At 55.9% G+C, this 57,671-nt stretch carries 42 protein-coding genes and 1 pseudogene; 15 read left to right on the forward strand and 28 right to left on the reverse strand.

Annotation, left to right across the window (positions count from 1 at the left end; genetic code table 11):
- The 3 genes from VFE46_02950 to ald all read right to left on the reverse strand — a co-directional run.
- On the reverse strand, window positions 1-251 hold a 251-nt coding region (locus VFE46_02950), incomplete at its 3' end, for a 5-formyltetrahydrofolate cyclo-ligase (protein HZZ26942.1).
- Between the two features lie 57 nt (window positions 252-308).
- Window positions 309-1,457 (reverse strand): S-methyl-5-thioribose-1-phosphate isomerase, encoded by a 1,149-nt coding sequence (gene mtnA / locus VFE46_02955; GenBank protein ID HZZ26943.1) that lies wholly within the window; start codon window positions 1,455-1,457, stop codon window positions 309-311.
- A 6-nt stretch (window positions 1,458-1,463) separates the two neighbouring features.
- Complete coding sequence (gene ald / locus VFE46_02960; protein HZZ26944.1) at window positions 1,464-2,567, reverse strand: alanine dehydrogenase; 1,104 nt, start codon at window positions 2,565-2,567, stop codon at window positions 1,464-1,466.
- 339 nt (window positions 2,568-2,906) lie between these two features.
- Between ald and VFE46_02965 the strand changes: the two genes are divergently transcribed.
- The gene (locus VFE46_02965; protein ID HZZ26945.1) at window positions 2,907-3,845 is read left to right on the forward strand and encodes a CHAD domain-containing protein; all 939 of its coding nucleotides are present in this window, start codon (window positions 2,907-2,909) and stop codon (window positions 3,843-3,845) included.
- A gap of 20 nt (window positions 3,846-3,865) precedes the next feature.
- Here the strand turns inward: VFE46_02965 and VFE46_02970 are convergent, their stop codons facing one another.
- The 4 genes from VFE46_02970 to der form a co-directional block, all read right to left on the reverse strand.
- Window positions 3,866-4,339, reverse strand: coding sequence for a hypothetical protein (locus VFE46_02970; protein ID HZZ26946.1), 474 nt, complete (start codon window positions 4,337-4,339; stop codon window positions 3,866-3,868).
- A gap of 351 nt (window positions 4,340-4,690) precedes the next feature.
- Window positions 4,691-4,891, reverse strand: a complete 201-nt coding sequence (locus VFE46_02975; GenBank protein HZZ26947.1) for a hypothetical protein — start codon at window positions 4,889-4,891, stop codon at window positions 4,691-4,693.
- A gap of 168 nt (window positions 4,892-5,059) precedes the next feature.
- Window positions 5,060-5,410, reverse strand: a complete 351-nt coding sequence (locus tag VFE46_02980; GenBank protein HZZ26948.1) for a hypothetical protein — start codon at window positions 5,408-5,410, stop codon at window positions 5,060-5,062.
- A 196-nt stretch (window positions 5,411-5,606) separates the two neighbouring features.
- On the reverse strand, window positions 5,607-6,980 hold the full coding sequence (der, locus tag VFE46_02985) for a ribosome biogenesis GTPase Der (GenBank protein ID HZZ26949.1): 1,374 nt from the start codon (window positions 6,978-6,980) through the stop codon (window positions 5,607-5,609).
- Between the two features lie 134 nt (window positions 6,981-7,114).
- Between der and VFE46_02990 the strand changes: the two genes are divergently transcribed.
- The 3 genes from VFE46_02990 to floA all read left to right on the forward strand — a co-directional run bounded on the left by VFE46_02990 (window position 7,115) and on the right by floA (window position 10,130).
- Window positions 7,115-7,753 (forward strand): sigma-70 family RNA polymerase sigma factor, encoded by a 639-nt coding sequence (locus VFE46_02990; protein HZZ26950.1) that lies wholly within the window; start codon window positions 7,115-7,117, stop codon window positions 7,751-7,753.
- 88 nt (window positions 7,754-7,841) lie between these two features.
- Window positions 7,842-9,026: a tRNA 2-thiouridine(34) synthase MnmA gene (gene mnmA / locus VFE46_02995; protein HZZ26951.1), complete on the forward strand. Its 1,185-nt coding sequence runs from the start codon at window positions 7,842-7,844 to the stop codon at window positions 9,024-9,026.
- 96 nt (window positions 9,027-9,122) lie between these two features.
- Window positions 9,123-10,130, forward strand: a complete 1,008-nt coding sequence (gene floA, locus VFE46_03000) for a flotillin-like protein FloA (protein ID HZZ26952.1) — start codon at window positions 9,123-9,125, stop codon at window positions 10,128-10,130.
- Between the two features lie 130 nt (window positions 10,131-10,260).
- Here floA and VFE46_03005 read toward each other — a convergent pair whose 3' ends face one another.
- The 6 genes from VFE46_03005 to VFE46_03030 form a co-directional block, all read right to left on the reverse strand.
- Window positions 10,261-11,346 (reverse strand): dockerin type I domain-containing protein, encoded by a 1,086-nt coding sequence (locus tag VFE46_03005; protein ID HZZ26953.1) that lies wholly within the window; start codon window positions 11,344-11,346, stop codon window positions 10,261-10,263.
- 91 nt (window positions 11,347-11,437) lie between these two features.
- On the reverse strand, window positions 11,438-12,418 hold the full coding sequence (locus VFE46_03010) for a hypothetical protein (GenBank protein ID HZZ26954.1): 981 nt from the start codon (window positions 12,416-12,418) through the stop codon (window positions 11,438-11,440).
- Window positions 12,419-12,493: 75 nt separating this feature from the next.
- Complete coding sequence (locus VFE46_03015; GenBank protein HZZ26955.1) at window positions 12,494-13,228, reverse strand: type II secretion system protein; 735 nt, start codon at window positions 13,226-13,228, stop codon at window positions 12,494-12,496.
- A gap of 533 nt (window positions 13,229-13,761) precedes the next feature.
- Window positions 13,762-13,914 carry a hypothetical protein gene (locus VFE46_03020; protein ID HZZ26956.1) on the reverse strand — a complete coding sequence of 51 codons (153 nt, stop codon included), beginning with the start codon at window positions 13,912-13,914 and terminating at the stop codon, window positions 13,762-13,764.
- Between the two features lie 408 nt (window positions 13,915-14,322).
- The gene (locus VFE46_03025) at window positions 14,323-14,556 is read right to left on the reverse strand and encodes a hypothetical protein (protein ID HZZ26957.1); all 234 of its coding nucleotides are present in this window, start codon (window positions 14,554-14,556) and stop codon (window positions 14,323-14,325) included.
- 201 nt (window positions 14,557-14,757) lie between these two features.
- Window positions 14,758-15,063, reverse strand: coding sequence for a hypothetical protein (locus tag VFE46_03030; GenBank protein ID HZZ26958.1), 306 nt, complete (start codon window positions 15,061-15,063; stop codon window positions 14,758-14,760).
- 569 nt (window positions 15,064-15,632) lie between these two features.
- On the opposite strand from VFE46_03030, the gene VFE46_03035 reads away from it, so the two are divergent.
- Window positions 15,633-17,309, forward strand: a complete 1,677-nt coding sequence (locus tag VFE46_03035; GenBank protein HZZ26959.1) for a thiamine pyrophosphate-dependent enzyme — start codon at window positions 15,633-15,635, stop codon at window positions 17,307-17,309.
- Window positions 17,310-17,369: 60 nt separating this feature from the next.
- Here the strand turns inward: VFE46_03035 and VFE46_03040 are convergent, their stop codons facing one another.
- On the reverse strand, window positions 17,370-18,863 hold the full coding sequence (locus VFE46_03040) for a rhamnulokinase family protein (protein HZZ26960.1): 1,494 nt from the start codon (window positions 18,861-18,863) through the stop codon (window positions 17,370-17,372).
- Between the two features lie 344 nt (window positions 18,864-19,207).
- Here VFE46_03040 and VFE46_03045 point away from each other — a divergent pair, with 344 nt between their 5' ends.
- Both VFE46_03045 and VFE46_03050 read left to right on the forward strand, forming a co-directional pair.
- On the forward strand, window positions 19,208-20,011 hold the full coding sequence (locus VFE46_03045; GenBank protein HZZ26961.1) for a phosphoadenylyl-sulfate reductase: 804 nt from the start codon (window positions 19,208-19,210) through the stop codon (window positions 20,009-20,011).
- 81 nt (window positions 20,012-20,092) lie between these two features.
- Entirely contained in the window at window positions 20,093-20,518 is a 426-nt protein-coding gene (locus VFE46_03050; GenBank protein ID HZZ26962.1) for an Rrf2 family transcriptional regulator, read from the forward strand.
- 658 nt (window positions 20,519-21,176) lie between these two features.
- Here VFE46_03050 and VFE46_03055 read toward each other — a convergent pair.
- The 3 genes from VFE46_03055 to VFE46_03065 all read right to left on the reverse strand — a co-directional run bounded on the left by VFE46_03055 (window position 21,177) and on the right by VFE46_03065 (window position 24,237).
- Window positions 21,177-22,442, reverse strand: a complete 1,266-nt coding sequence (locus VFE46_03055; GenBank protein HZZ26963.1) for a permease prefix domain 1-containing protein — start codon at window positions 22,440-22,442, stop codon at window positions 21,177-21,179.
- Window positions 22,443-22,581: 139 nt separating this feature from the next.
- Window positions 22,582-23,751, reverse strand: a complete 1,170-nt coding sequence (locus VFE46_03060; GenBank protein ID HZZ26964.1) for a permease prefix domain 1-containing protein — start codon at window positions 23,749-23,751, stop codon at window positions 22,582-22,584.
- A 114-nt stretch (window positions 23,752-23,865) separates the two neighbouring features.
- The gene (locus tag VFE46_03065; GenBank protein HZZ26965.1) at window positions 23,866-24,237 is read right to left on the reverse strand and encodes a helix-turn-helix transcriptional regulator; all 372 of its coding nucleotides are present in this window, start codon (window positions 24,235-24,237) and stop codon (window positions 23,866-23,868) included.
- A 455-nt stretch (window positions 24,238-24,692) separates the two neighbouring features.
- On the opposite strand from VFE46_03065, the gene VFE46_03070 reads away from it, so the two are divergent.
- Together VFE46_03070 and VFE46_03075 are read left to right on the forward strand one after the other, a co-directional pair.
- Window positions 24,693-25,061, forward strand: coding sequence for a VOC family protein (locus VFE46_03070; GenBank protein ID HZZ26966.1), 369 nt, complete (start codon window positions 24,693-24,695; stop codon window positions 25,059-25,061).
- A 127-nt stretch (window positions 25,062-25,188) separates the two neighbouring features.
- Window positions 25,189-25,716: a transposase gene (locus VFE46_03075; protein HZZ26967.1), complete on the forward strand. Its 528-nt coding sequence runs from the start codon at window positions 25,189-25,191 to the stop codon at window positions 25,714-25,716.
- A gap of 134 nt (window positions 25,717-25,850) precedes the next feature.
- On the opposite strand, the gene VFE46_03080 is transcribed toward VFE46_03075, so the two are convergent.
- A complete protein-coding gene (locus VFE46_03080) occupies window positions 25,851-27,113 on the reverse strand; it encodes a hypothetical protein (protein ID HZZ26968.1) in 1,263 nt (420 codons plus the stop codon).
- A 368-nt stretch (window positions 27,114-27,481) separates the two neighbouring features.
- Here VFE46_03080 and VFE46_03085 point away from each other — a divergent pair, with 368 nt between their 5' ends.
- Entirely contained in the window at window positions 27,482-29,977 is a 2,496-nt protein-coding gene (locus VFE46_03085; GenBank protein HZZ26969.1) for a hypothetical protein, read from the forward strand.
- 21 nt (window positions 29,978-29,998) lie between these two features.
- Here the strand turns inward: VFE46_03085 and VFE46_03090 are convergent, their stop codons facing one another.
- The 8 genes from VFE46_03090 to VFE46_03125 form a co-directional block, all read right to left on the reverse strand.
- Window positions 29,999-31,405: a polysaccharide biosynthesis/export family protein gene (locus VFE46_03090; GenBank protein HZZ26970.1), complete on the reverse strand. Its 1,407-nt coding sequence runs from the start codon at window positions 31,403-31,405 to the stop codon at window positions 29,999-30,001.
- Between the two features lie 73 nt (window positions 31,406-31,478).
- On the reverse strand, window positions 31,479-33,086 hold the full coding sequence (locus tag VFE46_03095) for a hypothetical protein (GenBank protein ID HZZ26971.1): 1,608 nt from the start codon (window positions 33,084-33,086) through the stop codon (window positions 31,479-31,481).
- A 261-nt stretch (window positions 33,087-33,347) separates the two neighbouring features.
- Window positions 33,348-34,235 carry a TIM barrel protein gene (locus VFE46_03100; protein HZZ26972.1) on the reverse strand — a complete coding sequence of 296 codons (888 nt, stop codon included), beginning with the start codon at window positions 34,233-34,235 and terminating at the stop codon, window positions 33,348-33,350.
- 365 nt (window positions 34,236-34,600) lie between these two features.
- Window positions 34,601-36,211 (reverse strand): glycosyl hydrolase family 79 C-terminal domain-containing protein, encoded by a 1,611-nt coding sequence (locus VFE46_03105; GenBank protein HZZ26973.1) that lies wholly within the window; start codon window positions 36,209-36,211, stop codon window positions 34,601-34,603.
- A gap of 98 nt (window positions 36,212-36,309) precedes the next feature.
- Window positions 36,310-38,154, reverse strand: coding sequence for a BNR-4 repeat-containing protein (locus VFE46_03110; protein HZZ26974.1), 1,845 nt, complete (start codon window positions 38,152-38,154; stop codon window positions 36,310-36,312).
- 39 nt (window positions 38,155-38,193) lie between these two features.
- Entirely contained in the window at window positions 38,194-46,944 is an 8,751-nt protein-coding gene (locus VFE46_03115; protein ID HZZ26975.1) for an autotransporter-associated beta strand repeat-containing protein, read from the reverse strand.
- A gap of 645 nt (window positions 46,945-47,589) precedes the next feature.
- Window positions 47,590-49,329 (reverse strand): LamG domain-containing protein, encoded by a 1,740-nt coding sequence (locus tag VFE46_03120; protein HZZ26976.1) that lies wholly within the window; start codon window positions 49,327-49,329, stop codon window positions 47,590-47,592.
- A 28-nt stretch (window positions 49,330-49,357) separates the two neighbouring features.
- Window positions 49,358-49,906 (reverse strand): sigma-70 family RNA polymerase sigma factor, encoded by a 549-nt coding sequence (locus VFE46_03125; GenBank protein HZZ26977.1) that lies wholly within the window; start codon window positions 49,904-49,906, stop codon window positions 49,358-49,360.
- 286 nt (window positions 49,907-50,192) lie between these two features.
- Between VFE46_03125 and VFE46_03130 the strand changes: the two genes are divergently transcribed.
- Window positions 50,193-51,293 (forward strand): alginate lyase family protein, encoded by a 1,101-nt coding sequence (locus tag VFE46_03130; protein HZZ26978.1) that lies wholly within the window; start codon window positions 50,193-50,195, stop codon window positions 51,291-51,293.
- Window positions 51,294-51,343: 50 nt separating this feature from the next.
- Here VFE46_03130 and VFE46_03135 read toward each other — a convergent pair whose 3' ends face one another.
- A complete protein-coding gene (locus VFE46_03135) occupies window positions 51,344-52,381 on the reverse strand; it encodes an ROK family protein (protein ID HZZ26979.1) in 1,038 nt (345 codons plus the stop codon).
- A 249-nt stretch (window positions 52,382-52,630) separates the two neighbouring features.
- Here VFE46_03135 and VFE46_03140 point away from each other — a divergent pair, with 249 nt between their 5' ends.
- A complete protein-coding gene (locus tag VFE46_03140) occupies window positions 52,631-53,269 on the forward strand; it encodes a sigma-70 family RNA polymerase sigma factor (protein HZZ26980.1) in 639 nt (212 codons plus the stop codon).
- Window positions 53,270-53,344: 75 nt separating this feature from the next.
- Here the strand turns inward: VFE46_03140 and VFE46_03145 are convergent, their stop codons facing one another.
- Window positions 53,345-53,773, reverse strand: a complete 429-nt coding sequence (locus tag VFE46_03145) for a hypothetical protein (GenBank protein ID HZZ26981.1) — start codon at window positions 53,771-53,773, stop codon at window positions 53,345-53,347.
- A gap of 650 nt (window positions 53,774-54,423) precedes the next feature.
- Between VFE46_03145 and VFE46_03150 the strand changes: the two genes are divergently transcribed.
- The 3 genes and pseudogenes from VFE46_03150 (at window position 54,424) to VFE46_03160 (ending at window position 57,620) form a co-directional block, all read left to right on the forward strand.
- Window positions 54,424-55,257, forward strand: coding sequence for a glycerophosphodiester phosphodiesterase (locus VFE46_03150; protein HZZ26982.1), 834 nt, complete (start codon window positions 54,424-54,426; stop codon window positions 55,255-55,257).
- Between the two features lie 217 nt (window positions 55,258-55,474).
- A pseudogene (locus VFE46_03155) lies at window positions 55,475-55,804 on the forward strand (protein kinase).
- 265 nt (window positions 55,805-56,069) lie between these two features.
- The gene (locus tag VFE46_03160) at window positions 56,070-57,620 is read left to right on the forward strand and encodes a hypothetical protein (protein ID HZZ26983.1); all 1,551 of its coding nucleotides are present in this window, start codon (window positions 56,070-56,072) and stop codon (window positions 57,618-57,620) included.
- Window positions 57,621-57,671 lie beyond the last annotated feature (51 nt).

Below are 57,671 nucleotides of genomic sequence, written 5' to 3' on the forward strand. Positions count from 1 at the left end.
ACCATTTCGCCTAATCCCACAACTCGCGGCACAACGATCGTATGTCCCCAGGCCAGCAGAGCATGGATTAACTCGTGCGTGCCTACTTCGCCGCCGCTAGACACATAAATAAACCACACTTTCGCGCCCCGGATCGCCTCCAGGCCGAGTAGCCGTTGTTGAATTTGCATGGCCGCTGCCCGCCTTGTTGGGGGCGCAATGGCATTGCGCAGTGCGCGAACCTGCTGGCGGATTTCCAATTTTGAACGCATCGCTTTTTCAATTAATTGAATCTCTGCCAAGGAGCGACATTCTTCATTATGCATTCCTTATGTCCGCTGTGCATTATCGGCAGTCTGTTTACTTGTCGATAGTATGGCTGCAATCCGTTCAGCATTCACCGGCTGAATGACGCCGTGTTCGCAAATGATCGCCCGAATTAGTTTGGCTGGCGTTACATCAAACGCTGGATTGTAAACGGAAATTCCGCTGGGCGCTGTCTGGCAACCAAAACCGTGAGTAATTTCCTCAGCGGGCCGCTGCTCGATGGGAATATTTTTGCCGCTTGCCAGCGACAAATCGAACGTGCTACTCGGCGCGGCTACATAGAACGGAATATCGTGGGCGGCTGCCAACAGAGCAAGGCCGTACGTGCCGATTTTGTTCGCTGTATCACCATTTGCGACAATTCGATCTGCGCCCACGATCACCGCCTGAATGCGCCCTTCGCGCATCACCTGGGCGGCCATCGAATCGCAAATCAGCGTGGTAGCGATTCCGCGTTGCTGTAGTTCCCAAGCGGTTAGCCGCGAACCTTGCAATAACGGCCGCGTTTCATCCACAAACACATGCAGTCGCCGGCCGGCTTCGCTGGCCGCAAAAATCGGCGCCAACGCAGTGCCGTAGTCGACCGTGACCAGCGCTCCCGCGTTGCAGTGCGTAAGCACACCTTGAACCATTTGTAACAGTGGTGCGCCATACCGGCCGATTGCCCGGCACATGGCACGATCGGCTTCCCAAATGGCGTTGGCTTCGGCCAGCAAGACTTCGGCAATTTGCCGAGATGCGCCCTGGCCACGAACCGCTTGGGCGGCTCGTTTCATGCTTTCGATTGCCCAAAACAAATTTACGGCTGTCGGCCGGCTGGTCGCCAAATGCACGGCTGTATCTTCGAGTTGAGCGAAGAGTGTCGCCTCATTGGCGTCGAGCGCCGGCTGCACTCCCAAGCACATTCCATAGGCCGCGGCGATGCCAATTGCCGGTGCCCCGCGAATTTGCAACCGTCGAATGGCTTGCCATAGCGTTTCCACATCGCGGCATTCGATTTCAACCAATTCCAGCGGCAGCCGTGTCTGATCGATCAACCTTAAATGCCCGTCGATGCCTCCCACCCAGTGCAGTGTTAACACCGGAGATTGCGGTCCACTGTGGTCAGCATCGGATGCGCGGTTGCCTGACCCGGATACAGGAATGTTCATGCAACGTCAAAACCTAGCGTGATAGTGCATACCGAAGGTTTCGGCCACGGGTCGGTTGGTTACTTCGCTGTCGATAATGTTCACCGCAGCCGCAATCGGCGGTAATTCCTGAGCTGCCCGCACAATGCTGCGGTTGGCCAACTCCAGCACCCAAGGCAGCGTGACATTGCACAGGGCGTAGGTACTGGTGCGGCCGACAGCGCCTGGCATGTTGGTCACACAGTAATGCAGCACTTCGTCGACGATGTACGTAGGCTCGCTATGAGTTGTCGGCTTGCTGGTGGCGATACAGCCCCCCTGGTCAATGGCCACGTCGATAATCACACTGCCGTGTTTCATCAATTTCAAATCTTCGCGTTCCACCAGCATCGGTGCTTTAGCGCCGGGAATGAGGACTGCCCCGATGACCAAATCGGCCAGCTTGAGATATTCGCGCACCGTATGACGATCGCTGAACAGCACGTCAACATTGGCGGGCGTCACGTCATCCAGATATCGCAAACGATCCATGTTCACGTCTAATAGTGCAATGTTTGCGCCAAAACCGGCTGCTACTTTGGCCGCATTCGCACCAACCACACCGCCGCCCAAAATCAAAATATTTGCCGGTGCCACTCCTGGCACGCCGCCCAGTAAAATGCCACGCCCTTGCTGCGGTCGCTCTAAATACTTGGCCCCTTCCTGAACGCTCATGCGGCCTGCTACTTCGCTCATCGGTGTTAACAACGGCAGACGCCCCCGATCGTCACGCAATGTTTCGTAGGCGATGGCAGTTGCACCTGTCGCCAGGAACGATTCGGTCAGTTTTCTATCGGCTGCGAAATGAAAATACGTGAACAGCGCCTGCCCTCGCCGCAACAAAGGTATTTCTTGCGGTTGAGGTTCTTTCACCTTCACAATCATTTCAGCTTCGGCAAATATCGCCTCGGCCCGGTCGACCATTCGCGCGCCGGCTTGTTCGTACAACGAATCGGGCAGGCCGGAACCCACGCCCGCACCATGCTGCACCAACACCTTATGCCGGGCCCGTATTAATTCCTCGACCCCTACCGGCAGCATTGCTACACGATACTCGTCGCGCTTGGTTTCTTTCGGAACGCCAACAATCACTGGGGGCACCTCAGTTGTGGCCGGGCTTGTTAAAGCTTGATGAGAAAATGGGTTAACGGCATTTCAACAGACATTCCTGCTTGCGCCAAGGGTTTCGCGAAGCACCATCCTTTGCCGAGGCTGAGTTGGCCACCTCCCTAGTGGACACCCGCCCAAAAGCGTGTCAGAATGTCGTTCTTTCCCGCTCCAATCGGTGGGTAGATTCCTCTTTCAATTGGTGGCACACTGCGGACCAGAACTTTTCGAGGGAACGGTGGGGATACCCAGATCATTCCCATCGTGATGAGACACCGACTTCCTGAACGCATGACGCGAGTTTTTTCACTGCAACGCACACTAATGACACGGAAGAGCAAATGGATCGATGTCGAATCGGTCGATGAGCCGGCCGTGGCGGTCGCGCGCCGAGCCATTCGAGCCCGGATGCGAACGGTATGGGAATGGGCGCCACTGGCTGCAGATCAGGCGACCGAAGATGTCGAATACATTCATCAACTACGCGTATCCACTCGCCGAGCCCGAGCGGCGTTGCAACTATTCGAAAACATGCTGCCCCGAAAACGGAGCCGCTGGTTTCGCAAGCAGTTGAAGCGGTTGCGCGAGGCGGCTGGCGAGGCCCGCGATTTGGATGTGCTGGCCCAGCATGTGGGAGCGGTTTGCGAAGCCGATCATTCACCGGGATGCGGATCCTTGCTGGAGCGCATTTCGGAAGCGCGGCGGGCGGCCCAGCCGGCGATCACCGAAATTTATCACAAACTCAAACAGCGCGCATTTCGACGCCGTGTGAAAAAGCTGGTAGGTAAAATCCGCTGGCGTTCGGATAACGGCGAGGCGCCTTCTTATTCGACGGCTGCCCAGATCGGTTTGCGGCCCTTGGCTACAGCATTTTTCCTGGCGGCGGAGGCTGACTTTGAAAGCATTCTCGCCGTACATGAATTTCGCATTGCTGGAAAACATTTGCGGTACGCCATGGAAGTGTTCGCCGCCGCGTTCAATCCAATCTTTCGCAAGGAGCTGTACCCAGTCGTCGAGGAACTACAGAACAAACTCGGCGCCGTGAACGATCGCTCGAATAACCGGGACCGTTGCCTGGCGTGGCTGGATGAAACCCGCGATGAGTCGCAACGCTTGATCTTGAGCAAAATTATCTCGCTGGAAACCACCGCTTTTCAGGCTGCCATGCGCGAATTTCGCCAGTGGTGGACGCCCGAACGGACCGCCGAATTAAAAGCCCGCTTTTGGCAAGAAATAGCCCCCAGCGAAGCCCGCTGTGCATAGCGGTTGTTTCAGGGAACCGCTTAAACGTGATCGCTGCCAAGCGGCGGTTCTTCAACCGGTTGCGGACCGTCAGGAACAATTGCCGGCACCGCTTTCAGGAACCGGCCTCCGCTTTCGTACCAGCCTTCCGCCTTAAAGCGACACCAGGGCAGGTCAATCAAAAATCCCACCCACCGGCTGTCCCCCGCATGAAAAGATGCCACCATGCGCCTCTGCGACAAGGGCTGCGGGTGATAAAACCCAAACCCCCCTTCAGAAAGAGATTTGCCCGCCACGACAATCGCCGGCCCGCACGGCATTTGGCCATCGAGGCCGATAGGCGTAAGCCGCACCAACTGCGGATACGGATATCGCCGATCACCACGGCGTTCTGGCTTGTAGCCGGGGCGGTGCATTAGCATCAACAGTTCGTGCACCCGGTCGCGAATGGCTTCGTCGATTGCGGGGCCGCCAAAAAATCGGTTGGTTGCGGGCTCCTCGAAAGCAGCACACATAGAATCACCCTCCAAAACATTGGTCGGCATCATAAAGGCTTCTCAAACCAAGATCACGGTTGCTCAATGCCGACGCGGATAACTCGCTTGCCCAAATGCCAGGTTGAAACACCAATTTGGATATAAACAGAAATTGCCACTTCAACCAAGGAAAAGAAATCGGCGATGGGCGAAGTTTGATTTGCGAGACGAAGCTCTGCAATGCGAGGAGGTCGCAATAAAAACCTAGTTCACGTTTGCTCGGCCGTCAAATCAATCTAAGCTGTGCGCTTTGGCAGATGATTGCGGCAGATTAAGTTCAGAAACCTACGGTGAGAATTGGCAACATGACACGCCATTCCGTGTCAAAATTCAACCATGCAGCCAATTCAAAAATCCGAGCAGCGTTTCCGAAACATTGTCGTAGCCTGGGCAAGCCTTGCCGATCGCCAGCAGGACAATCAACGCGAACAGCGCCAACGACGTATACCAGATGATTTTTTCAATCGCGTGGTAAGTTCGGCCGCGCCGGTCGGATCGACGCAGAAAATGATCCGTGGTCACGCCGGCCAAGGCGCACAAAATGCAAACTAGGAGAAGTGGACTTACCATATTGTAATGCACCCGGCCTCAGCGGATGGAAACCGACCAGGTTCCACAAGCATACCTCAGAAATGCGGGCTCGGCGTGGCTTTAATCCGCTTATGCAAACCAGCGGTTTTTCGTCTGGCCGCTGGATCACTATCCTAGCGAATTGACGTTAGTTGCAATCGCATATGTAATAAACAAGCACACGCCGGTCATCAACATCATTGCTGCCAGAAATAGCAGGTCGGCGAGCCGTTCGGTTTGCAACCGCCGGCGAATTTTTCGATTGCGCAAGGCCCAGTACGACAACAGACAGGAGGCCATAAAAATCAGCGCGTCAAACGCCAGCAAATCGTCGGCCAGCGTGTTGACCTTTTGCAAAGTAATCACGATCCGAATTAGCCCGATCACTGTCAGGCACACGCCGACCATGGCGGCAGAAACCGCAAAGGTGTGAACGCACAAATCGTCTTCCAGCGGCATCCTGTCTTTGATCTCGGCCATGGTGAATTACGACATCCTTTCCGGGCTGCCCCGCAAAGCCGAATGCTTTGTGGTGTATTGATTTCCGGCACCTCGCATGCGGCACGCATTATGGCGAGAGAGATTTATCCACGCAACATCAGCTAGAGGGCCGCTAAAAGAAAGAAATGCGACGCCTGGAAATCATCAATCAACAAAACAGTCACGATGTGCCGAGTCATATCACAGCGGAATTTCCACCGGCGGTTTCACCCTCGGTAGGCTTTTCGCGATCTTCGCGGCGACGGAGGTAAAGCTTGATCGGCACTTCTGCAAACGGCAACCGTTCGCGAAACACGCCCAACAAGTAACGGCGGTACGTTTGCGAAATGCCCGTCGGATTGGAACAAAACAACACCATCGTGGGCGGTTCGATCCCCACTTGCGTGGCGAACAAGATTTTGGGTTGGCGATTTTGATAGATCGGCGGCGGGTTGGCGTCGATGGCCGCACGCAACAGCTTGTTCAGATCGGCAGTGGCGACTCGCTGCCGGGCCTGCTTGAACAACACTTGAGCATGGTTCAACAGCGCTTTCACGTTTTTGCCGCTTTGGCCCGTGACAAAGGCAATCGGAACATAGTGCACGGCACGAAAGGTATCGTAAATGTAATGCACCCACTTTTCCGTGGGCATGCTTTCATGGCGGAGATCCCACTTGTTGACGACGAAGATGCACGGCTTATATTGCTGCGAAATGTAATCGCTCAGTTGCTTGTCGACTTTGCTGATGCGCTGCGTGGGATCGAAAAACAATAGCACGACATCGGCCCGACGGATACTGCGCTGCGCCCGGTGCAGGCTGTAAAACTCCACGTCGCTGGCAATGCTGCGCTTCCGCTTGAGTCCCGGAGTGTCAATGGCCATGAAGGATTTGCCGTCGAGTTGGAAATGCACGTCCACACTGTCGCGGGTTGTGCCGGGCACTTCGCTGACGATCATCCGTTCGGCCTGGGCCAACGTATTCACGAACGTGCTTTTTCCCACGTTGCGGCGGCCGACAATGGCCACTTTCATTTCCGGCTCTTGCGGCGGAGCGACGTTTTCCTCCAACTGGGGCGGCAGTCGCTCGAGAATCAAATCGATGAGCTCTTCCCGGTGCCGGTTTTGCGTGGTGCTAATGCACAGCAACTTGCCGCGGCCCAGCTTGTAAAATTCGTCGGTGTTGGGATCAATCGACAGGTCATCTGCTTTATTGGCCACGCAGATGGTTGGCGCTTGAACGTATCGCAAGCGCTTGGCGACTTCCTGATCCTGCGGCATCAGCCCTTCCCGGGCATCGACTACCAGCAAAATGACTGCCGCTTGCTCCAGGGCTGCGTTAATTTGCTCCTCGATTTGCGGCGTGAGGTTATCAGGATCTTGAAAACCCAGGCCGCCCGTATCGACCAGCTCGAAATACCGTCCTTTTTCACAAATCAAATACGTGAGCCGGTCGCGGGTGACGCCGGCCGAGGAATCGACAATGGCAAGTTTGCGGCGCGCAAGCCAGTTAAACAGGCTCGATTTGCCCACATTTGGCCGGCCGACGATTACAACTTGCGGAAGACCCATATTACTAGCGTAACATGACGTACCGAAACGATATAGGAGCCGCCTGTTTGCCCCACCATAAAAGCCGGGTAGGATGGATGTCCGCCCGACGGACCGGGAATTATATCCAGGTGGTCAGGGGGAGTTTTGCTTCCATGGCGATTGAAGAAACATCAGCAAACGACGACGCTTTGGTAAACCGGGTCCGCGCCGGCGACTGCTTAGCTCTGTCGGAATTTTTGGTTGGCCGGCAGCCGCAACTGATGGCTTTTATCGAGCGCCGCTTAGGACCTGGGTTGCGGCGGAAAATTGAGCCGGACGATTTGTATCAGGAGGTGAGTGCCGAGGCAGTGCGGTCGCTGGGCGAAGTGAAATTGATGGAGCGCGATCCGTTCAATTGGCTGTGCCAAGTGGCGGAAAGGCGGATTATCGATGCCCACCGCAGATTCTTCGGCAGCCAGAAACGAAATGCGGGACGCGAAGTCTCGCTGGATGCTGGAGGCGGCAGCGCGAGCACGAGCCGGCCGGGACTAATCAATATGCTTGTGGCTAGCATGACATCGGCCAGCCAGGTGTTTTCGCGTGATCAAAAGCAAATCCGCATGTTGACAGCCCTGGAACAGCTGCCGGAAGAAAATCGCGAGGCTTTGCGACTGAGATACTTGGAAGGGATGCCGTCTAAACAAATTGCCGAAAAACTAGGAAAAACGGACGGCGCCATTCGGGTGATGCTTACTCGTTCGCTGGCCAAACTGCAACAGATTTTGGGTACGGATACCATGAGTAATGTGTGAACAGTATTTACAAGAGACCCTTGATTTTCTCGATCGCCGGAGGGACAGGCCTTCCGGAAAATCACGAATGACGCCAAGGAATTGAATTGTGGCACGTATTGTCATGGCCATGTCGGGCGGGGTGGATAGCAGCGTCGCGGCGGCGCTGTTGTGCCGCGCCGGCCACGAGGTGGTCGGCGTGTTTATGCGTCACGGGGAAGCGCCCGTAGCGGCAGAAACCACCGCTTGTGCCTCCGCGATTTCAGCCGAGGGTCAACTATTGCCAATGATTCAAGGCCGCCTCGACCATAAACAGGGCTGCTGCAGCGCTTCGGACGCCGAAGATGCTCGTCGTGTTGCTGAATGGCTGGGCATTCCGTTTTATGCTCTGAACTTGAGCGATGATTTTGCGCGGATCATTGACTATTTTGTCGCTGAATACTCTGCCGCACGCACACCCAATCCGTGTGTGATGTGCAACAATTGGTTGAAGTTTGGGAAGTTGTTTGATTATGCAGACCAGGTGGGAGCCGAGTTTGTCGCTACCGGCCATTATGCACGGATTCGAATGTTGGAAGTCCCCGGTCAGACGCCAGGTAGCACTCAATTGTTCCGCGGGATGGACCCAACCAAAGATCAATCTTACGTGCTGTTTGGAGTTGATCGCAGTTGTCTGCCGCGCATGATGCTGCCGATTGGCGATTATCAGAAATCCGAAATCCGGCAATTGGCCCGCGAGCTTCGCTTACGAGTGGCTGACAAGCGCGATAGCCAGGAAATTTGCTTTGTTTCCAGCGGCGACCATGCCGAATTCGTGCGGCGAAACCGTTTTCGTCGAAGCGAATCCGAGAGCGATTCTGTCGGCATGCCGGACGAAACGGATACATCGGGAGAAATTGTGCTGGCGAATGGTTCCATTGTAGGCAAGCATGACGGCATTGAAGCGTTCACCATCGGTCAACGCAAAGGGTTAGGCGTGGCGCTGGGCGAGCCATATTATGTCACGCATATTGAAGCCGCCAGCCACCGAGTAGTGATCGGACGGCGAGAAGAACTGGCTCGCTGCGAAGTAACTGCCGACCACGCAAATTGGCTGGACGAGGCGCCTCTGGCGCCATTCCGCGCGCAAGTGCAAATTCGCTACAACAGCGCTGCAGCACCGGCATTGGTGGAACCACTCGAAAATGACCGCTTCCGTGTCCAATTCGACGAGCCACGCTATGGCGTCGCTCCAGGACAAGCGGCGGTCTGTTATGATGGAGATCGCATACTTGGAGGTGGCTGGATTGAATGAAGACCGGATTTACGTTCTTGCGGCCAGCCAGGCGAGTACTATAATCGCGGCAGAGCAATAGATTTGCCTTTCAGCGCCATAATAAAAAGATCACACATGCCGCAGCTTTCCTTTCTCTTCGCTCAATTTGATCATCTGCCCGACAACATCGGTCTGTATATTGCGGGCGGCGTATTTGCTTTTTTCTTTCTCGTTTTTCTCCTATTAGTGCTCACCTACGGTAAGCTATGGTTCCAAGCATACATGTCAAATGCTCGGGTCAGCTTACTGACTTTGGTGGGGATGAGTTTGCGCAAAGTTGACGCACGAGTGATCGTGCAAGCCAAAATTATGGCTTTACAAGCCGGCGTAGGAACTGATCCACAAACCGGCATCACCACCCGCCGCCTGGAAGCACACTATTTGGCGGGCGGCGATGTGCCGCGCGTCATTCGGGCGATTATCGCCGCCCATCGAGCCGACATCGATTTGGACTTCGACCGCGCGGCCGCCATCGACTTGGCCGGTCGCGACGTGCTGGACGCGGTGCAAACTAGCGTCAATCCCAAGGTCATCGATTGTCCGGATCCTAATACCAGCCGCAAAAGCACTCTTTCGGCCATTGCGAAAAATGGCGTGGAATTGAAAGTGAAAGCACGGGTCACGGTCCGCACCAATTTGCAGCAACTCATTGGTGGTGCTACTGAAGAAACCATTATTGCCCGCGTGGGGGAAGGGATCATCACGGCAATCGGTTCATCCGAAAGCCACTTAAGTGTAATTGAGAATCCCGATCGCATCAGCAAAGCGGTACTCGAACGAGGCCTGGACGCCAATACAGCATTTCAAATTGTGTCAATTGATATTGCCGATTGTGACCCTGGTGAAAACATTGGCGCCCGCCTGCAGGCAGACCAAGCCGAAGCCGATACGCGCGTGGCTCGCGCCAAGGCCGAAGAACGGCGAGCAATTGCGATTGCCCGTGAACAGGAAATGAAAGCTGCGGTACAGGAGAATCGCGCCCTCGTCCTCCAAGCCGAAACACAAGTTCCGGTTGCCATGGCCCACGCGTTTCGCACGGGTAATTTACATGGCAAAACGTCCGACAACGGCGCCGCATTATAATTTGTCAGCCTCATAGTTGTCCAGCAGCAATCATATCTGTTTCTGCAACACACCAGCGGCGCGACAGTCCCAGTGCGATGCCAAAGATCAAATGCACACGCAGGTCAGTCTGCTGCTCGCACAAGGTTTATCACAATGCCGTCACGGCACCACGAGCGAACCTCCGTTGAACAAACAACATGATAAGCCCTATGCAGGCCAACGCCGCGCTACTCGGCTCCGGCACTGCAGCTGTGGATGCTGCCCCACCCTGTAACAGCAAATTCAGCAGGGCCTGCAGATCTGTGTTTGTGACTTTACCATTTTGATCGACATCAGCGATCGCCAGGAATTCCGAGTTCGACAAGCCATATGCCGCTTGAAACGCGCTCGGATTCGTCAGCGCTTGCAACATCAGTGTGATATCCGCGCTTGATTTCTGACCGTCTCGATTAAAATCTCCACGCATGATAGCTCGGTAAATGGCGAATGTCGCCTGATCCTGTATTTTTGAATCGACCGTGCCATAAAAGTCGCCATAACTTGGATCGGACAATCCAAAAATGTCGACAAGCGGTTCCGTTGTGAGCGTGACACCATCTGAAAAATGAACGGTCACCGTGTACGCAAAACCATACGCGCCAAAGGTTGGGCCGGAGCCGATGTAAAGGTCTTTTTCCAACTCGTGTTGATCGATCAGCGAAACACCAAACGGCGCGGTATTTGATGGCACAGAGGACCAACCGCTTCCGGTTACGTATACATCGCCAGGCTGAGCGCCGGGATGTGGAAAAGGCGGATAACTGGGATCATCTCCATATATATCAAATATATCTAGCGTCGTACCCTGCGGCGCTGGGCTGGCCATCGCACTTCCCAATCCGTTGCCGTTGATGCTTGTGCCGTTGGAAAAATACAGAGGACTCACGACGCTGTAAGTAGCAGTATAGGAGGGCCACCGGCCAGCCGTTGCCACGAATCCATGGATCGTTGGAAAGTAGAGGCCATTCATGTCAGAACCGACAACATCAAAGGAGGCGTAAAAAAAATCATTTGGAGCCGCCATTGCCTCTTGCTTGTCAAAATAATCGCCGTCGGACGAATCCGAGGCCGACAGCGATGCTGGCGTAATGTTGTCCGCAGCAAAATTGATCGCCAGATCAAATCCATGTCCCCATGACGTCGCCGTCGAAACATTGATTATGACGACTAATACAGCCGAAAATAGCCGTTTCATTGTATGCCTCTTAAAATCCAAAGTTTACCGTCAGTGAGCTGGAGCCCACCGACGGTTCGTTCTTCAATCAAAATTACCGACGTGTGAAAATTCAACACGAAACCAACTCAACTTGCTTCCGACGGTCGGCTCGCAACCGAAGTAAACCGATTCCTACGATCCCGAGAAGCGTCAGCATCAGGGCATCCGGCTCTGGTACCGCAGCGTTATAAATCGCCAGCGTTGCTGCATCTTGCACCGAAACAGGAGCACTGGCTCCTGGTGGCGATGTTGTGCTCACAAAACTGCCGGAGGCCGACAGCGTCGAATCCGTCAGGGCAAACACGTCCACCATTGGCGCAGTCGTAAGAATGGGTCCCTGCGTCGTGATGTGATTCAAATCCGAACCGATGAAATAATCGACGGTTAGCGTATAGGCAAATCCATATTCACCATAGGTCTGCGTCGAACCACTCCCTAGCGTCAAGTCTTTCGCTAACTCGTGCGTATCTGCAAGCGAAATTTGAAAACCAGGCACGGTCCCTGTGCTGCCGCTAATCGTAATAATGCCATCCGCGGTGCTAGCTGCTCCGGGATGATTCGTCGAGTTGCTCGCCCCGTTTGGCGCATTTCCCGGAAACCGTTCGATGATATCCAAATAGGTTCCCGCAGATGCCGAAACGGCCACGCTACCGTCGGAGTATAACAACGGACTGATTACCGTGAAGGTCGCACTAAAATTGAATTCGCCACCGTTGCCGGACGGACCAGACAATTGCGGTCCTCCGTCGTTCACTGGGTAATAAATGCCCGGCGACGATCGCGGCGCACTTACTAGTGTCCCTTCGGTAAACAACGAATCCGGGCCCGTAGTAATCGGAAAGGTGCCGAAAAACACATTGCTGGGGCCGTTCGGCGTGGGTGGCGTTGTTTTCGACGCCGGATAATCCAAGCTCGGTTCTGCCGATCCAATCGTGAATCCGATTGGTACGCCGCCTGCATCGTTTTCAATCAGCATATACCCATGTGCCCACACTCGGTCGGCTGCCCACGCAACCGATAAAGCCAAAACCACAAAAGTGGATAATCTCATATTTTCAAAACTCCAAACTAAGTTTTTATACACCAAGCTTTGTCAAATGATCGCGAAAACTCCGCAGCGCCAAGCTCAGTTGCTCAAAGGCCGCGCAAAGTTTGTCGGATGCCCGTTCAAATAGTTCTGAATGTCTTGCTGGACCCAACTACTGAACATCGGCAGTGAAACCGTCTCCGCGTGTCCATCAGCGTACAAGTAATTGGCGCAGTCCGAATGCTGCGCGGGATTGACCTCTCCCGTTATCACATTCCAGACTCTGCCGCGAACAATATCACTTGGTGCGTACCAAGTGGACGTGTGAACATGGTCGTCCGTCGCCGCACGGCCGGTGTCCGCCCCTTCGAACAAAATTATCACCGAGTGCGAGCTCAGCATTTCATTGATATTGAGCACCGCGTGGCCGTCGGGCGTCGGATACGACACATACTCATTGATCACATAGCTTGTGCCTGGCGAACCGCTGGCATCGGCCTCCACGCGTTGTGTTCCCAGCGGATCTTCTGGGCAAAGCCGCATGTTATCCACGTTTTCCAAATAAGGCGCCAACGTAAGAATCCATGACAGCGTATTGTCAGAGTGATAAGTGTTCGTGGGATCCCCGTGATATGTCCACGGAAAGTGCCCGCGATGAACTCCGACATACTGCATGAGACCAAGACCGATTTGGTGCAGGTTGCTTAAACATTGCAGTCGCCTGGCCGCAGCCCGGGCGCGCTGCATCGCCGGCAGCAGCAGCGCAATCAGCAAGCCGACAATGGCTATCACGACCAACAATTCGACTAATGTAAAACCATTCCGATAGCGCATGGCAAAGCCTCCCTTGGCGCAGACCACAAAATAAGTCGCCATAAATGAAAGCGATACAAAAACGGTCCCTGAGAAGCGGATCGCGTGAGCTAGCGCAGCTTAACGATTAGCTCCAGCCATTTGGCCGAGCCGTGCGTAGCTACGCCGATCAAATTAGGCCGCTCAACGGAGAATGAAACGCCACAAACAATCGCGGCGGCGGGACATCGGGTGGGAAAGAAATCGACGAGACAGCCGCTGTTGGAAGAGCAACCCACTCAACAGCATCGTTGGAGAAGGGGAAAGTAAAAATCGGTGGCGGTGGATAGGAAGTGCTCAGACCCTGCCAGTTATCGCCAGCACCGTGACATTTGAGCGCTTCGATGAGCAGCACGCCTGGCACGCGATTTACTTCATAACATGCGGTACTCACCTTAGGTTGTTGCGGCCAATATGCGGCCCATTCAATGCCTTGAGCACGGGCAGCCGCCAACGCGTAATCGGGCGGAGTAACATGATTTTCTCGAGCCCATATCAACCGTTCTTCCAATGACTTACAGCAGCAACATCGCCAACATTGCTCGGCAGACTGGCAGCCACAGTGATGATTCATGCAAGGAAAGGGTTCCCTGCGAGATTTGCTCGCCGGCGACGTTGGCAGTGGAATGCCTAACGACAAAATCGAATAAGAAAGGATAATCGTCCACCGAGAAGCCGCTTGTATCCGGCTGGTTTGCGGACAAAACCAATCACGTTTTCGGAACCGAACCCAGAAAGTGTGGGCCGAAACGCGTGACATGTCTAAAAAACCTCTCGTCGTGCAAAATACGACAATGCGTCATAAAATACAATCCCCGTGCTTCATCACCGAATTGGCTGGAACATGCGAACACTCGCCGTGGACGAATTGCGAGGTCTCAGCTAACCTAATGCATAATGGCATTATGCCCTGTAAAAATCTCAAAGGAGATTCAATGCGTAGCGACCTTTCTCGCCGCGAGTTTAACAAATTGACTACCGCTGCACTGAGCGGCATGGCGGTTGGCACATGGGCAGGTTGTTCGTCAAATACTAGCACCGCAAAGGCCGCGGCCGACATCCATTCCTGCCGTGGCCTAAACGATTGCAAAGGCCAAGGGGCTGATGGAAAGAACACCTGTGCCGGAGAGGGTACTTGCTCCACCGCCAAAGCACACGATTGCGGCCATCAGAATGACTGCAAACACCAGGGTGGTTGTGGAGAGACGCCCGGCGAAAACGATTGTAAGCAAAAAGGAAATTGCTCCGTTCCCATGCAGGGTGATATGTGGCAAAAGGCCCGCACTCGATTTGAACAACGGATGAATCAACGAGGCAAAGTAATTGGCACCGCGCCGCCGACTAAAGAAGCCTGAATTGCCTACGAACTACTGCGCTTTCCCTTGCAGCGTGCCACGTTGCCGGAATTTATGCTTAAGGATTCCGTCAATACAGCATCAACGTGGCACGCTTGCGGATAAACTGCCCCCTGAGAACACGGCCTGCGGGGTTGATCTCTTCTCGATCGTCCTTCAAAATCCAAAACGAATGCCGAAATGCCGTCCGGTGAGTGAAACAAAACCCGTTGGCGGAGCAACTACAATAGGAGGTGCACTGACAACCGGCAGAGTAGCAATCACCGTGGGTGCAGCGACCACCTGTGGGTAGTAAACAACTTCGGGTCGAACAACTCTCACAGGCGGATAGCAATGGTCGACCACCACATGATGGTGATGATCCCAACCGACAACTTGTACAGGCGTTCCGGCTTGGGCTGCACTTCCTCCGGCAACTGTCAAGCTACCAACTGCGGCAGCGATCAATAGAAAGCGTCTCATGGTTCGACTCCTCTTCTGGAATTATGAATGGTCAAAGGTGATACGGCCTTGTTTTGTTTTTCAAAAATCATTCGTAAAACCAATAGTGTGACATTGCACCAGGCATGCCAAAACATTGAAAATGCAGCAAACCCTTAGGAATACGAGAATGCGCGTCACAGTTTGAAAGATTTGCCGATAGCAGTTGAATTATCTGCCATCGGTATGACAACATTTCTGTTGCTTGCTTGACTACGCTGTTTCTGAGCCATTTACCATACAAATGAAGTCTGTGAATAAACATCAAACAACACCGAATACCGATCCAGCCAAGACCCAAAAAACCGTGCTGGCGATACTGACTGTAGCGCTTTTGGGTTGGGGGATATACCATGCAGTCGGCGCTTACTTTGGTGGCTTTGGCGGTGAAAACCTACAACACGATTTTCGTCGGTCACTCGTGGTTTTAGCATGCATGGTCGTTTTTCTCAGTATCTGGTGGGCCTTATTACTCCTGCAGAAACCTCGTAACTCCCGAACCGAACGCCCGCATTCGACGAAGAACTTGTAGTCGCCGGAGCAAAAAGCTAATGACCAAGGGAACTGAGGCCGCACCTGGTAGCCAGTCCATAACCGGTCTTTCGATCGGCGCATATATCATTCGCCGGCTGCAAGATTACGGTGTGCGGCACGTCTTCGGAATTCCCGGAGATTATGTGCTGGGTTTTTATAAAATGCTCAGCGAGAGTCCCATTCAAACACTTAATTGCACTCGCGAAGATTGTGCCGGCTTCGCTGCTGACGCCTATGCTCGGGTGAACGGCATGGGTGCGGTGTGCGTGACCTACTGCGTGGGTGGTTTGAGCCTGTGCAATTCCATCGCTGGCGCTTACGCTGAAAAATCGCCGGTGGTGGTAATTAGCGGAGCTCCAGGGTTGGGAGAGCGGATCAATAATCCGCTACTGCACCATAAAGTTCGTGATTTCCACACTCAATCCGAAGTCTTTGAAAAGTTGTGCATCGCCGGCGCGGAATTGGACGACACAAACGAAGCATTTCGGGAAATTGATCGCGTACTCGATGCCGCCGCACGCCACAAGCGCCCCGTCTATTTGGAATTGCCGCGCGATATGGTCGGCGTAGTGCCGGAAAAGCCACATCAATTCCGCCAGGCCGAAGCGGTTAGCAATCAAGAAGCGTTGAACGAATCGGTCGAAGAGGCAGTAAGCTGGATTTCCAGTTGCCGCAAGGCAGTGATTATCGCTGGGGTAGAAATTCACCGCTTCGGGTTACAAGACGACGTTCTGGCACTGGCCGAAAAATCGAATATTGCTGTTGCGGCCACCATGTTGGGTAAAAGTGTCGTCAGCGAAGTTCATCCTCTGTATGTGGGCCTGTATGAAGGAGCGTTGGGTCGCGAAGAAGTCACTCGCTTCGTCGAAGAAAGTGATTGCGTAATCCTGCTGGGCACGTTCATGACCGACATCAATCTCGGTATTTACACGGCGAATTTGAATCCGGCGAAGTGCGTTTACGCCACGAGCGAGCAGCTACGGATACGACATCATCATTTTCATGGCGTGCAGTTGGGCGATTTTATTCGTGCGCTGGCAGCCCGCCACCCCACTCCACCGCAACGCGTTCTGCCTCCAAATCCTAAATTAAATAGTGAACATTTCTCCGTTCGCGTCGATGCGCCGATAACCATTCGCCGCTTGACTGAGCGGTTGAACCAGATGCTCAACGACCAAACGGTCGTGATTGCCGATATCGGCGATTCGCTCTTCGCCGCTACGGAACTGATTGTGCGGGAACGAACCGAATTCATCTCGCCGGCTTATTACACGTCGATGGGTTTTGCCGTGCCGGCGGCACTGGGCGTGCATGTGGCACGCGCTGATCGGCGTGCCGTCGTGATTGTAGGAGATGGTGCATTCCAGATGACTGGCATGGAGCTTTCCACGTTGGTGCGATATCGTTTTCCGACGATCATTGTTTTGCTCGATAACGGCGGCTACGGCACGGAGCGGTTTCTGCATCCACAATGTAATTTCAATGACGTCCACCCCTGGCGCTACCATAAGTTGCCCGAAGCGCTGGGAGGAGGCACAGGTTACGAAGTCCGGACAGAAGGGGAATTGGACGAGGCATTGAAGCGCGCCTGGGCTGACACGAGCGGCCCTAGCTTGATTCAAGTTCACATCGATACCGGCGACATTAGCACGGCGCTGCGACGTCTTTCGGAACGGTTGAGTAAACGAGTATGACCTTGAGCTAGGGTTCATGCTGGGTTCCATAATCTCTGTTAGCCAACTTTTCTGTGTCTCTCAAGTCTCCCGAAGCGCCAAAAACCGCTCGTACGCTTCTTTCCACGCGGCAGCATTTTGCAGTTGGTATTCTTCCACTTGAAAACTTCTGCGCACAATTTCCCGCGCTTGTGCAATCGAGCCAATTTCGCTAGCGGCAACCGCCTGCATTAGCGCGTTGCCAATGGCTGTTGCTTCTACTGGCCCTGCCACCACGCGGCGCTGACAAGCATCGGCTGTCATCTGGCAGAGCTGCCGGTTTTGAGTGCCGCCGCCAACAATGTGAATCGTTTCAATTCGCCCGCCAATCAATTGCTCCAACGATTCCAACGTGCCGCGATATAGCAAAGCCAGGCTTTCCAGCGCACAGCGAATAACGGCGCCCTCGTCCGCCGGCGCAGTTTGTCCGGTCCGTTGGCAAAAGGCACGAATCGCTTCCGGCATGTCCGGCGGCGCTAAGAACGTCGGATCGTTGGGACGAATAAATGCGGCCAGCGGCTTAGCACTTCCAGCCGCTTGGGTTAAGTGTTCCCAGGAATACGTCGTGCCCGCCAAACTCCAGACCCGTCGACATTCTTGCACCAGCCACAGGCCGACAATGTTTTTCAATAACCGCGTCGTCCCGCCCACGCCCCCTTCGTTGGTGAAATTGAGGGCTAAGCACTTTTCGTTAATTACCGGCCGGGGCATCTCCACGCCCATGATGCTCCACGTGCCGGAGCTAATGTAACACCAATCGGGCCGAGCCCCGGGTTGGCTGGCCGCCGGGACGGCCATTACAGCGCTGGCGGTGTCATGCGTTCCCGGCGCTACGACTTGCACTTTGGCCAACCCTGTCGCGGCGGCGACTTGCGGCAAAAGCGGTCCAAGTTTTGTGCCAGGTTGAATGATGTTGCCTAATATCCGCGTCGGCAAACTCAAACGCTCAAACAATTCCGTTGCCCATCCACCTTGGACCGGATTAAAAAACTGCGTGGTGGTCGCATCGGTCATTTCGTTTCCCTTGACGCCCGTCAGTAGCCAATGAAACAGGTCGGGCATCATGAGCAGCGATTCGGCCATCTCCAGAATCGCCGAGTTCTGCAATTTCATCGCCAACAGTTGATACAGTGTGTTGATCTGCATGAACTGTAAGCCGGTTTGGGCGAAAATTTCTTCCCGCGGCACTCGTGAGAAAGCGCGCTCCAACATGCCATCGGTGCGCGAATCACGGTAGCAAATCGGATTGCCTAGCAACTCGTCGCCCTTCCCCAGTAACCCGAAGTCAACGCCCCACGTATCCACGGCAATGCTAGCGACACGTTCGCCGTGCTTGGCTTTGGTGGCGCGCAATCCCGTGAGAATGTGTTGCCATAATCCCAACAAGTTCCAGTACATCCGCCCGCCGGCCGTAGTCGGGCCATTTTCGAAGCGATAAATTTCTTCCAACGTCAGACGCTTTCCGTCGAACATTGCCGCCAAATGGCGACCGCTGGAAGCGCCTAAATCGATGGGCACAAAACACGTCGAGGGCATGGGCAATGGCTTTCTGATACAAATCCTGGAATTCGGAATGGGTGGCAACGGCAAGCAACATCAAACCGTGCTCGCACCGAATGCGCATCGTGTAACACAAGTTACGGCTCGTCAAGCGATCGAAACCAAGGATATTTAAGGCTTTAAGCCGCTTTCTCAGCTTGGCCGTATCGCCAGAAAAATCTGAATAATCGGGCAAAAAACTGCCGATATTTAGCGGAAGCGACAAATAGTTGACTTTGGTGAGCAACATTAGTATGATTTGGCGGTTCGCGGGCGATCCGCAATCGCCGGGACCATCCTTAACCCGGTGATCTACAATGACTTCTGCAACTATTCCATTCATGTCTGAACCGAGCAGTCCTGTGCCAGTTACGGCTGGGGCGTCCACTCCGGGCCGGACGCCTGCTATACCAGCGGCCTCGCAGACCGATGCCCAGCCGCTGGTGGCCACGGATGAACTGCTCGCGTTTTTGGCCGCGGAAAGCCAGAAGCTCGAATCGGCCACGCCGCAGGAAATTGTTCGCTGGGCGGTCGAGCACTATTTTCCCAAGCTGACCATGGCCACGGCCTTCGGTCCCGAAGGCTGCGCGATCATTCACATGATTGCTCAAGTCGAACCGCGGGTGCATGTGTTCAATCTCGAAACCGGCTACCAATTCAAAGAAACGATGGAGCTGCGCGAAAAAATCGCTCAGCGTTACGGCATCGAAGTCGAGTTCAAACGGCCCGACACCACGGTCGAAGTGTACGAGGCGCTGCACGGCGGCCCGTTGTATAAAACCAACCCCGATCAATGCTGCGCCGACCGCAAAATCAAAGTGCTGAAGGAAGCCGCCAAAGGTTGGCACGCTTGGATGAGCGGCATCCGCCGCGATCAAAGCCCCGACCGCGCCAAAGCGCCCATCGTGGGCTGGGATAAAAAATTCAACCTGGTGAAAATCAGCCCGCTGGCAAACTGGACCAAGAAGGATATTTGGAAACTGATTACCGACGAGAACATTCCGTACAACCCATTGCATGATCAGGGCTATCCCAGCATCGGCTGCTGGCCTTGCACACGGGCTGTCATGTTCGGCGAAGACGAACGCTCCGGCCGTTGGAGCGGCTTCCAAAAAACCGAGTGCGGGTTGCATACGAGTGAGTAAGCCTGCAGCACGCGGCTGGCAGCAGGCAGATTTCTGCATGCCTAGCCGCCTGCTGCCGACTGCCAGCCGCCTTCCAATCAAATGAAATTCTCCGCCAAAACTGAATACGCTTGTCTGGCCGTGCTGGAGTTGGCCCGGGCTTACGAACAAGGCGAGCCGGTGCGCATTCGCACCATTGCCGAGGAGCACGGCATCCCCGCGCGGTTTTTGGTGCAAATTCTGTTGCAGCTCAAAGGGGCTGGGCTGGTCAACAGCACGCGGGGAGCGGCGGGAGGCTATCAACTGATGCGGTCGCCGGAGGAAATCACTTTGGAAGAAGTGATGTCTGTGGCCGATGGCAAGGAAAGGCTGCCTAATCCGGCCGGCGCAAAATCGCCGACCCGCCGAGCCCTGTTGAAAGCCTGGCGCGACGTGGCTCTGGCCCGGCAGGAAATGCTGCGCGACATCACCTTCGCCGACTTGGTCCAGCGTGCCGGCGGCGAAGTCGAGCAGATGTACCATATCTGAATGAGCAGGTGAGCGGGTGAAGAGGTGATGAGGGTGTGCATCGGGCATTTTATCACCTTTGCCCGGGATTTTTTTTCGCCTGACAGAATTGGATGGTTCTGTCCACGATGGGCCTGCGGCAACACGGCCGTATCGGCGGCGCGGGGAGAACGGCCGGTGACAATCATCAGCGAATTGTGGTTCCGGAATTGGCATTTTTCGTGAGTTGTTTGTGGTTCGATCGGTCTGCGGCAGGCAGCAGGCGGCAGACGGCTGGCAGTTGGCGGTTGGCGGTTGGCTGCGACCGACAATTGGCGATCCAGTCGAGCGGTTACGGCTCTAGTCCGCTGCACGCAAAGGTGGCAACATGCGGCCGCTTATTTAAATGCGGTGCCGCGTGGAAGTCGCCTTGATAGCGCACATGCGTACACTATAGGCGGTATCCCTGGCGATTCAAGAGCTTTTTTGGGCCACGTGCGGCCACCATGTGCGATGAAACGATAAGCCCGCTGCAGATGCAAAAGATTCTCTGGCCAAGGGTAAAGTGCGCGCCAGAACCGTCGTAAGCGGGATGGCGCTTCCACCCCCGGGCGGAGCCCGGGGCTAACGGGTCGATTGAAATTGCAAACGGAGTGTCGGTTCACTCCCGGGCGGAGTCCGGGGGTAAAGCCTTGCGTGCTCACTTGCCGGCTTGTTTACGGGCAGTCAGTTTGTGGGAAATTTGATCCAGCAGCATGGCCACCTGCTCGTGAAGTTCCGAGGTTTGGTTGACTACGAGCAAGCCCTTGTAATAAGCAATGCTGCCCGGGCCACCCTGCTCGCTCCAACTTGGGGGCGCTGTCGACGAGGTAATAATGTCGATGAGCTCGTCGGCTGGGCTATCCAAATGTGCGGGGTTGGAAGTTCCTCCACCGATGCCTTTGCCCACTTCCCCGGCTGGTCCGCCAAGTCCCCCGCCGCCACCGGTACCAGCTGCTTTAGTGTCGGCTGCACTTGCTTTGGCGTCGGGCTTGGCAGTGCCTGAAGCTCCACCCATGCCACCGCCAATGCCTCCACCTTCGCCAACGTCGAATGCTCCGCTGCCGCGAACTTCAGCGCGCGGAACAGAAACTCTAGGAAGCGGGTCGGACGCAGATAAAATGTCTTGGCAATCGTACACACGGGTTGTCAGTGTGGTGTCGGCTTTTTCCCGCGTGGTGATGCTAATGATGCCATCGCTGATCGTATAGCTCAAATTCTTCTCTCGCAGGATCAGATCGAGAAATGTCTTCAGTCGAACATGGTGCAAACTCATGGTTACCTGGATCGTGGTTGGATCGAGTCCCGCATCTTTCAAGGCAACCGAATCAAAAACAATTTGCAATTTGGCGAAGTCTGCCAGGTAATCGGCCACGTCCGTTAAGGGTATACCGTCAAATTCAAAGTGACCGAATTGGCTGAGCACGTCTTCGGTTTGGGCATTCAACCGATCCGGCGATTCTCCCGGCACCGGGCCGCTTGGCGTGAAGTTTTTGTGTACTGCGTCCGCCGCTGGCGAATCGGCGGCCACGGTTTTTACAGGATCCACGGCGAATGGATCGGGATTCGGATCGGCCACCGCCCTGGGCATGAGCTTGCCGGCATGATTGTCCGGCCAAACGGCCAAGGCGATGATGAGTGCGGCGGCTAAACCGACGATGGAGGCGAGTGTGCAGCGCATGAGAATTCTCCTGTTCCGGGTTTGGGTGATCTTACTGAACTGGGTCGCCAGGCCGGCGGCGTCGCCAAATTCTTCCAGGGCCATTTGCACGGCCTGGGCCTGTGAAAATCCGCCGCCCATCAGTTCCGCCAAGCGCGATTCGAAATGATCGCGCAATTCTTCGCCGATGGCTTCTCGCTGCTTGGAATTGAGCCGTAGCAAGCGGCCGATCAGCGTCAGGTAGTTTTCAAATTCACGATCGGACATGGGACGGTAAATGACGAATGACGAATAATTGATGAGCGATAAAACGTTTAGCCGCGACCCGATAGGAGCGAGTGATCATGGGGAATGGGGATCGAGGATTGATTGAGTGATGAACGTCGACGGCGAGTGAATGCAGCCCTTATTTTGCAGTCTCACCTTGGGGAAGCACGTCGGCGGAAATCAGGATTTGATAAGAGCCCGCGCTCTCGTCGGGCATACTTTCCACTCCGGTCAGGTTCACGATATCTCCGCGTGCGATACGGATTGTCGACTGTCCGAGGATCGCGATATTGGTTGGCGCCGGCAGTTCCGACCGTTCAGCCGCCTTCAATCCAGGTCCGACCGCGCCATCTTTTACTTGCGCAACTGCTGTCGATTTTTCCGCATCTAAACTCATAATGATGACGTTGCCGGAACTGACACGTGCCTGCACTTGAATGGTCGTGCCAATACTCTCATGGGTGGTGGTCGATGTTCGGTTCGAATTTACGGTGGTTGGGTTGGCAATGCCAGGCCTGCGTTCTCCTTGTTCTGCAAACGCAGGCTGATTGTCCGAGCACGTCAATTGGAAGTGATTTGTAACGGCCGCTTTTCCTTCTCTCTCCAACTGAAGTAATTGGTTAAGGACTGCGGTGCGCCGACCTGCTTGTAAAAACTCCGTTTCCGGCTGCAATTTGACGAACCAGACATCGACGGCAATTGAAGGGTAAGGGCTATCTATTTCCGCGATCAGGTTCGAAATTTCTTTGAGCGTCTCCGGCGGCGCAGAAACGAGCAAGCTGTTGGAAGTAGGTTCAGCAACCACCAAAGCTCCCGTGCCATCGCCGGGGGGATACGCTTTCGTGAGCGTGCCGGCGATATTGGAGCAGAACACGTTTTGAAGCCGAAAGAGATGTCTTTGCTGTTGGTTCTCGCTCCGTTGAGCAGCCGACGTTTGCGGCTTCTCGAGCGATTGGGCCTCTGCTCGGTCGATCATTTTGGGAGCATGATTATCGGGCCACACTGCCAACGCCAAAAATACCGCCGCCGCTAAGCCGAGGACTGATGCAATTGTGCAGCGCATGAGAATTCTCCTTTTCCGGGTTTGGGAAATTTTGCTGAACTGCGTCGCCAGGCCGGCGGCATCGCCGAATTCTTCCAAGGCAATTTGCACAGCCCGCTCGTGCGTAAAACCGCTACCCATCAGTTCCGCCAGGCGCGATTCGAAATGATCGCGCAATTCCTCGCCAATGGCTTCCCGCTGCTTGGAATTGAGCCGCAGCAAACGGCCGATCAGCGTCAAGTAATTTTCAAATTCGCGGTCGGACATGGGGGAACATTAAATGACGAATGACGAATGTCGAATGTCGAATAATTGATGCGTGATAAAACGTTTAGCCGCGAGGCGCAGTCCGCGGAGCGGAGCGCTTTGTCAGTTGAACGGTTATGTTGATTCCGTCGCCATGCCCGAGCGGGCAATGACCGACATCGAAGGAAGTAATTGTTTCAAGCACGCCACGTAACTGTGCCACTCGCTGGCTTGCTGATGCATCCGGCGGTGACCGGCGGCGGTTAGCTCGTACCATTTGCGGCCACGGCCGGTGGACCGTTCCCACCGGCTGCGGATCAGCTTGTCCGATTCCAAGCGGTGCAACAGCGGATACAGCGTGCCGGCCTGCAATTGGACCGCCTGATTGCTGGCATCGGCCAATCGTTTTTGAATCGAGTAACCGTACATCGCCTCGTCGGCGAGGACCGACAGAATCATCAAATCCAAACTTCCGCGTAACAATTCGCTGCTGAGTTTACCGGCCATGGTGAGGGGCTCCGTGTATGGCTGTCTCTGGCGAGACAGGTGCGAGTCTCGGAGAGACTTTACGTGGCGCTTCACGTAGCCGCGTTTCTCCGAAACGCGACCGCGAGTCTCGGAGAGACTCGCCTACGTGAATAGCCTACGTGAATAGGTTGTAACCCGATATATAGCGAATCTATATATCGGTGTCAAGCGTTGGGCGCGGATTTTTTTGGGGGAGTGAAAAACGCATGGGAGCGCAATCCTCCGGTAGAACCGGGGGGCTATTGGGGCGTAACGAATCGCCTGCGCTAACGCAATTCGCGGGGAGAGCCCGGGGCTAATGAGCCGGCGATTCGGGGCGTTGACGGCGGTGATGCGTTGCCGGAAAATCGTGGTTCGCGGCTGGCATAACCCGACGCACAGAATCGCGCTACATAAGAAAATGGTCGTCAAACATCCACAAACGAGGTGCTGATATGTCGCAAAACACGATCTGCTGGACCGATATTCCGGTGACGAATTTGGACCGGGCCATCAAGTTTTATTCCGCCGTGCTGAAAGGGGAAGTTAAAAAAGAATCGTTTGGTGAGATGAGTTTTGCTTTGTTGCCGCATTACGAAAGCAATGTTTCCGGCTGTCTCGTGGTGATGAACGACACCCAGCCTTCGCAGAGTGGCCCGCTGGTGTATTTCAGTGTCGAAGGGCGATTGGATGATGCCATCGTGCAAGTGCGCGAACATGGCGGAAAGATATTGCAAGAGAAACATCAGATTGGCCCACATGGATTTCGGGCAATCATTGTCGATTGCGAAGGCAACCGCATCGCGCTGCATTCGCAGAAGTGATGGATGGCGCTCGGCAACGTATCGCTTATATAGTCCGACTCTGTGAGTCGGGTCGTTTGAAATGGAATCGTAAAATATCCGACTCACAGAGTCGGGCTATATAAAAGTTGGAATATAAAGGGAGCGAATGGGCAGCACATTGGCGATCCATTGGACGGTGACCACACATGGAACGTGGTTGCATGGCGATCCAAAAGGATCTTGGAAGAATGGCACATTAATGGGCCCAGATCCTTTATTGCGGCAAGCCGCCTCCGAAAACATGACGAATGAGGCGGAAACATTGTCCCAGCCAGAAATCGAGTTAGCCGCCGAAGCGTTCGGACGAGTTTGCCAAAAGGGAGGGCATCAGGTGTTGGCAGCGACCATTCGACCCATTCATGCACATTTAGTGTTAGGTCGCATTGCAAGCCCGGCGGAAAAAGTAATTTGGTGGCTCAAAAGGCAGAGTGCCGCAGCAGTGTTTGACTCACGCCGCAGTCAGGGACGCCCTACTCCGCGGCATTTGTGGACCAATCGCCGATTCGTGGTGTTTATTTATGACGAGCGGCACTTGGCCAATACAATTAAGTACGTTCAGCGCCACAATATTGAAGCAGGATTGTCGGCAAATCCGTATTCGTGGATTGACCCGCTTAATCGCAATGATACATAGCCCGACTGTATATAGCCCGACTCTGTGAGTCGGGTCGTTTGAAATGGAATCGCAGAATACCCGACTCACAGAGTCGGGCTATGTACCAGGGCACCCAACTCACAGAGTCGGGCTATGTATGGCGGGGCGAATGATTACGCTTGGCCGGCCATGGCTTCGGCGAGGATTTTGGACGTGCTGGGGCGCATGATGCGCGGATCGACCTGTTCGCCCTTGAGCAGCATGTTGCGCACGTCTTTGCCGGAGATGAACACCGGCTTTTCTTCCTTGTGGCTGTCCATCAGGTCGACGCGGCCGACCGAATCGTAATAGGCGGCGAAGCCCACTTTCACCGGCTTGATTTTCAGGTCGCCTTTCAGCTTGCCGAACATTTCCTGGGCGTCGAAATCTCCCCAGATGGGCTTGCCATCGTGATAGGGCGCATCGGCGTGCTTGCGGCCAATGACGATATCGGTGAATCCCAAGTTCTGGCGGTAAATGGCGTGCATGATGGCTTCTTTCGGGCCGCCGTAAAACATTTTGATGTCCATGCCCAGCAGCAGGACGCGGTCGGGAACGCTTTCGTTGCGCGGTCCCCACAGGGATTGGTCGCTATCGCCCTCGCCCAGGCCGCGCTTGTCGATCAGCGCTTCGTACGTTTTCATGCGGACATCGGCTTTGACATCGTCCCCCTTGGTTTCGCCAACGAGCGGATTGAGCACCGCGCCGGCGTTATGGCCATCGCGCAGCAATTTCTCCAGGCCGTACACCAGAGCGTATTCGTGGGCCCGATGCAGCGGATTGCGGGTTTGAAACGCCACTACGCGGTTCCATCCCTTGGTGGCCAGCAGCTTGCGGACTTCCTTCGGAGACAACACGTACTTGCCAAACGCCGGATTTTTGGGTTGTGGCAACACGCGGAGTTTGCCGCCCAGCAAATGCGTTTTGTCGGCATCGCCCTTCAGTACCATGTCGGCGCCGGGATGATCGGTGCGATCGGTGAGATAAACCGATTTGATGTACCGCGGCTTGTCCCACTCGAAGATGTCGGTAATATCGAGCGTGGCCACCGTGTCGCCGGTCGAATTGGTGAGCGCGACCTTTTGCCCTTTTTTCAGTGTGGCCGCCAACTCCTTGGTGACCGGCAGCGAAAGCGGAATGGTCCAGGCATACAGCTTGCCATTGTGCTCGATCACGGATTCGTCCAGCACACGGTAGAACGTGGCGGAATCCATGGGGCCGGTGGTCGGGCTGAGCGTGCCATCTCCCCAGCGGTAAATGGTGGACAAATCGGCATCGGAAACCGGCACTTTGGGCAGCTTCGCGGCATCGGCCTTGAACGAGGCAACCTCGTCGGCAGCAACGGTGAGATTTACAGGTTCGGTCAATCCGCCATGGGGAGGAATTAATTCGGGCATGGTTGGTTGTTCCTTCGAGTGTGGGACTGGTGGGTTTTCTTAGGTGTGAAGCCCATCAGTATAGAAATGTTGGCCGAACGCGCAAAGACGTGCTCGCGACGGTTGTCCGACGATTACACATAGCCCGACTGTGTCAGTCGGGCTTGGGCACATATTGATCGAGGGAATACCCGACTCACAGAGTCGGGCTATTTGCAAATGGCTCGCGGCAAAACACCGCAATTTGCCTCAATTTCCACATCAAATTGACCTGTGTTAAACGCGGCGTTTCTGGTACTTACCGGCTGGCAAAATTGCCATTTTTCAGGGGTTCCCGCGCGCCGGGAACTCCCTTGGTTATTGCTTGTTCCCCAGCAAGGAAGCTGATTATGAAAAGCTGGATGTTGCGATTAGCGGGCGTGGTGCTGGTGGGTGGAATTGGTACGGCCAGTGTGATCGTGGCTCAACGTCGTTCGGCCACGCAAGATCCGCCACTGCCCGATTTGTCGCAGGCTCCGGTCAATGCCGACACGGTTGCGGCGATGAGCGGCAATCGCTCCAGCAACGATCGATATCCGCAGCCGGTGGAAGGCGGCGTCGACGAAGCAGCACCGCGGGCAACGGAACCGAAAGCCAGCGGAAGCCATTCGCCGGTCGATCCGTTTCAAGGTCTTTCGACCAGCGCCGGCGACTATCGCTCTCGCGGGAATGACCGCCGGATCGAGAGCGGACATAACAACGAAACTGCTGCGAATGACGCCGTCAGCGATCAAAACGTTGTGCCTGCCGGCAATGATGAGACGCCAGGCAAACGCACGGCGGGTGCGGAGCCGCATCGGTTGACCGTGGACCCTGGCGCTGCGCCCATCGTGCCGCAATCATCGGCCGGTCGCGGAACGCTGGAGAATATTCCCGCCGCGAACGAAGTGGGCCCTACCGATCGGCGCGACGCAACTTCTGCCGCCATGGAAAACGGCAATCTGCATTCCACCATTCCGCCTGCCCAAAACGGATTGCGCTATGTCGATAGCGGCATGCGCAAGGCCAGCGGAATTGCCACCCCGACAGGAACATTGGAAAACGTGAGCAACGATCGCTTCAACGCCGCGTCTGCCACGCCGCCGGTGGTGGGAAATGGATATAACGAACTGCCGCCCAATGCCGGAGATTATCGTCGTCAGCCGGCGACAAACGATGTGAAAACCATTGATCCAACCACCATCGACAGCTCCGAAGCCGCTTTGGCGCGCGGCATTCCGGCCGGACCGGCTACCGAAAATGGAATGCCCACGGGCGGAATGATGGATCGCGGCCTGCCGCCTGCCGGTATTTCTGGCCCGGGTGCAACACGCCAAGGCAACAGCGCGTTTGGCAACGGAATGCCGCCGGTCGGCGCGGCTGGGCTGGGAAATTCGCAATTCGGCAATGGTTTGCCTCCCGGCGCCAGTGGTGTCGTCGTGGCATCCAACAACGCGGTGAACATCGAAGGCTTCGGCAAGCCGGGAGATAAAAAACTTGAAGGCGCTCAAACGCCCAGCGTGACAATCCAAAAGACCGCGCCCACGGAAATTCAGGTCGGCAAAGAGGCAACGTTTGAAATCGTGGTGCGAAACACCGGGCCGGTGCAGGCCAACGACGTGCAGGTAACCGACGTGGTTCCCCAAGGCACCCGCCTACTGAACACCACTCCGCGCACCAATATTGGCCCGCGCGGCGAAATTGTGTGGCCAGCCGGCGATTTGAAGCCGGGCGAAGAAGCAAAGCTCCAAGTACAAGTGATGCCGCTGCAAGAAGGGGAAATTGGCAGCACGGCCGTTGTGCAGTTCCGCTCGGCGGCTTCGATGCGCACCGTCGCCACCAAGCCCGATTTGGTTTTGGAACTGGGCGCTCCGCAGCAAGTCATGATTGGCGCCGATGCCAAGCTGCAAATCAAAATCAGCAATCCGGGCACGGGGGCGGCAAACAAAGTGATGATTTCGGCACGCATTCCGCCGAATTTCCAGCACCCTGCCGGAAACGATTTGGAATTTGAAATCGGTCAATTTCGTCCCGGCGAAAGTCGCGATTTAGATCTCGTGCTCCATGCCGTGCAAGCGGGGCCGGCGATGATCGCGCTGGTGGCGCAGGGCGACGCGAACTTACATGTCGAAAAAACCACCAACCTGGAAGTCGTTGCGCCCCGGCTGGAAGTGAAGCTGGCCGGACCCGGCATGCGGTATTTAGATCGCCAGGCAAAATACACGGTAACCGTGGGCAACCCTGGCACGGCCCCGGCCCGCGATATTACGCTCGTCACCCATTTGCCCAAGGGTTTGCAATTCGTCGAAGCGTCTGACTCCGGCCAGTATGACACTAGCAGCAACAGCATCAGTTGGGCACTAGATGAATTGCCTCCCGGCCAGTCGGGCAACGTGACCGTAACCGCTGTGGCTAAGGAGCCCGGCGATCAAAAACTCCGCAGCGAGGTGAAGGCCACCGGTGGGTTGACCGACGCCAGCGAGCAGGTGACAGTCGTCGAAGGCGTGGCGGCCGTGAATTTTACCGTGGCCCATTTGGAAGACCCGGTGGAAGTTGGCGGGCAAGCAACCTACGAAATTCACATCGTCAATCAGGGTTCCAAAGCCGCCAATCGCTTGCAGGTAATGGCCGTGCTGCCGCCGGAAATCAAACCCGTTAGCGGTGAGGGCCCCTCGCGGCAGGCAATCGAAGGACAACGCATCGCCTTCGAGCCGCTCGCCCGGTTGGCTCCCAAAGCCGACGTAACTTACCGCGTGGTCGGGCAGTGCTTGGCGCCCGGCGATTTGCGCGTCCAGGTGCTGCTGCAAACCGACGACATGGCCAAACCCGTCGTCAAGGAAGAAGGAACGCGGGTTTATAAGGACTGAGCTGCCGCCCGCTGCCAGCAGCTACTGCACCACTGCATTGCCGCGGCTGAAATCGAAGAAGGTGCTAAACGGCAGCACGGAATACAGGCCACGGGTGAAGTATAAATTCACCAAATCGTCGACGATTAAAATCGGCGATTTCGGCACCATGACAATGTCGCTGTCGTCGAGCCAAATTTCTCCGCACGGGCAAGGTTGACGATTGCATAACATGGTGCTTTGCATGTGAACCACCGTGGCCATCAGCCGCCAATCGTCGCCGCGGCGAAAAATGGCAATCTCGCGCAAATTCGCGCCGATTTTCCAACTGCCCGCCATGCTTATGGCCTGCATTAACGTGGTGGGGCCTTCCATGCTGTAACGGCCGGGCGTGTTCACTTCGCCAAACACGAATACATAACGCGGCGCCCGTTGCGTGAGAATGGGCGTAACTTCCATTCCTTGAATGCCCAATTGTTCTTTGTAGCGCAAATCGATTTCCAACTTCAGTTCGTCCAGCGTTAACCCTTGCGCCGGAATGTTGTTCAAGCCGGGCAGGTCAATCGTGCCTTGTGGCGTAACCTTGGCGGACCGTTCTTGGCCCCCCTGCCCTGCCCGAGCGTCAACCGTGGCCCGCAAATCGTCTAACTTGGTGTTCACCTTGATCGGCGTAACGGTAATCGCGGGCTGCTTGTAATACTTTGAATACAAGTCGTCGAGCTTGGTACGCAGCTCTTGCACAGTCATGGTGGCGGCTCGCACTTCTCCCAGCAAACGGAGCGTGACGGTGCCATCGGGCTGAATGACCAGCTCGCGATTCAAGTTGGAATCGGTGAACGATTCGACCTGAACCACATCGCCCACGTTTAACCGGTACGGATCGGTTTCTACGTCACGGGTAATGCGATAAACGCACTCCAACACGTCGTCCACACGGAGGCGGTACACCGGCACGTGCGGCTCACGCCAGTGGCCGACATATTCTCCTTGGGCATAGGCTTGCCAATCGATGGGCCCCATCGCCTTCCAGCCCTTTGTCTTGCAGCAGCAACCGCACGGCCCGCACAAAGCGCAATCGACACCCATAATCGGGCACGGCGCCGCCGGACCCAGCGCTTGGCAAAGCTGAATGGCGGTCGCGGTGTGAGGCGTTTGGGGCTGGCGTAAATCGATCGTGTACTGCTCGGTCCACGTTGAAGGATCGATCTTTAGCGGCTGCTCAGACTCCTGCCTGCTCAGCACTGGCAAATTGGATACCGCCGCATTCGATACCGCCAAGTTCCCTGTTGACGAGCATGATGCAGAATGAATTGGGCGACGATCCGCGCCATCGCCAATGGGGCGCAGCAACCAGGCGCATGCGCACAGCAAGGCGGCTCCGGCCACGAAGCGCCGCCGCTGGATTGCAGTTTGTGATCTGTTTTCGATCGTCGTTGTCATCAATTTCATAGACATAATCTTTCGCTATGTCCGGCGCCGGCTGGCCGCGTGAAATATGTTTTGTCGCTGCGGATGGCAACGCCTATCGCAACCATGGCCAAATGCCGCCTTTGGCTTGTGGCTTGGCGGCTGTCGCCGTCGGCGGTGTTGAATTGGTGGCCGCGTTGGGCGCCGTGGCGCTGGTGGGGGCGGCAGTGGCGGTGCTGGTCGAACCGGCATCGGCCACCAGCGAGCTGGTGCCGGCAAACGCGGTTGGATCCAGCCATTCAATGGGGTATTTCGTGCCGGCGCTGGCATAGCCGTCTTTTTGCAATCGCGCTACCGCAATTTCCGCCTGCCGGCGGGCCTCGGTGGCGTGGGCGGCATCGCTCATTTCGTCGCAAACCGCCGCCAGGTTGCGCCATTCGGTCGGGCCGGCCGACATCGCCACGGCCTGCTCCAGCGTGGCGCGGGCTTCCGGCAGCTTGCCAAAGTGCGCCAGCAATACGCCCAGCTCGTTGGCAGCCAGAAAGTTTTTGGGCTCAACCATGACGGCGGCCTGATGATAGACCACGGCCTTCGCTTCGGCGATTTGCTCCCGCGGGCCGTGCATTTCGGCCGGCACGGTGCAAATTTTACCTAGCCCCAATAGCGCCAAGGATGCCACCGGCTGATCGCCCCCGGCTGCGGCCAGTTGCTCCTGGGCATAGGCTAAATACATCCGCTGCGCGTCGAGGACCGCCATGTTTTCTAGGATCTGATTTTTCAACACCGGCGTGCGGTGGGAATCAACGTACAGTTGCAGGTTCAAATTCGGTTCCAGTTGCGCGCTGTGTGGCACAAAATCGTCGACTTCCTCCAGCGCTCGCAATCCGGCGCTGAGGGCACGCAGATGGGCATTGGTGTTGCGCTGCGTATCTTGCGCGGCGGCTAAAATGCGCAGCGATTCGATAAATTGCGCTCGGGCGGAATACAGCGCTCCGCGCTCGGCCAGGTTGAATCCGCGGCGGGCTGCTTCCTCGGCCCGCCCGCAAATCGCCGCCATTTCCGGCGATGCTGCGCTGGGCCCCCAAGGCAAAGAGACACTTGTTGCGGCCAGCTCGACCAGCGGCGCCGGCTCCGGTTGCTCGTTGGTTTTCGCAACCGCGGCAGTTATCGTCGGGCTGGCCGAAGGCGCGGCGGGAACAAGCTGCTTTACAGGCAGCGCGGCATAGGTCTCGCTGGCGGGCGAAGCTGCTTCCCGCGCCACTTCGGTTCTGCGCTGGGCGGTGACTCCAAATTGCCCCACGTCGGAAGAGCTGCGCTCCTCGGATTTGTGGATCACCTTGCTGGCAACGGGAGCTTCCGAGGAGGCCAGAGTGCCGGGATTCGTTGGTGCAGCAGCGGGCGACGCGCCAGAGCCGGCTTCCACCGCCGCTTCCGAATCCGCTCCGTCTGAATCCGCCGCGTCGTCCGAGTCGCCTTCCGCAGCGGCAGCCGTATCTTTTGTCGAACCTGTGTCGGCAAATATGGCCGGCTGGTTCGCGCATTCCAGCCGCGGGGGCTGTGTTAGCTGGCCAACTCCAATGCACTCCCCCGACAACGGCGTCGGCAGGCGTGCTTCCGGTGAAGGCGCAGACGAGCGCTGCTCACAGCCGCACGATACGGCCAGCATCAGGCAGGCACAACAAAACAGAGTGCGCAAATCAACTGCGCGACGTGTGCGATCCATCGTTCATCCGTGAAGTAACTACCGTGATGCATCCATACGGCCTGTAGCGGGCCGGCTCAACGGTGTTAATAGCTCGAATCGACCGACCGGAGCGGTTAGATTCAACAATCCGGCCGTATCGACCAGCGCTGGGCGCACAGGCTCCCGGACAGCCGACACAGGCCGTTTTGCTTACGAACTTGGGGCAGCAGAAGGGTCACGCACGGAGTGCCTTGCCCAGCGGGCACTAAACGCATAACCGGTAGGCTTTGCCAAGGGAGATTACTGTTTCACAGGGGAAAGCTTTCCGGCGGCATTTAAACCCGCCGCTGTCCACGCTTGGGCTAAACGCTCGCCGGCCGTGCGGACAATTTGCTCGCGCTTCATCCCCTTTATGCCAGGCTGGCCGACCGCCGGGGTGATGGGGCCATCGTAGCCCAACTCGGCCAACGACACTAATACCGCCGGAAAATCGATCGTCCCGGTTTCGCCCACCAGCAGCCGATCGCTTTGCTCGCAATCGGCGGCGGGTTTGTCGGCCGGCGCATCCGAAACGATGACCGATATAATTTTTTCCGCGCCCAGCTTGCTCACCTCTGAAAAATTGCTGCCCACAACATGCAGCTCAAACAAATCGGCGACCACGCCCACATTGGTGGCGCGAATCATCCCCACCAACGTGGCCAGTGCGTCAAACGTGTGGATAAATTGAAAGGCACGATCTTTCCGCAGCTCCGGCGCAGAGCGAAACTCCATCCCCAACTTCATCCGCCGGGCCCCCAATAGCTCGCCCACTTCGGCCAAGCGGCGGCGATGAAATTCAAAGTTCTCGTGATAAGGACGCAAGTCGTTGGCGGGGGCAATTGCCGTGACCGCCCGCGTTAATCCCAAATCGGCGGCCAGCGTCAGCAACTCGTCGGCGGCGGCCAGGCTCGATTTATAAACGTCGTCATCTTCGTCCCAAACCACCGGCAAACGGAAGGCGCCCAGCTTCAACCGGGCGCTATCGATTAGCCGGCGGGCATGCGGCAGTCCGTACGAGTTGACCGTTTGCAGAAACTCCACCAGATCGAGATCGATGCCTTTAAAGCCATACGACAGCGATAGTTCGATGATCTCACTTTGCCGGCCAGTAATGCATAATGCGGCCGGACTCAAATTTCGGAACATGCGGCAAGCCTCGAAGAAAATTCCTAACGCCCCCGGGAGAAGCATGGGCTATGGACGCGTTGGCCATCCGCAGCTGGTGCTTGAAGCGGTTGATTATGGCAAATCGACAGAGAATTTTGAAGGGCCGCACACAGCCGGGTAGTGATGCATTTTGAAGTGAACTGCATTGGGTGGCCTGGGTCGAGTGCCTCCGAGCCCTCGGAATGCTGCCCGCTGGGGGCTCCCTTCGGTCGACCCCAGCCACCCAGCGGAAGCAAAGTGCATCACCACCCACAGCCGCCGCAGCAGTTCCCGGGAAACTGCTATCAGTTTTAGAGAGAATTTTGCGCAGCGCGACTCAAAACTGTGGTAGCGGGGCGATAAGTTCAAGCTTCGAGCAGGATCAAAGCAGCGCTGGCATGGGGCAGGTTGAGCGATAAGCCCTCGGCCGCAGCCGACGACAAGTTTTCTGGAGCCGAAGGCGTCCAACCCGCTGCAGACATTCCCGAGCCGCACAAGGTTACGTCCGACGTAGAATCGAGCGCCGGGGCAACCAGCCGCCACACCGTGGCCTGCTGGGAAGGGATGCCACGCAAGGCGAGCTGTACATTGCGCGTTTCGTCTTTGTTGAATACGGCGATCCGTAGCTTGCCATCTTTTTCCACCGCATACGCCGTGACATTGGCGCCATCCAGACCGTTCAGCGTGACAGCGTGCGTGTTGCCGCCGGCCAGTTGGTTGGCTAGAAACATGCCGTAGAAGATGGGACGCGCGGAGAAGCCGGATGCCACTTCGCCATCGATCGGCGTGTAATAGCCCCCCTTCGCCGCGCTGCCGGCCTTGGAAACCAGTTCGCCCGGCATGTGATCGCCCAGCGAAGCCCGTAAAAATTCTCGGCTGCCGCCGTGCAAGTTCACCCCCGCGCAACCTGCGGTGGCCAGGGCCAACATGTAATCGCCGGCCCACAGCGCCGAGGCAAAGGCATCGCTCATGCCGGGCTTGCCGCCGCGATAGCAGGAGTTGCCTTCGGTCATGCGATAGACCACATGATCTTTGGCTGCGGCCTCGGCGATCAACTGGGTGCGCTTGGCAATGTTGGAATCGGTATGCAGCAGCCGCTTGGTGGTGACTTTGGGATCATCCGGCGGCCCTTCGGCGTAATAGTGCCCGGTAACGGCCATTAAACGCGAACCAAGATTTTTCGCCGCGCCGGCGAGGAACTGGTTGATCCAGTTGGAGCTGGAGCCGACATCGGGCCCGCCGAAGCGGGCGTCGGGAACACGCGCGGTGACGGCATCGGCAAAGGCGGTCCACTCGGTCAAATAATCGGCGAAGCTCCAATTCGGCGGCCGCGTTTTGTTGTTGGCGTTGTGATAGAAATCGGGCTCGTTGCCAATTTGAAAATAGAGCAGCTTGTCCCCCACGGCGTGCGCGACATACTCGGCTTCCTTTACGGCGCGCTCCGGCGAGCTGTGCCCCAAGTTCAGCCCGTAAATGACTTGCCAACCGGAGGCATGCAGGAACCCTGCCAGTCGATCGACGGCCTCGGGATTGATTTGAAACAGCTTATTCGGCATCCAGTTTTCCGCCACCGGTCCGCCGGCGGGAACGATTCCCGGGGCGAGGGTAGAAGCATCGGCCTTGAACCAGCAGAACTCGCTGCTATTGCCCCCCAGGCGCAAAATGCCCTGTGGGCTTAACAACCGAAATAGCGCGATTAGTTCCTTGTTGGCGCCGGAGAAAAAGTTGGGATTGCTAAGCTGCGCCAGCTCGTAACTGAGCCCGTTGTAGGTGAGCGGAATTAAATGCGACGGCGACTGCAAATCGACAACCAGCTCCGCGGCAACGGGTGCATTTGCTTCGGACTGGCTTGCTCCGCTGCCCTCCGGCAGGGGTTGCTTGGCCGAGGAATCGGCCGATTGGGCAAAGCAACTGCGGAAACCGGCGGCGCCAATTGCCGCCGACGTGGAATGAATGAGAAACCGCCGACGATCCATGGATTTGCCCGATCGGAAAAAGAAACTCGCTGGAAAATCAATACGCCAGACTGCTTCACAACACTTCACGCAGCCGCCCGGACGCCCTGTGCCAATTCCTACTTCCTCCGGATTTGTACCACGAGGAGCACTGCACCGGCCAGCCCCAAAAGCAGCCCAGCGGCGGGTTCGGGAACCGCCGCAGCAGTGCTGCCTTGGCCATTGAGCAAATTGTTGATTAGGGCTTGGACATCGGCGTTGGTATCTTTGCCGTCGCCATTGACATCCAGGATGGTGTGAATGTCGCTGGCCGATAGCGAAGAATGCAACGCAGTATAGGCGCTGGGACTAGTCAAAGCTTGCTCCAAAGCCACGATATCTGCTGAATCGACATGGCCATCTCGGTTGATGTCACCGGGGAGCGGATTGACATCAATCAGCCCGACGACGCTGGTGTTGAAGGTTGTATAGGCGGCATACGTGCCTTGCATCCAGATCAGCGCTTCCTGGTCGTTGCCCGTGATCAACTGGGGACGGATGTTGTCGGACGAAGTGTTTGTTAATTGGCTGAAGCTCCAGGTGCTGCCGTTATCGGAGGACGTGCCCTGGAAAATTTGCCAGTGCTGGTGGCCATCGGGGCCCAGCAGCGCGGCATTCGTGGTGGGATTTACATCGGCGGAAAAATAAATTTTGTTCGGATTCAGCGGATCGACCGCCAGCAGGCCTGCGTATTGATTTTGACTATTGTACAGCGGCAAGCCGGCGTAACCGACGCGCGAAACTTGCCACGCGCCGCCAACCAGATGGGCGAAATCGTATTCCAAATCGTTGCCGTATGCTCCGTTAAGATTGCGAACGACCACAAAGCCGAGGTACGGGTTGCCGCTGGAATCTAACTGCATGGAGCTGGCCCAACCTACATAGCCAGCGCCGAAAGAACTGGTGCCGCTTAAGTTGAAGCCGTCTGCGGCCACGCCATTCGCCTTGGCAATTTGTGTGAAATCGGTCGGCAGATAGCTTTTGCCGGTGCCGCTGGCAAGATCGCCGGCGTTGCCGGTACTGGGCGGATTCGCCCCGCCTGTGGTTGGCGCCGTGCCGGTGCTTAAGCCGCCCAACATGGCGCCGGTGGAAGTAAATATGTTCGCCGAGCCATTAGCGGCAAATTGCATGTAGCCCACGTACAGGCTGTTGAGATAGTTCTGGGGGCTATCTTCGGTCGTGGCAAACCAGACAGTGTTCGATCCGTTGGAGGCGTATTTGACGTACGGCCTGCCATTGCCACCGGTCAGCGCTTCGTTGTTGGGATTCCGCCAGTACATCCAATGCCCGCCGTATGTGAACGTAGGCGTAGCATTGCCCAGGCTTGTATACGTGGAATAGTTTGGGTCATACCCAATGGCGCGAGAGAAGCTAACCACCTCGTTGGGCACGCTTAAGTAGAACGGGTTGCCGTAGGTGTTTCCGTTGCCGTCATTCGTGGTGTTGACCGTGGAGGTTTGCTCGGACCCCCACATGGTGCCTTCGCCGGCCGTAGTGCTGACGCGCCACTGGACGAGGTTGTTGGCTCCATGCGTTTGATATTCGACCAGAATTCGCCCATCGGGCAGAACGGCAAAGGCCGGATCCGCATGATCGTCCTGATTGAACGCGGCGTGCAGCAATGTTTCGGTGTTGGCGTGGGTGCTGAGATTGTAATCGGTAACATCGACATCTCCCGCCGCAGAGGTGCCACCATTCCCATTATTGATCGTGCCATTGGCGCCGGCGATGGAGCCGATGATTAATTGATTGTTCGTAATAATGGCGCGCGGATCGGAAAACCAAGACCAGCCCCCATCAGCGTTGAAAGTGACCGGCGTGCCGCTAAAGGCGGCAAAGCATGCGGCGCGGGGAAGAATTATCGCGAAAACGAATGCGACGGACAAATTTTTGAACAGCTTGCTGCGGACCGCGGAAGCTTTCATTACGTCATCCTGCTGCAGATCGACGCCAATGAGCTTTGCTCAATCGTTTTTTCCAAGTTCAACTACTGCACGGCGCTTGCGACGGTAAAACCGCCCGCCCACTGCCAAACCGCCCAGGGCCAAAAGCAGGAAGCTGGCCGGCTCGGGCACCGGTGCATTGCTGCCATGGCCGGCAAGCAAATAATTGATGAGCGCCTGCTCGTCAATATTATTAACTTTGCCGTCATGGTTGACATCGGCAATGGCCAGTAACTCGGCGTTGGTTAACGCCGGATGCGCCGCGAGGTAACCTGCGGTGTTGATAAGTTCACTCATCAGAGCGATTAGGTCCCGGCTGTCGACATGGGAATCCAAATTGACGTCGCCGAGCAGCGTCGCAAAGCCAAGGGGCTGGACTTCGCCGTCACCTAGAATTTGAGCGCCCGGAGCGAATCCGGTGAAATCGATTTGGCTGAGCTGCGTGGAGTTCAACCCGACGGAACTCTTACTGACGTACAAGGCATCGTTTCCGAAGGTCCAGTTGGCAATTGCCAAGGAGCTGCCGCTCCAGGAAACGGCGCTGCTGTCGTCGAATGTCAAAATGCTGCTGCCATTGCTCAAGTCGATGGTCGGCGTGCCGCTGGCCAGGTTCAACGTTCCCGTAGTGCCTGTGCCTGGGGTTGCGGTGTTGCCGCTGAACGTGAGGTTATGGCCGCCGGTGGAGAGCGTGCCGGTGTCGTTTAACGTTAATCCGCCGCGAACACTGCTGGCCGTACCGATGGTCCAGGTGCCGCTGCCGCTTTTGACCAAGTTCATCATGCCCGCTCCGGCCGCGGAATCTGCAATTCCACCGGCCAAAGTTCCGTTGCCTGCACCCGATAGTTTTACGTTGCGGAGCGTCGTGAGAGCGCTAGGAATGGCAATTTGGCTTTGAATGGTTAGCGAGCCGGCATCGGAATCGAGATTATAGTCGCTGCCTCCGGAAAGTAGTGTAATGGCGCCAGACAAAATGTTGTTACCTGCCACATTTTGAATGTGGAACACATTGATTCCATTTCCTTGTCGTGCACCAAGCGACATCGGCTTAGTTACGGTAATTCCGGCCGACGTTGGATTTAGCAACAAAGTACCTACCAAATTCGTATTATTCGTGCTGCCGCCAATCGTGAAAGTGCCCGTCGTGGGCGAACCCAACGCACCGCCCGTGGTAATTTCTAAATTACCAGAGCCATTGCCAATGGTCATGTTGCCAGTATAGGAAGGGCTGTCGACATTCAAAACGGTAGTGCCCAGCGAACCTTGCGCGTTGCCCGTGCCCGCGGTGGTGATGGTAAGTGGCCCCGCGCCAGTCAATGGGCTGTTCACGTTAATAGTCGTGCCGGCATTGGGGGCGAATTGGATGTTGCTGCCGGCTACCGTCACGATGCCGCCCGTCGCGCCCAAATTCACGTCGCCGCTAATCGAGAGCGTGCCGCCGCCGGTGACCGACAGCGTGGTATTGGTTCCGGAAAGTGCGGTGCTGTTGGTTAAGGCCAAAGTTGCTCCGCCGTCCAAGCCCACGAGTGCGTTGGAGCCCACGGTGACCGTGCCGCTGACAGTGGTGGTCGTGGCCGCTCCCACGCGAATGGCGCCATCGTTATTTGCGCCACTGGCGCCGGTGCCCGTGCCGTTGATGGTAATCGGCTGGCTGGGAGCGTGGTTACTGCCGGTGTCGAAGTACAATTCGCCGCCATTTTGAACGATGTTGTTGCTGCCGCTCAGCGGATTATTCGTATTGGCCGGACGCACAATGCCCGATTGTACGGTCAAGGTGCCGCCGAATCCGCCTAAATCTGCATTCTGAGCCGTTACGTTATTCGTTCCAGCAAATATTAAATTACCGTTGCCACTCACCGAAGTCGGCGCGAAGGTTGTCGAATCGCTTCGGCTGTAAATCAAATTGCCAGGGCTGTTGATTTGCAGGGACCCTGTGCCCAGCGATCCGGACGCCGTTCCGCCGCCAATATTCAGCGTGCCGGAATTGACAGTGGTGGTGCCGGAGTAATCGTTGTTGGTTTCCAGTATGAGCGTTCCGGTACTTGTGCCAGTACCTACGCTCAGCGTGGCAGCGCCGCTGATTTTTCCAATTCCCGAAATGGTGTAATTATTGGTCGAAGCGTTATAAGTTACCGAACCGGGGGTTACGGTTGTGTTCAAAGCAATTGCCGTTTGCAATTGTCCACCCGGCACAGGATGCGTGTTGTTATCGACGAAGTGGACATTGTCTCCTTGGAAATAAGTCTGGTTGTTTAGGGAGCTTGTCGTATCGAACCAATTGGCATGGGTCGTGTCCCAATTCGAATCCGAAGTTGAATTCCAATCCAAATCGTGGCCTGAGCCAAACGTCACCGTGGTAACCAGCTCTCTGCCGGTTGGACCGCCAGCGATGAGGCTGATCGGGCTAAAACCTGTTCGCCCGCCATTGCTGGAGGTGATTTGCAAGTTGGCAAGATTTGCAATCGAGGTTTCCGTGCTGGGCAGGGTGAATAGAGTATATTGGAAGGTAGCCGGAGAAGTGGAGTTCGGATTTTGCAGCTCCATGTCAAGCGGCGTGATGCTTGCGCCAATGGTTAAGCCGGCGCCGGCGACGTTGATTAAATCTTGTGTCGACGAGTTGCTTTGATCGACATAATAACGCACGGTGCCGCCGTTGAGCGTTAAACCATTGTCGAAAGTTAAAGTTCCACCATTGCCGGAAACCACGTTTCCAACTAGCACGTGGGTGCCGCCACTAATAATTGCTCCCGCGACATTATGATTGAGCACGCCATTGATGCTGCCCGTGCCATTCAGCACGGCGCTGGACGCCACGCTAATGTTTCCCGTTGAACCGGCGGCTCCTAGAGTTCCGTTTACCTGCAGCATGCCTCCGCCGATGGTCGTATTGCCGTGATACCCCATGGTGCCATTGACGATAATGGCGCCCGGATTATTCGGCTTGGAAAAACTGGCGTGATTGGAGCTCTCCGTTCCGCTGACCGTGGCGTTGCCGTTCAGCGTGAGACTGGCGCCGGCAGTGACGACATCAATGGTCGCTGTTTTACCATCGTTCATGGTGAAATTGCGGTCTGTGTTGCGGGAGGTGGCGCCCGTGAGTTGCAGTGTGCCGCCATTGAAAACTAAATTGGTGGCGGTGCTGTCCGAGGCGCCGATGCTGCTGGAAGAGCCGCCGTTTTCAATATCGTCGACAACGAGGGTGCCGCTGGTGAGCGTGGTGCTTCCGTGGTAGGTAAACCCGCCGCCCGTGCCAACCAGAAATTGCTGAATGCCTGCCGGATCGCCGTTCAACACAACGCTTAGTGGGTGGGTCGAGTCACTATCGGTAATCGACGCTGTGCCCACCGTGGCGGTATTGGTGGCGAAGGAGGCATTCGTGGTAGCCGTGGGCGCCAAGGTTAGTATTGAGGCACTCGTTGTCGAGGAGTTGGTGATTGTTGAAGTATTTGCAGTACTATTGGATTGGCTGGTAACAATGCTCGCTAAGGTCTGGTTAAAGCCGTTCAAATCCAGCGTCGTCAGTGTGCCATTGCCGCTTACACCCAGGGCGGCAACCGCATTGGGGGCAATACCGTTATTTGCACCAATACTGGTGACACCGGTGACTCCTAGCGTCGTGTCATTCCCGGTAATACTGATTTGCGGATAACTTCCGCCACCGGAAAGTTGCACATTCCCGCCACGAACCACGAGTGCGGCAACTCCGGAGCCGGTGGTAATTGGCCCGGTAAAACTCAACAACCCTGCGCCCGGTCCGACAATGTCACCGCCATTGCCCGTGGCGGCGTTAATCGTAATCGAGCCAGAAAATGTAGCAGTGCCCGATAACGAGATAGCATCGGTCGTCAAGGCGCCTAAGCCGGTGCCGGGCGAAACCGTGTTGATGACAATGTTGGGTGTCAGCGTGACGCCGTCGTGCAATTGCAACCTGGCAACCGGCGAACCGGTGTTGGGGCCATTCACGGTAATTGGCCCGGTGCCCAATCCGCTGTTGTTGAGCACGTTGATGACGCCGGAATTTACCGTGGTTCCACCGCCGTAAGTATTCACACTCGTGGTATCGAAGGTTACGGTATTGCCCCCCGCGGCAATGGTGAGCGCAATATCACGGTTTGTGCCCTTGGTGATTTGGCCCAAAATATCGGTGGCAGCACTCATTGCGACCGACAAGGAGGTTACGCCTGGAGTCGCTGAATTATCGGTAACCACAGCGCCCGCGATGGGCAAACTAAAGTTGGTGACGGAAGCGTTATTGCCGTTCAAGTTCAACGTGGCGTTCAAATTCGCGTTGGTGTTGCCGACGGTTAAAGCCGCGCCGCTGGGTAGGGCGCTGGCGTTATTGAGATTCACGGTACCGCTATTCACCGCGAGGCTGGCATAGGAGTTGGCTCCCGACAGTGTAATGGCGCCGGAGCCGTTCATGAGCACATTGCCGCTGCTGAGAATGTTACTGGCGACGTTTAAAGCGCTATCGCTGCGATTAAATATCAAATTCGCGCCGGCACCCAGCGTGACATTGCCGGTACCTAACGTGCCGCTCGTCCCGCCAGCGCCAATGGTGACGGCGTCGCCGCCAATCGCGAGTGTGGCGCCCGCGCCAACGGTGGTGGTGGTGTAACTATTGTTGCCGGTCAAAATGACCACGCCGGTGCCAGAAACGCTCACCCCTTGACCCGTGCTGGTGCTGATGGCTCCGCTGATGGTCAAACTGGTGTTCGTGGCAGTGGAAATCTGCGCACTGGAGTTAAGCGCCATCGGCACTTCAATGGTGTGCGTGCCATTGAGAACGTTGATCGAAGCGCCCGCCGAAGCATTGTCAACGGTCAGAGTTGAGCCGGTGTGATTGGCGGTGGTGCCAATCAAATCGAACGGTACGCCGTTGTTAAATACCAAACCGCCGACCGTCTTTCCGCCATTGAGCTGCACCACTCCGTCGCCGCCGATCAAATCGGTGCTGAAGTTGGCGGTGGCGCCTTGGGAATTGGGAATGCTGCTGCTTACCCAGTTGGCGGAATTCGTCCACAGCTCATTGCCCGATCCGTTGGTCCAGGAGCCGCTGGTGCTGGTGCCGATGGTCAATTGGATTTCATGCAGCGAGGTATTGTTGACAAAGTTGTACGACTTCCCGGACTGGGCGTTCGCAATGGACAGATTGCTCAGCAGGCCGGTAAAGCCGGTCGTGTAATTAAACAAATCGTAGGTGCCGTTGGTGGCAAACGGAGTGGGCGTGGCAGTGCCCGCGGTGCCGGCCAGAATCAAACTGAGCGCCCCGCCGTTGATCGCCAAACCATTCGCGTTGGAAACGGTAACAATATCGTGCCCGGTCGAAAGCGCGGAACCGGTGTTAAAATCGAAACTGATTAACGAGCCATTCGCAAACGTCAGCGAAGTCGGCGCGAATGTAGTGCTAACGCCATTACTCACTAGAGGGTCGCCCGGCGATAAAGTACCACCGGAGTTAATGGTTAGCGCCCCAACGCTGCCCGTGCCGCCAATCGTACCACTGACGCTGACGGCCGAGCTGGCCGATAAGCTGCCATTTACCAGCAGGGTGCCGGCACTAACCGTGGTTGCGCCGGTATAGGTGTGCGTACCGGTGAAAACCAAGGTGCCGAGACCAACCTTCGTGAGGCTGGCATTATTCGCCGCGGCTTCTGTGCCCGACATGGTCAAGCGCGTTGCAGCGGTGCTGACGCCGAAAATTGCCGTCAGAGGAGTGCCGATCGTGGAGTTGATCGTGAAATTTCTGTTGGTGCTGGTTGTGGCGCCGGTGTAGTTGAGTTCGGTATTGTTGCCGTTAAACACCAAATTACTGGCCGCATTGGTGGAAGCGCCGATGCTGCTGGGATTTCCGCCGTCGGCGAGAAAACTGACGGTCAACGTGCCACTGTTGATGGTAGTCGGAACAGTGTAGGTACTTGCTGCACTGGTAAGCACGACGCTGCCGGTCGTGGTGCCGTTGCCAATCGCCAAATTGCCGCTGCTGGATTGGCTGGTGATGGCGCCGGCCAGCGTGAAGCTGTTAGTGCTGCTTCCGGTAAGTGGGATCAAATTCGCGGTGACTCCGCTGTCGATCAACGTCGTGCGGTTGACATTCAAAGAAAGTGCCGTAGCGTTCGATTGCAGCGTGCTGGACCCGCTAAAGATGATATTGATATCGGGAACACCCGGGCCACTGGCAGCGCCTTGAAGGGTAGCGCCCAGATTGCCATCGCTGCTGATTATCAATGTGCCGGCATTGATGAAGGTGCCGCCGGCGTAGGAATTCGTCCCGGTCAGGGTAAGCGTGCCCGTGTTCAGCTTGGTAATGGCCGCTGGCGAATTGCCCGTGTTTCCATTCACACCCGTTGCAGTAGCCACCAAATTGCTGGCCACCGTCAAATTGTTGCTGCCGGTGACGTCGAAAATAGCGCCGGCACTATTAATGGTCATCGCATGCCCGGCGTTTAAGGAGAAGCTGCCTGTCGCCTGCAGGATTCCGCCATTGAAGGTAACGGGCGAGGTGGTAGCGCCTAAATTGTCCGCCGCCATGGAAATAGTGCCGCCATTGATAAATGTCCGGCCCGTATAGGTATTGGTCGTTCCCAGAATTAAAGTTCCCGAGCCCGATTTAGTCAGGGTGGAGGCTCCCGTTCCGTTGGCGATTACCGCGCTAATGGTGAGTTTGCCGGCTCCCCATTGATTGATAATCAGATCGGAATTCGTTGCCGTGCCGCTTTTCACGATGCCGTCGGTAATGTTGAAGTCATTTGCGCCTGTAAAGAGCAAACCGCCGGTGGTTACGGTCATCACGTTGGCCGGCGCCCCAAGGTCCAAGCTGCCGGCGCCGCCACTGGTGTCGATGGCTAGCGAGTTGGCAGCAAATGTGCCCGCCATTATCAGGGCGCCTGAAGTGCTGAAATTGGTTGTGGCCGAATTACCGGCACTGGTGAGTGGAGTTGCGCCGGTATAGCGTGCCACGGCGCCGCTGTTGATGGTGGCGAATCCAATACCGGCGCCATCGTTGACCGTGGCAAAGCCGAAAATGCCATTGGTCATCGTCGTGGGATTCGACGACACGGAGGCCGGACTGCTGAGGGTTCCCTGCGACAGATCGAAGTGAACCGTTCCTCCTGCGTTACGGGTCCAAGTGTTGGGCAAAGTCAAGGTCGTGCCGCCGCCGCCATTAGGATTAATGGCAATGGTGCCGCCGCCGCCGAGGTTGCCGTTAGCGCTACCGCCAATGATAAATGAGCCGACAAATGTTTGGGCCGTAGCGCCCGACGAATTGCCTTTCATCGTGAAATTGCCGCCATCCATCGTTAAGCTGGTGGTGGCGGGAAGCAAACCGCCGGCATTGTAATCGATGATCGAAGTGCCGCCGTTCGCCCAAAACGTCGAGGTTCCGGAGGCAAACGTATTTGCAGCGGTGAAAGTCCAGGTGGTGTTGTAATTGGCGCTTACAATGACATTGTTCAAGCCAAATGTTCCGTTTTGAATCACGCCGGAAATAATTCCGTTGCCGTTGCCGGAAAACATCAGGGAGCGGGCAGCGATACCAGTTGCTCCGCTGGGGCCGGGGCCGGTAGTAATGGGACCCGACATGGTGAACGTGCCGTTGGGATCGGCCGATTCGACGGTTCCTAAACCGCCGGAACTGCTCAGGTCGAAGGTGCCGGCGTACGTATTGTTTCCCGAAATGTTTCGGAACATGGGATTGCCGGAATTCTTCGTGCGGCTGAAATACGTCACGTTGCTGCCGATGGTGATGCCGCCACTAAACTCCACGACTGAATCGACGGTGTTGCCGTTATTGCCGGAATCGTTGTCGAGGGTGAAAGCGTTCGAGCCCAGAGCATTGCTGCTGGTCAAACGCAAAATGCCGTCATCGATGGTGGTGCCGGCGGTGGTATTCGCGAATTGAAATGAACTGCCAGCGACGAAACTGTTGTTACCCCCGAGGACAATCATGCCGGTGCTGCTCGTCAACTTTGTCAAGGTGACCGGTCCTGAGGCAGCTGTAATGTTGCTATTGATGACCAGCGTGTTTGCGCCTGTGTCAAAAGCCACGGCAGTAACGCCGCTGCTAATCGAGATGCTTCGGCTGGCTCCGAGAGTCACTAGCCCTGCGCCCGCACGCAGCGTGCTGTTATTTGTGGCAAAAGTTAAAGCGCCCGACGTAGCCCCTAATGCGGCATCGCTATTGATGCTGAGAATTCCGCCCGATACGGATGTTCCACCCGTGTAGGTGTTGGTACCGGTAAGAAATAAAACGCTGAAGGCGGTAGTGCTTCCGCCGACAAAGTTCAAACCGAACGTGCCGCTGCCACTGCTGATGTTGCCTCCGAGCACAAGCGTTGATGCTGTAGTGCCTGTGCCAACCGAGATGGTGTCGGTGGCCTGTAAGTCGATGGCCTGATTGTCGGTTTCGGTGCCAACAAAGGTATCGGTAATGCCGCCGTTGAGTCCAATTGCATTGCCGTTGATTATGAACGCGCTGCCACCGGCATTGAAAGTGATGCCGGTGATTTGGAACGCGCTGCTTGTTAAATCGTCGGTCAGCGTCGTGCCATTGGAACCTGCGCCTCCAAACACTAGCGAGTCGCCGCTCAGGGGAGGACTGTTCCCCCCGGTCCAGTTCGCGCCGTCGCTCCAGATGGCCGTCGGATCATTGCCCAGCCAGGTGTCGACCGCAGCCTTAGCGCTTCTGGAAATTGCCCCAGTCATCATTGCCAGACAGATCGCCACAATCAAAAAATAGCCACGGCTTGCACCGCAAGATTGTTTCAGAATCATTCTCATATTGCACCGTATGGAAATAGAGTGTGCCGATGGCATACGCTGGCTGGCAAACATAGGTTCCCCCTAAGACTTGAATCCCCCGATTCGATCTGAATCTGAGCTGTATCTCTTCGAAATCGTACGAACTTTTACATGGAGAGCGTCGAAGTGCACTCACCACAGGGTCGCTGCAACTTCGATACACTTCCCCGTCACCAATTACCTACCGAAAATTTTTCCGGAATAGCCCCCGAGTCCGGAACATTGAGATGCAATTTTGCAAACGTTGTTGATGCCCACAACGTCGAATGCAAGATCCTCGTAATTCTCTATATTTAAACCCAAACTCGTTACAAAGCAAGCATTTACACATATTCTTTTCACACCCAAACGGCTAGTTTAGGGGTGATTGGTTTCGCATTGATTTGTTTTCCACTGCTGCTCGTGGGATTCGCCTGACATTGGCAAAAAAAGTCTTCGGCCAAGGGGGCATCGGGGGGGGATTAAGAGTGCCCCCTTGGCCTCCAACTCTTTTTGCTACAAATAACCGAGCGTTAGCTTTTGGACTTTCATCATGTCTCTTTGCTAAACAATGAATATGCTGGCCATTGGCGTCATGTTTCAATTTGCTTCCGACACAATTCCAATTTGCCTAACCGGCTACCATGTGTTGCCATCGGCCGCGGCCGTGCGCACCAATCGAATGTGCTTGTTAATTTCCGCTTCGGTCAACGGCCGATCGTACAAGGCAACTTCGTCCAATTCGCCCACAAAAGGCCGCGTGGCCGCATTCGGTCCGGAGGTAAACGTAAATAACTGGCCCATTAAAATGCGTAATCCGGCGGGGGTGTCGGTGGTATCCGTCGCTTCCGCCGCCACTTTTCCATCTAAAAATAATTTCATTTGCACGCCGTCCTTGACCGCTGCCACATGCTGCCAAATACGGGGCGTATACGTCACGTTGGAATAGCACGATGTTCCCGTTTTGGGCGACATGCCCGGTGGATTGCGGTGCAAAAAGCGAATCCGATCGATTTGCGACGCGCTGGAACTCGGATCCGATGCCGGCCCAATCAGCTCGACCATGGCCCCGTGCAGCGGGAGCTTGGAGCTATCGGCGTTGCACTTCACCAGCAAAAAGATCGAACCAAACTGGCAATAGCCGGGCTTCATCCAGAATTCGATGGAATAGGCATCCTTCAAAGCGTCCGCCAAATCGTCGTTCGACAATAATAAACCCGATTGCGACGACATGCCGAATTCGGCCGTTTGATTTCCATTGGGATAGGTGCGCCAGTCGACGTGCCCTTCAATGCGGCAAGCAAAGCGATCGCCCATTTCGTTGGGAACTAAATTTTCTTGCACGTTATCAAACCGCCAGTAGGCCACCGGCTTAGCCTGTTTGATCGCCGTCACATAATTTTTGGGAATGTTCAAATGGCTGGCATTCATGGAGGCCTGCGTAATAAACGCCCCCTCCTCAGCCATTCCTTTTTGCACGGCGATCGATCGCTCGGCATCCACCGAAACTCGTAGCGAGCTGCCCGCAGCCACGGGAAGCGGGCCGGCCAAATTGCCGGCAGAAAATAATTGCGACGGATCAAAAATTACGCCGCCGGAAAACACATGCAGTTCCACCTTATTGGCATAAGAAATAATGCCAAATGAGGCATCGTTCGAGGCAATCACGCTGCCCAAGCCGGTCTCCAGAGCGTAGAAGTCGCTCTCCCCGCTAATCGCCACCGAGACTTTTCCGTACTGCAAACTAGGCACGCCTTGGCTGGTCATCATCAAACTGACGGGCCCTTCGAGAATAAACTGCCCGACTTTCCCATCGGACAAGACCGAATTGATTTCGGCCACACCCTCCAGCAAACAGAGCGATTGACCAGGGCTGAGCTCACTATCGCGTTTCAAAGCCGCGGTACTATGCGTGGAATCCCACAGGCAATTGGTGACTTTGACCAGTTTTGCCACATAAGGAACCGCATCCCCTTTATCGCCCGCCACTCGCTGCGTCGCTCTGGGATCCGCGAAATTGCCCATCGCCCCTATGCGAAACGCGGCATAGCAGCATGCGGCAATCGCGACAACGAAAAGCAGCAACATCCCCAGCGGCGAACGTGGCCAAGTGAAGAAGCTGCCGCCTAATCCCTGAGGGAAACGAGCCGGCTTGCTTTGCTCCTCCGCAATGCCTTCGGCCGCGGCGGGGTTCGACGATTCTTTGAGGAAGCGCGCTGAATTCTCGGCCAACAACGATTCGCGCAACTGTTGGTGAAAAAACACCTCGCGCGCAAAAATTTCCACGTTTTCCCCATCGGCTTCCAACCAGGCCTTGAGCTGCGCGATCGCCGCGTTATCGGCCGTGCCATCCAGATAATCGTCGATTAGCTGCAACATTCCGCGGGGATCCTATGAGGACGTTTTCTTAGGCGCTGGCATTCAATTTGCGCTGAATACAATCTCGCAAGCCGCTTCGAGCACGGTGCAACATGACGCGCACCGCCCCGGAAGTAATGCCCATTCGTTGAGCAATTTCCTGCGGCTTCAAATCGAACGCGTATCTCCAACGCAAAACTTCCAACAGTCGCTGTCTTTGCTTTTCCAAGCACAATCGCAAGGCCCGGCGCGTGGCCGTCCATTCATCCGACTTCCCTTCAAATGCCATCTGCAATTGATCGATTAAGCCCATCTCTAATAGCCGGTTGGCATCCTTCAACATTTCGCGACGCTCCTTCAAAGCCACGTTCTTTGCAATTCCCATGGCCCAGGGGAGAAAAGGCCGAGCCGGATCATATTTTTCAAATTCCCGGACCAGCACTACAGCCACCTGCTGAACGATGTCCTCCGTAGCATGAAAATCTCGAACAAAAGAAAATACGAAAGCCGCCACCACGGACTGCGACTCCGTCCACAGGCGAGCCAGTTTTTCGGTATTTTCTTGCTCCACGCGTCCCCCCACCTTCCAGCCGAGCAAAAATCGAAGTTTACGGCCCGCGCAAACACCGACACTAGTTATTTCCAAAAGCCGGTTAATCGTTACAACAGTTGCTCAAATTTCTTTCCGCATTTTATTGGTTTTTGCATTCCTCAAGAAGCGGAATGGATGTAACCTACGTTAGAATAAATACTTGCAGCATTAGTTGCCACAGTTCGATCGGAATCCGGGCACGAAAAGCGTGGGTTTTGCAAAGCCGTCCATGCCCACATTGCCTGACCTACGAATCCGCAATTCAAACTTGAGCGAGGCGCCCCGTTAGGCCATGCGATTTTGGATCACGCTGATCGTTTGCTCGCTGTTAAGCTGGCTTGGCGTCTTCGGAACTGCCATGGGCGTGGCCCAATCTATTTCGCTGACCGATGTGCAACGGAAACGATTAGCGGAAATCGTGCACGGCGATAAGGATGCCGGGGCGATGTTTGCCGCGTTCAAGCGTCAGGCAGACCAGGCATTGAACGACCAGCCTAAGCCCATCGACAAAATTCAGACAGAAGGAAAATTGCCCAAGGATCCCGTGAAATTGAAAACCGAGGAAAGCCTGGCCGACATGGGGAAGCTGGAGGCACTCGCCTTCGCCTACGCCGTAACCGCCGAGCCAAAATATGCGGACAAATCGCGCGAGTTCCTTCTAGTGTGGGCGGGAACCAACCACTCCAAAGGGGACCCGATTGACGACACGAACTTGGAACCGTTGCTGTTCAATTACGATTTAACTCGCAGCACGTTTTCCGCCGACGAGCGCCAAGCCGTGGATGCGTATTTGCGAGGCGTCGCCGCTGTGGAACTGGCCACGGCGAAAAGCAAGGACAATAATCATTTCAACAATTGGCATAGCCACCGCTTAAAAATTGTGGGCCTGATCGCCTTTTTGTTGCCCGACCAGGCGCTGATCGACACGACGGTAAGAATGTACAAAGAGCAAATCGAACACAACATTGAACCGGACGGCAGCACGTATGATTTTCACGAGCGCGACGCCCTGCATTATCATCTTTATGATCTGGCTCCCTTGCTGACGTTGGCCATCGCAGCCAAAGCCAACGGCGTCGATTTGTATTCCTATCAATCGCCTAAGGGAGGCAGCCTTGGCAAAACAATCGAGTTTCTTCTGCCTTATGCGCAAGGCACGAAAACGCACGCCGAATTTGTAAACTCAAAAGTCAGTTTCGATCGCAAACGAGCGGAAGCCGGCGCAAAAGAATACCAGTCGGGATCTGCCTTTCAGCCGCATTCCGCACTGACGGTGCTGGGATTAGCCGAGTTTTTTGACCCCAGCTTGCTGGATTTGGTGCACACGCTATCGCACGGCAATTCGCCAAAATATCCAACTTGGCAAATCGTTTTAAACGAAGTCCGGAAATAGCGGCCGATCAATAGTTACGAAGATTGCCGCCAAATAAGCTTGAATCCATCTCACACATTTTTTGACTGATAGTATTCGGTGCGTGCCAAGCCGGCGGCGCCGAGATAACCGGCGTCCGATTCTAACCGGGCAAACTCAATTTTCGTTCGATCGGCCAGCATCGCAAAGGTTCGGCGACGCACTTCTTGGCGAATTTGCTCTAAAAACCGCCTGCCCAGCTGCGACTGGATTCCGCCAAAATTCATCGCGCCCCCGAGGATGATGATTTCAGGATCGATGGTGTGCATGATATTGACGATGCCCACCGCCATGTACCGGGCCGTATCCATCACAATTTCCAGCGCCAATGCGTCGCCGTTTTCGGCTTCTTCGGCCAGCAACAGCGTCGTCAGTGGTGCGCCTTGTTCCATTCGATAAGTGAGCGACGATTTTCTGCCCGATTGCAATTCTTCATTCGTGCACTTCACCACCGAGGTGGCACTGGCGTATGCTTCTAAGTGACCACGCTGACCACAACCACATAGCCGGGCCGTTTCACTGCAATCGATAATGGCGTGACCGTATTCGCCGCCGAGGCTGTGTTGCCCGTCGATCGGCTTACCATCGACAATGATGCCACCCCCGATGCCAGTGCCCAGGGTAAACATGGCCAGGCTTTGCACGCTCCCCCAGCCCAACCAATATTCGGCGAAGGCAGCGGCACTGGCGTCGTTGCCGTAGGTTACTGGCAGGTTGCACGCCTGAGCGAGCCGATCGCGGATGGGAAAGTTATGCCAGTGCGGCATGTTCACCGGAGCCACGAGTGTCCCCGTTGCCAAATCGAGCGGACCCGGCGTGCCCAGCCCCACACGTGCCACACTTCCCGGCGGTAAGCCCGCCACCATGATCATTTGCCTCACGGCATTTCCGATGCGGCGGATGCCGGCCTCGGGTCCAGCAGGCTCCTCGGTGGCAATGGAGAGAAACGAGAGTGTGCGGCCTAAATCGTCCACCAATCCAATTTTAGTGTTCGTACCCCCAACATCGACGCCCACAAATAATGGCGTTTTTGCGTCGAGAAATGAAATGGTGGTACGTGAAGCGGGCATAAAACGCGAGGTTTTCTGGTTCCGTCCATCATACTTACTGTCGCAATTTGGTGCATTGGGTGACAGCAGGCTAAGGCCGAATTGCCCGACTGACAGTCGGGCTATGTGCAAACATGCTGGCTAACTTGCCCATCGGCTAGAGCATCGACTACAACTAATCGGAGCAGCGCTGCTCCCTTCCACCGAAGCATCTGCGAACGCTTCGGTCGTAACTTCGCGCGAGTAGTGCAGCCCGGAGTTGGTTCCGTCATGGGCGAAATCACCACCGACGATTTGCAACAGTGCTTAGATCGCCTGCGTCAAGGCGATGCAGCCGCGCGAAACCAACTCCTCGAGTTTGCCAGCGAGCGATTCAATATGTTGGCGCGCCGCATGCTGAATCAGTTCAATCGCCTGCGAACGTTCGAACAGACGGGCGACGTAATGCAAAGCGCCATGCTGCGGTTGTGGCTGGCGCTGAAAGACGTGCACCCAACCACCGTGCGCGAGTTCCACGGACTGGCCGCCACGGAAATTCGCCGTGTATTGCTCGATTTGTCGCGGAAGTATTTCGGCCGGGCCAAATTCATGACCTCGCGCGGCGAGCGCATCACCAAGTTGCCGGAAAATTCCCCAGCCCATGTGAAAGCGCCCATCGACGAAATTGCGCAGTCGGTTCCTCATGGAGGTGTCGACGGCCCGGAACGATTGGCAGACTGGCTCGAGCTCCACCAATTCGTGGAATCGCTCCCCGACGATGAACGAGAACTTGTAAACCTGCTGTTCTTTTTGGAGCTGTCGCAACAGGAAGTGGCCCGGCTATTATCCGTTGACGAAAGCACCGTCAAGCGGCGGTGGCGTCGGCTGCGAGAAGAACTTGCCAAGCAAACGAAGGATTGGTTGCCGTAAAGATGCCCGTTGCGCAAGAAAAACGGCCTCACTGCGAAGGCCGTTTTGCTTCGTTTGCAGCAGTATGTGGTTGACTTAGGCCCACATGTGCCGCTGTTGCACTGGGTAATCCCAGTCCACGATTTTTTCTACGCCGTGCCGGATTTCGCCATCGCCACGGTAGTTGGACCGCTCGGAACCATCATACGAAGTCTGCCAGTTTTCCAGCGTTACCTGCGGATGGTACTGCAACATCGGCGGGCGAGTTTCGGCACAGCAAACTTGGACGTATTTGGCGTCACGTCCCCCTTCCGGCGTGAGATTGGATTTTACATCATCGTAATTGACGCCATCGCGCAGGTTCTTGGTTTTTTCAGCCTGCGGATTTTTCGTGTGCAGCATCGCACGGCCTGCCAGGAATGCCGAACGACTTTCGGCGGCGGACACAGTTTGCATTTTTGCAAGTGTCAACCAGCCCGTCACACAAATCACAATTCCAAGCGAGGTGATGAATGAGCGGTTCATGGTCGTTCTCCCTAATTGAAAAGAGCGGTTTTCAAAATCTGCGTGGTTTGGTCGGTTTTCGTCGCAGGTCGTCGACCAGGCTTAATGCCTCTACCTAATAAAGCGGCACGCTGCCCCGGAGGGGGGCACGCAATAAGAAAAATTATTTCTTGCCGGAAACCACGGGGAAACCAACGATTCATCCGCCCAGGGAACTTGGCTGGGCTGGTATGATGAAACATCAGCCTGTCGCATAATCCCTCACTTTCGATTTCCACCATGAGTTCACAAGAGGCCATCTATAAATCTGGGCTTTCACGCAGCGATGTCGACGCGTTGGAGGGACCCCTTGTTTTGAATTTCGGAACAAACTGGTGTGGTTACTGCAGCGCAGCGTGGCCAATAATTGCAGAGGCGCTACAAACATTCCCTACAGTGAAACATTTGGGCGTCGAAGATGGCCCTGGCCGCGCATTGGGCCGATCGTTTCATGTGAAGTTATGGCCCACTTTGATTTTCCTGAAAAACGGCACGGAGGTCGCCCGGCTGGTTCGTCCATCTACCGCTGATGAGTTGCGTTCCGCGCTGCAACTAATTGCCTGAACATCCGGCGTAGCGATTGGTTAAAATTGAAGTGCCGCCAGAGTTCAAGTGCGCACCGGAGGAAAACAATGTCAGCCGTCTGGGGACACCGCGGATGTCGCGGCCTGCAAAATCCGCCGGAAAACTCTCTGGCAGCATTTGAAGCTGCCATCGTGCAGGAAGCCGACGGCATCGAACTGGATGTCTTTCTCACGACCGATCGAGTCTTGGTCGTATTCCATGCCGACAAGTTGGATCGTTTAACCAACGGCAGCGGAAAAATTGTGACAAAATCGTTTGCCGATTTGCAGGTTTTAAAACTAAAAGAAAATTGCAGTCCGAACCTGAGCGACCAGCGGATTCCCACGCTCGATCAGGTGCTGGACCTCGTCGATCAGTCGCGCCAACGGTACCGAAACAGTCATTCCGAGGAAGAATTTGTCGTCAACATCGAAATGAAAGCTGGCGACCTCGCCGAGCCTTTAGGCGCGGCACTCCGCCAGCGTTTGCAGCAAGGATGGAAGGCAAAGAATTTTTTGGTCAGCTCGTTCGAAGTTTCTAACCTAGTGAAAATGCAATCTCCATCTTTAGAAGTGCCGCTCGGCGTGCTATTGAGCAGCAACGAAGCGCCGTGGGATCTGACCTTGGCGGAGATCGACAAGCGGCTTGCTTCTCTGCCCATTCAACCACAGACCGTCAATCTAACGCTCCCGTCTCTTACCGGCGAAGCCATTTCGCGAATCGTTGCGATTGGCGCCCGGCCTGTAGCCTGGACCTATAACGAAATCAATCCGGAGCTTTTACCAACGCAAAAACAACAAGCAATGGCAGAGCTATTGCTGCAAAATAACATTCCTCTGATTACCGACTACCCACGGCAGATGCGTCAGCTGCTCGAAAACTATTCCACGCATGAGCACTAGGGGCGGAGAGCAAATATCCCCGACAGGATTTGAATGCACAACCGAGCACGGTGGCCGCGGCGAGCGAACGCAGGGCGTTAGGCAGGCAAAAACGCAACAACGCTGAAATATATAATGGCGACATGAGCGATATTACAGAAATCCAAGCTTTCTAAATCAGCCGCCGGCCGCCGATGGTGAAGTTGATCTCACTTCTATGCACACTTCGGAAGGCCCGGGCGTTGTTATCGGCCCCTACAAGTTGCTACAGCAAATCGGCGAAGGGGGCATGGGCGTGGTCTATATGGCCGAGCAGCAGAAGCCTGTCCGCCGCCGTGTTGCGCTCAAGATTATCAAGCCAGGCATGGACAGCCGGCTGGTAATCGCCCGCTTCGAGGCCGAGCGACAGGCACTGGCGATGATGGACCACCCCAACATTGCCCGGGTGCTGGATGCCGGTTGCACCGAGAGCGGTCTGCCCTACTTTGCCATGGAATTAGTACAGGGCATTCCCATCACGCAATACTGCGACGACAAGCAGCTCAACACTGTCGAGCGGCTGGAGCTGTGCCGCCGAAATTCCGATCGACCTGAAGCTGCAGAACCTCCCTTCCAAGGACGATTTCTGGAAGAACTGGGAACGTGACCACGCCTGGGCGCTGCGACTCCGCAAGGCGGGATTCACCTTTGAACGGAACCAGCTCGAAGACAGGACCTGGCGGCTCGTCCTCCGCAATCAGCCCTACTCTGATCTCTCCCTGCTCGCCGGCGCTGCGATCACCCAGCTAGACGTGGGATATACCAAAGTATCCGACCTGTCTCCGCTCAAATCGATGTCCCTGACACACCTCGACGTCAGCGGCACCCCGGTCGAAGACATCGCCGCGCTCCGGGGAATGAAGTTGGAATGGATCTCGCTCTTCCGCACTCGGGTGCGCGATCTGTCGCCGCTGTCGGGGATGCCGATCAAGTACATGGAACTGCGCGCCTGCGATCAGCTCACCGACGTCATGCCGCTGGGCCAAATCCCCAGCCTTGAGTCAATACATCTGCCTGCCCACGCCGCTGACCTCGAGCCGTTGCGTAAGCTGCCGAACCTTAAAAACATTTTGTTCGGCAGCGTCGAATGCACGGCCAAGGACTTCTGGAAGACCTGGGACGGCCTGCCCTGGGCGCGGAAGCTAGAAGCAGCGGGCATCACCTTCGACATCGAGCAACTGTCGGACGGGTACTACGACGTGAGGGTGCACGATCCGAAATTCACCGATTGCTCCATCTTTACAGGGTCGAATGTTCGCTCTGTTGATCTGGACAGCAGCGGTGTGACCGACCTGAGCCCGCTGGCCGACTTGCCGCTCAAGATCCTGAACCTGCGGGATACCAAGGTGACCGATCTATCGCCGCTCCGCTCGCCGGTGCTGCGCGATGCGCTCCGCGAAATCCGTCTGTGGAAGACCAAGATCGCCGATTTTTCTCCTATTGCGGAGTGTAAGAACCTGGAGGTGTTCGACGCGTCGGACACTCTGCTGCCCGATCTCTCGGTCGTCAAGGGAATGAAGCTGCGGACCCTTAACGTCGAGCGAACCAGCGTGACGGATATCGCTCCGCTGACGGGCATGCCGCTGGAGGATGTCTACCTCCGCGGCACCAAGGTCACCGACATCTTGCCGCTGCTAAAGTGCCCGACGCTCAAGTCGCTGATGCTGCCTGAGGATGCGCGGGATTTCGAATCACTCCACGCACTGCCGAACCTGACGCGCATCTCCTACACCTCCGCCCGGAACGATGGCCCAGACATGACCGCCGACCAGTTCTGGACCGCCAACAAAGATGAACCGTGGCTTGCGGCGCTCCGCAAAACCAACCTCACCTACAAAACCCGCCTCCTCAAGGACGGCTCTTGGGAGCTGATCCTCGATCATCAGCCCATCTCTGACCTTTCGATGCTTAAGGGCGCGTCGATCACGCGGCTCTCGATTGCGTCCACCCCTGTGGCGGATCTGTCGCCACTGCGCGGTATGAAGCTGACGTTCCTGAGAATCTCGGGAACGAAGGTGTCCGACTTGAGCCCCATTCGTGGGATGCCCATTACTAACGTGACCATGACTGAAACCAACGTGCGTGATCTGACGCCGCTGGTCGGCATGCCGCTTCGCTCCCTGAACATGCCCGACTGCAAGCAGATTGCGGACCTGTCGCCGTTGGCGGAGATCAAGACACTGGAAAGTGTGATCCTTCCGCCCGACACGAAGAACATTGAGGGCCTTCGCAAGCTCCCTAATCTCAAGCGGCTTGGATACAAATTTAGCGGCAGTAGCGCCGACCAGACCGTCCAGGAATTCTGGGCCGCGTACGACCGCACCAAAAGCGCTAGTGCGCCCTAGCTAAGTTGGATCGCCCCACAGCTCCATCAAGTCGTTGGCGTTGGACAGACA

The organism is Pirellulales bacterium (assembly GCA_035656635.1).
GTDB lineage: Bacteria > Planctomycetota > Planctomycetia > Pirellulales > JADZDJ01 > DATJYL01.

What these genes read in the sequence shown, in the direction of transcription:
- mtnA (HZZ26943.1), bottom strand. Translation starts at nt 1,457, where the DNA reads ATGAACATTCCTGTATCCGGGTCAGGCAACCGCGCATCCGATGCTGAC.
- VFE46_02965 (HZZ26945.1), top strand. Translation starts at nt 2,907, where the DNA reads ATGACACGGAAGAGCAAATGGATCGATGTCGAATCGGTCGATGAGCCG.
- VFE46_02970 (HZZ26946.1), bottom strand. Translation starts at nt 4,339, where the DNA reads ATGTGTGCTGCTTTCGAGGAGCCCGCAACCAACCGATTTTTTGGCGGC.
- VFE46_02980 (HZZ26948.1), bottom strand. Translation starts at nt 5,410, where the DNA reads ATGGCCGAGATCAAAGACAGGATGCCGCTGGAAGACGATTTGTGCGTT.
- der (HZZ26949.1), bottom strand. Translation starts at nt 6,980, where the DNA reads ATGGGTCTTCCGCAAGTTGTAATCGTCGGCCGGCCAAATGTGGGCAAA.
- VFE46_02990 (HZZ26950.1), top strand. Translation starts at nt 7,115, where the DNA reads ATGGCGATTGAAGAAACATCAGCAAACGACGACGCTTTGGTAAACCGG.
- floA (HZZ26952.1), top strand. Translation starts at nt 9,123, where the DNA reads ATGCCGCAGCTTTCCTTTCTCTTCGCTCAATTTGATCATCTGCCCGAC.
- VFE46_03005 (HZZ26953.1), bottom strand. Translation starts at nt 11,346, where the DNA reads ATGAAACGGCTATTTTCGGCTGTATTAGTCGTCATAATCAATGTTTCG.
- VFE46_03010 (HZZ26954.1), bottom strand. Translation starts at nt 12,418, where the DNA reads ATGAGATTATCCACTTTTGTGGTTTTGGCTTTATCGGTTGCGTGGGCA.
- VFE46_03015 (HZZ26955.1), bottom strand. Translation starts at nt 13,228, where the DNA reads ATGCGCTATCGGAATGGTTTTACATTAGTCGAATTGTTGGTCGTGATA.
- VFE46_03030 (HZZ26958.1), bottom strand. Translation starts at nt 15,063, where the DNA reads ATGAGACGCTTTCTATTGATCGCTGCCGCAGTTGGTAGCTTGACAGTT.
- VFE46_03035 (HZZ26959.1), top strand. Translation starts at nt 15,633, where the DNA reads ATGACCAAGGGAACTGAGGCCGCACCTGGTAGCCAGTCCATAACCGGT.
- VFE46_03040 (HZZ26960.1), bottom strand. Translation starts at nt 18,863, where the DNA reads ATGCCCTCGACGTGTTTTGTGCCCATCGATTTAGGCGCTTCCAGCGGT.
- VFE46_03045 (HZZ26961.1), top strand. Translation starts at nt 19,208, where the DNA reads ATGTCTGAACCGAGCAGTCCTGTGCCAGTTACGGCTGGGGCGTCCACT.
- VFE46_03050 (HZZ26962.1), top strand. Translation starts at nt 20,093, where the DNA reads ATGAAATTCTCCGCCAAAACTGAATACGCTTGTCTGGCCGTGCTGGAG.
- VFE46_03055 (HZZ26963.1), bottom strand. Translation starts at nt 22,442, where the DNA reads ATGTCCGATCGTGAATTTGAAAACTACCTGACGCTGATCGGCCGCTTG.
- VFE46_03060 (HZZ26964.1), bottom strand. Translation starts at nt 23,751, where the DNA reads ATGTCCGACCGCGAATTTGAAAATTACTTGACGCTGATCGGCCGTTTG.
- VFE46_03065 (HZZ26965.1), bottom strand. Translation starts at nt 24,237, where the DNA reads ATGGCCGGTAAACTCAGCAGCGAATTGTTACGCGGAAGTTTGGATTTG.
- VFE46_03070 (HZZ26966.1), top strand. Translation starts at nt 24,693, where the DNA reads ATGTCGCAAAACACGATCTGCTGGACCGATATTCCGGTGACGAATTTG.
- VFE46_03075 (HZZ26967.1), top strand. Translation starts at nt 25,189, where the DNA reads ATGGGCAGCACATTGGCGATCCATTGGACGGTGACCACACATGGAACG.
- VFE46_03080 (HZZ26968.1), bottom strand. Translation starts at nt 27,113, where the DNA reads ATGCCCGAATTAATTCCTCCCCATGGCGGATTGACCGAACCTGTAAAT.
- VFE46_03085 (HZZ26969.1), top strand. Translation starts at nt 27,482, where the DNA reads ATGAAAAGCTGGATGTTGCGATTAGCGGGCGTGGTGCTGGTGGGTGGA.
- VFE46_03090 (HZZ26970.1), bottom strand. Translation starts at nt 31,405, where the DNA reads ATGAAATTGATGACAACGACGATCGAAAACAGATCACAAACTGCAATC.
- VFE46_03095 (HZZ26971.1), bottom strand. Translation starts at nt 33,086, where the DNA reads ATGGATCGCACACGTCGCGCAGTTGATTTGCGCACTCTGTTTTGTTGT.
- VFE46_03100 (HZZ26972.1), bottom strand. Translation starts at nt 34,235, where the DNA reads ATGTTCCGAAATTTGAGTCCGGCCGCATTATGCATTACTGGCCGGCAA.
- VFE46_03105 (HZZ26973.1), bottom strand. Translation starts at nt 36,211, where the DNA reads ATGGATCGTCGGCGGTTTCTCATTCATTCCACGTCGGCGGCAATTGGC.
- VFE46_03110 (HZZ26974.1), bottom strand. Translation starts at nt 38,154, where the DNA reads ATGAAAGCTTCCGCGGTCCGCAGCAAGCTGTTCAAAAATTTGTCCGTC.
- VFE46_03115 (HZZ26975.1), bottom strand. Translation starts at nt 46,944, where the DNA reads ATGATTCTGAAACAATCTTGCGGTGCAAGCCGTGGCTATTTTTTGATT.
- VFE46_03120 (HZZ26976.1), bottom strand. Translation starts at nt 49,329, where the DNA reads ATGTTGCAGCTAATCGACGATTATCTGGATGGCACGGCCGATAACGCG.
- VFE46_03130 (HZZ26978.1), top strand. Translation starts at nt 50,193, where the DNA reads ATGCGATTTTGGATCACGCTGATCGTTTGCTCGCTGTTAAGCTGGCTT.
- VFE46_03135 (HZZ26979.1), bottom strand. Translation starts at nt 52,381, where the DNA reads ATGCCCGCTTCACGTACCACCATTTCATTTCTCGACGCAAAAACGCCA.
- VFE46_03140 (HZZ26980.1), top strand. Translation starts at nt 52,631, where the DNA reads ATGGGCGAAATCACCACCGACGATTTGCAACAGTGCTTAGATCGCCTG.
- VFE46_03145 (HZZ26981.1), bottom strand. Translation starts at nt 53,773, where the DNA reads ATGAACCGCTCATTCATCACCTCGCTTGGAATTGTGATTTGTGTGACG.
- VFE46_03150 (HZZ26982.1), top strand. Translation starts at nt 54,424, where the DNA reads ATGTCAGCCGTCTGGGGACACCGCGGATGTCGCGGCCTGCAAAATCCG.
- VFE46_03160 (HZZ26983.1), top strand. Translation starts at nt 56,070, where the DNA reads ATGTCCCTGACACACCTCGACGTCAGCGGCACCCCGGTCGAAGACATC.